We start from the raw sequence: 57,308 nt of genomic DNA on the forward strand, positions 1-57,308 counted from the left end.
AAAAACCGGTGGCTGGAAAGCCAGTTTGGATCATACAGAATATCTAGCCAATGCGACTTTAACAGGCAATTTAACCTATAAACGCGGTACAGGTGCATTTAATGCAATGCATGCACCTGAAGAGCAATTTGGCGAAGCCTATACCCATGTGGGTATTTTACAAGCCAATGCCAGTCTGCAAGTGCCATTTAAAGTCGGTAATCAATCGCTACAGTATCTTGCTGAATGGCGAACACAGTACAGTAAAAAACCATTGACCCCTCAAGATCGATTCTCGATTGGGAATCGCTATACCGTAAGAGGGTTTGATGGTGAACAAACTTTATTGGCAGATAACGGCTTTTTAGTCCGTAATGAAATCAGTGGCTCGATGTTTAAGCTTCCGATGCAATGGTACACAGGAATTGACTATGGCGAAGTGGGGGGTAAAACCGCACATGAACCGAATCCATTGCTGGGAACAAATTTAATGGGCGCTGCCTTTGGATTACGTGGGCAAGTCTTAAAATCGGTCAATTATGACGTTTTTGTTGGGACGCCGTTAAAAAAACCAGACCACTTTAAAACAGACAATGTGACGACAGGATTTAGCCTGAACTGGATGTATTAATCCATTACATCCAATGTCCATATGCAACATTCAATCTTGAAAAAATATTAAAACATTTAGGTAAAACATTATGAATAAGAATCGTTATCGCGTTATTTTTAGTCAAGCACGTGGCATGTTTATTGCGGTTGCTGAGATTGTAAAAAGCCGTACAAAAACAGCGGGACAATCACATAGCATTGGTGAAATTGAAATAGAGGATGTCACGGGAGCATCTTCAATCACCTATAAAAAACTCAATCCTGTTAATTTTGCTGTGGTGAGCCTATTGGGTGCGGCAATTTACACCTTGCCGATGGCAAGCATCGCTGAAAGTCAAATTGTGGCAGATCGATCAGCACCAAACTCACAACAAGCCACCATTCTCAACAGCAGCAATGGTTTGACCCAAGTCAATATTCAAACCCCAAGTGCAGGTGGTGTATCACGCAATACCTATACCCAGTTTGATGTGGGTCAGGAAGGTGCGATTCTAAATAATGCACGAAATAATACCCAAACCCAATTGGGTGGCTGGGTACAAGGCAATCCATGGCTCGCCAAAGGTGAAGCCAAGGTAATCCTGAATGAAGTAAACAGCAGTAATCCGAGCCAGCTCAAAGGTTATTTGGAGGTTGCGGGTAAACAAGCGCAAGTGGTGATTGCCAACCCATCTGGCTTGATCTGTGATGGTTGTGGGGTGATTAACGCAGATCGTTTTACCTTAACCACGGGTCAAGCAGTAATGCATCAAGGTTATCTTGATTCATTCCGAGTACGTGAAGGGCAAGTCACGATTGAAGGGAAAGGCTTAAATGGAAGCTTAACCCCTTATACCGATATTTATGCACGTGCTTTAAACGTCAATGCGGGTCTATATGCCAATGAACTAAAAACCGTGTTGGGTCAAAACGACATTAATGTTCAAGATCAGAACTCAGCAAAGATTACTGCAACAACAAGTACCACATCTTCACCTACACCGAGCTTTGCCCTTGATGTTGGAAAATTAGGTGGGATGTATGCTGGAAAAATCTATTTGGTCGGTACTGAAAAAGGTTTAGGGGTGCGTAATGCCGGGTCACTCAATGCCACGACAGGTCAGATGCGTTTAAATGCCAATGGTGACTTAACCAATACAGGCAATATGATTGCCAATAAAGATCAAATTCTAATTCAGGCAAGCAATGTAAAAAACAGCGGTAATATCAGTAGTACACAACAACAAATACAGATTCAAGCCGACAATATTCAAAACACTGGGCTGATTGCGACTCGTGATGAAATTAAACTCAATGCTCAAGGCAAGATTGATAATAATGAGGGGGTGATTAACGCAGGACGAATTGATTTTACTGCGCAAAACTTAACCAATAACAAAGGTAAAATCGAGCAAACAGGTCAGCAACAACTCAACATTGCTGCAAAAAACTTAGACAATACTCAGGGCTTAATTGGTCAGGCAACCGTCGATCCTAGTGGGACAGGGCAAACACCGGGTGGAACCACATCGCCAAGTGTGACTGATCCAGAGCAACAGTCTTCAGCGCAAGACTCAAGTACGGTTGAAGTTGCACCCACAGACCTGACACCAAAAACTTTTGAAGCAGGAAATATTCAGATTGCTCAAGATATTGCCAATGTAGAAGGTGCAATTGTCAACAATGCTGAAATCAAGCTTAGAGTTGAAGGCAGTATTAAAAACAATGGTGGTGAAATTCAACTGCCTGAATTGCTATTTAATGGGCAATACTTTGACAACCAACAAGGTAAACTCACTGCGAATGTGGTGAATATCACTGCACAACAGGTGGATAATCAAAAAGGTGTAATTAATGCCAATCAAAGCTTTGATTTAACCGCACAACAATTAAATAACGATCAAGGCCGTTTACAAAGCGCCAAGACACTCAACTTAAATTCAGCTGAGATTGATAATCGCCAAGGTCAAATTCTTGCTGCGGATGCATTAACTCTAAATTCTGCGAACACCAATAATACCCAAGGCGTAATCGGTTCAGTCAATGCGGATGCCAAGCTGTCTATTCAAACTTTAGACAATCGTAAAGGGGAGATTTCAGCACAGAATGTACACCTGATAGGTCAGAGTTTAAACAATCAACAGGGTACAATTCAATCCAAAACAGCAGATCTAAACATCAATGTTGATCAAATTGATAATGGTACGATGCAGGATTCAGCAGGTAATTTGATTGCTGCGCAAAATCTTAAATTGAATGCCCAGCAGTTACAAAGTACTGGGCAAATCTATGCTGGCAATAGTGCTGATTTAACAGTGAATCAGTTAAAACAGCATGGTCAATTGGCTGCACAGAATAAAATCACAGTTCAAGCAAATACGATCACCAGTGATAAAAATGCAGTATGGGTCGCAGGTCTTGATCAAGATGGGAAACTAAGCAATACAGATGCCACACTGAATATTGATGCGCAACAGGTTCAGCTGGCAGGGAAAATTTTGGCAGGTGCTGAGTTGCAAATTAAAGCAGCTCAAACAGCAGACTTAAGTCAAAGTGAAAGCCAAGCCAAAAATATCAACATTGCAACAACCCAACTGAATACCAGCAATGCAAAAATTATTGCAGATGAGCAACTGGATTTAACCGCAATACAAAGTATTGTCAATGAAAAAGGGCAATATAGTGCAAAACAGGTCAATCTTAATACAGCACAGTTGAATAACAACCAAGGTTTAATTCAACACACAGGTAAAAATGATTTTATTCTGGATGTCGCAAATCAGATTGATAACAATGCAGGGCAGATTATCAGTAATGCTACAGGTACTGTAATCAAGACCAATGTACTGAATTCGGTTGCAGGTGAGATTTTACATGCAGGTGATCAACAGTTAAAAATCACAGCACAAAACCTACAAGGACAACAAGGCAAAATCCAAAGTAACAGCCATCTACAACTCGATATAGGCATTGCTAATTTAGACCAAGCGCTTACATCTGCACAAAATATTGATTTGAATGCAACTGAACTGAGCCATCAACAAGGGCAATTGCTTCAAAGTGATGCTAATGGGCAGTTGAAAGTGAATGTTGCACAAACATTGAATAATAGCTCAGGTGTGATTAGTGCTGCTGGTAGCGCTCAGCTGAATGTTACTCAACTGAATAACAGTGCAGGTAAGCTTCTTGTAGATAAACAACTGGGGATAGAAGCTGATGATATCAACAATACACAAGGTACTGTATATACAGACGATTCGCTTAATATCATTGCAAAACATGGCATTAATAATCAGCAAGGTATCTTAGCAGCCAAACAAGCGGTATATGTAAAGGCGCAATCATTAAATAATACAGAGGGTACAGTTCAATCCGAACAGTCAAATCTTGATCTCAGTATCAGTGGAGCGCTGGATAATCAACGTGGAAAACTGTTGTCTAATCAAGATATCAGTATTCAAAGTCTAAGTTTAAACAATGCATCTGGAACAATTTTTTCTAATCAAGGCTTAAACTTAGATATAGACGGGGGAATTGAAAATCAGTCTGGTACAATTGCTGCCAATAACAATATCTCAGTTAATGCTCAATCATTAGATAATACTTCAGGGCAAATACGCTCTGAAAAACAACATTTAAATATTATTACTCAGCAAAATTTAAACAATGATTCAGGCATTCTTGTGGCAGCAAAAAATGTTGCGATCACTGCAAAGGATCTATCTTCTCAAAATGGACAAATTCAGGCAGGTCAACATGCTGATTTAACCGTTCAATCTTTGGATAATACTGCTGGTACACTCTATGCAGAGGGTCAATTAAAATTAAATGCTTTAGCGCATATTAACAATCAAGATGGTGTGATCGCGGCTAACCAAGGATTTAATTTAAATGCAGCTTCATTATCAAATAATGCTGGTAAATTAATTGCACAGCAATCTGCAATGCAACTCGATATTGCCAACGAATTAAGCAATATCAAAGGCGAGATTTCAGCCGCGCAAGACTTAACAATGAATAGTGGTCATTGGAATAATGTTGAAGGTAAAGCTGTAGCGGGTCAAAAATTACATCTAAATACTGCTACATTAGACAATCATCTTGGTGTGATTTATGCACAAGATCAGTCTAAGATTGTAGCCACTGGTCAAGTGAATAATACTTCAGGGGTTATTGCGTCTAAACAGATTGATTTAACCTCACAGTCATTGCTTAATGATTTGGGTAAAATCAGAGCAGAACAAGGTTCGTTAAATTTATTTGTAGACAATGAGCTGAGTAATCTGTCAGGTGAAATATTTGCACAACAAGAAGCGAATTTAAAAGCGCAGCAAATCAACAATCAAAAAGGTAAAATACAGAGTATTTTAAAAACCAAGATTGAAACAAACACTTTAGATAATCAATCTGGAACAATCTATACCCAAGATCAACTACAACTGTTGGCACAGTCAGCAATTCAAAATCAGCAAGGTATAATCGCTGCACAAAAAGATCTACAGATAAACAGTACAGATTTAAATAATGAGCAAGGTATTATTCAATCAGAACAGGGACGCGCAGATTTAACTGTACAAGGTGCATTGAATAATCATCAGGGCGAATTATTTGCAAGTAAAGGATTAAATGTTGTTGCTCAAGGCATTGATAATCGCTTAGGGCAAATCTCATCACTAGAAAAATTGAATTTAGACAGCCAATTACAAACATTGAATAATGAATCAGGTAAAATTTTAGCAGATCAAATTTTGCTAAAAACAGGTTTACTTAACAATAATTCAGGTTTGATCCAATCTAACTCTGAATTAAGCATCGATACCAATCAGCATGATTTGTTGAATCAAAATTCTGGTGCTCGTGGTGGAATACTCAGCCAAGGAAAACTTAATTTAACCCATGTCCAACAGTTATTAAATGATAACGGCATTCTTGCTTCAGCAGATGATGTAGAAATCAGCGCACAACAATTATCCAATCAAAAAGGACAAATCAATAGTCAAGGCAATCTAACAATTGCTCAACAACAGTCAGGTGGGGTGCTGAATAACCAAGGTCAAATTCAAGCATTAAAAAATATTCAAATTCATACCGACCAATTGAACAACAGTGGTCAAGGCAGTCATATTGTTGCTGCTGAGGATTTATCAATCCAAGCGCAAGTGATCGACAATCGACAAAATTTAGATGATACGATTTTGGGTGGTTTAGATGCTCAAAATATCCAATTAAATGCACGTGAGTTAAAAAACCAATCTGGTGGAATTAGAGCAAGCAAAGATGCATCACTTTTGATTCAGCAGAACTTTGATAATCAACAAGGCAGTGTGACCAGCCTAGGGACATTATTGATTGGTGATTCTCAAAAAACCTTAAATATTAATAATACTCAAGGGGAGCTCATCGCGCAAAATCGGTTAGCAATCAGTGCGAACAATTTAATCAATCAAGGTAAAATCATTAGCCTTGGTGATGCTGAATTGAATTTAAAGCAAAGTTATACACATCAGCAAGGTGATGAACTGAGTGCCAATGGTTTACTGAAGATCAATAGCGAACACGATTTCATCAATCAATCTGTCTTAAGTGCAGGCAAAGGCCTTACCGTAAATGCTCAGAATATTTTAAATCAAACTGGGGCGAGTATTAGCAGTATTGAAACACATTTAATCGCCAACGATGTGCTACATAATCAAGGTTTAATTAATGGTGAGTTAACCCACTTAAAAGCAAATTTAGTCTGGAATGATGGTGCTAAAATTTATGGTGATCATATTGCTATACAAGCACAGACCTTAAATAACAAATCGAACGGATCTTGCGTCGGAGCAGAGCAGTGCTCTGCTCGTTCCTCCTCAGGCGCAGTTATTGCTTCACGTGGAGATATTGATTTAGGGATTGATATTTTAAATAACCAAGCAGGAGGTTTGATCAATAGTGACTCAAAAGACAATGCTTGGATATTGAGTATGGGGCAATTAAATGTTGGGGGCTCACTGAATGGTAATTATCAAGCACAAGGTCAAGCCCAACTGATTAATAATCGTAGTGCAACCATTGAGTCTCAAGGCAATATGCGACTCACTGCAAAAGAAATTCAAAATTTAAATGATAATTTTTCAGTACACCAAGTATTAGAGTCATCCAAATTTGTACACAGTTATGAGGATAATCGACATCCTGGGATTGATGTTGCAGATTTGCTTGTTGAGCTGGAGAGAGACGGTGGTTTTTACTGGCTTGTGTTAAGTGATGGGCGACGTTTACGTACCTATAATATTTTTGAATATGATAAAGAAACCTATGTTCCCGAAGTATTAACCAGTACACCTGGGCAAATATTGAGTGGGGGCAATATGTTGCTTCAATCTGATCATATCGTAAATGATCAGAGCCAAATACTTGCAGCAGGAGTATTAAAGGTAGAAGGAACTGATATTGATAACAAAGCCTATTTAGCAAATAAACTCATTCAATTTAAAAATCCAAAAAAATGGTTTTATGATTCTGGTCGAAAGAGTTCAATGGCCTATGCGCCTGCTGATGAGACAGAGCCATATCAGTTAAGTGGCCTTTATGGTGGCAATAAAGTTATTGCTGTTCCAACGACAGAGATTAAAGACAAGACCAATGACACTGTTCAAGTGCATGTCACAGGTTCCAAACAAGCGCAAGCACTTGAATATGCCAAACAACAGGCTCAACAAAAGCAAGTTGCAGTGGATGCTGGACAACAGGTCAATGTTAAACAATCAGAAAATGCACAAAATCAGCAGCTTGGTGAGCTAGATCCGAATGGTTCACAACAGCAAGTCCAACCAACTGAAAATCAAAAAGTTGATTCAGCTCAACAGCTAAATGCTTTAGACAAGCAGGTGTCTGGGGTAGACAAAGCATCTGACTATGAGGTGCGTAGTGTAGAACAAAAGACAATTACCTTACCAAGTAATGCGTTGTATAGCACAACCAAAGATAGCCAAGCGCAGTATTTGGTAGAAACTGATCCAGCATTTAGTCAATATAAAAAATGGCTATCATCCGATTATATGTTGAATGCACTTGGTTTAGATCCAGCAAATCAACAAAAACGCCTAGGTGATGGTTTCTATGAGCAACGTTTGGTGCAAGATCAAATTGCACAATTGACAGGGCATCGTTTTTTATCTGGTTATGGTAGTGATGAAGAGCAATATAAAGCTTTAATGAACAATGGCTTAACCTTTGCTAAAAGTTATAACTTACGTCCTGGAATTGCTTTAACTGCTGCCCAGATTGCACAGCTCACCAGTGATATTGTGTGGTTAGAAGAAAAAACCATCACATTGGCAGATGGGACAAGTAGTAAAGTATTGGTTCCACAAGTTTATGTTCGAGCAAGACCAGGTGATTTAAAAGGTGATGGTACTTTGATCAGTGCTGATCAAGTGCAACTGAATATGAACGGTGATGTGCTTAATCAAGCGACGATCGCTGGCCGTGAAGCACTGATCATCAATGCAAATAATGTCAACCAATTGGCTGGACGAATGGAAGCCAATCGTGTTGGGATTAAAACGCAAAATGATTTAAACAATATTGGCAGCCAGATTGTTGCAAAAGAAGCAGCATCTTTTGATATTGGCGGAAATTTAAATGTAAATAGTACATTGACCAGTAATAATAAACAAAAAGGCCGGAGTAATTATGGTTTTACCGCGATAGATCGTAAAGCAGGGATCTATGTGGGTAATAACCAGACTAGCTCAGTGGAAGGCAGTGATAATTTAAAAACGACTTTAAATATCAAAGTGGCTGGTAATACCACATTGAAAGGCGCAGAAATTTTAAATAGCAATGGTTCAACCATTCTACAAACGCAAGGGGATGTAAATTTAGCGACATTACAAACAGAGCGGATTAACAATAGTTATAAAAATAATAAAAATTATGACTTTAGTACAACGCAACAAGATGTAGGTAATCAAATCGTTGCAAAAGGTGACTTAACCCTGACTGGGAAAAATATTGATATTACAGGTTCTCAGGTCAGTAGTATGCTAGGTCGGACGACTTTAAGTGCTGAAGAACAACTCAATATTCAAGAAGGACGTGCTCGCAGTACAGTTGAACATGCAGATGAAGTGAAGAAAAAGAGCTTTTTAAGCAGTAAAACAACTCAAACTTACCGAAATGATAAGTCAGATGAGGGCATAGCCAGTACTGTTGATGGTAAGCAAGTCATTTTAGATGCCAAAAATGTCAAGATACAAGGCAGTAAAATAATTTCAGATGAATTAACACAAATTCAGGCCAAAGAAAATGTCAGTATTACCGCTGCTGAAAACCAATACCTAAATGAGTCAGAAAAGCGTGTTAAAAAATCTGGTTTTACTGCAAGCCTCTCAGGTGGTGTAGCCAGTATTGGTTATGGTAAATCAAATGTAAAAGCTCAGCAGGATAATCAATCAACTGAGTTACTGCAAAGTAAAATTATAAGTACGCAAGGAAATACCAATATTCTAGCAGGCAAGGATTTGACAGCGGAAGCCGCTATTTTGGGTGCAGGCAAAGACCTGAATCTACAAGGTGCTAATGTTAGTCTAAATGCAGGATATGAAAGTAGTAAGCAACATACAAAGGTACAGAGTAAAAACTCAGGTTTTTCAGTTGGGCTAACCTATTCACCTGGTACAGCAGCGGCTTCAACCTATAAGAAAAATGCCGATAATGGTCAATTTAGTGATAGTGCTGTAGGTCAGGTGATGTCACGAGCGGATGCTGTTGATAAAGCATTGATGGCCGCACAAACGCCTATTGTGCTGACTGCAGGAAATCAAAAATCCAATCAAAGTAGTAACTATACAAATACTCAAGCCGTTGTGACTCAAGCAGAAGCGAAAGGTAATTTAAATATCATTGCAACAGGCGGAAATATAAATAGCCAAGGTGCACAACTCGCTGTTGAAGGTGATGCACTGTTACATGCAAAAGATAACATTAACTTGAACTATGTGACTGATCGTCAAGATCAGACTGCAAATAGTAAACAAAGTGGGTTTAGTGTTGACACACGAAATTGGGCTGCGCCTGCAGGTGTTTATAATAATAAAGACAAAGGTCAAGGAAATGTAGATAAGGTTACAGGTACACAACTTTCTGTGGGTGGAAAAACCACATTACAAACAGAAAAAGGTGACATCAATATCCACGGCAGTTCAGTCGCTTCACAAGGTGATGTGAAGATCAATGCTGCGAATGATGTCAATATTAAATCAGCACAGAGTAGTCAAAGCCAAAGTCAAAGCAGTTCAAATAAAGGCATTGGTAGTGCTCAGATTTCAGATACTGAACAATTTTATGGCTATATGAAGGGTAAAAACCAAAGCAATAGTCAAAGTATTGAACAGCAACGTAGCCAAGTCGGAAGTTTAGAGGGCAATGTCAATATTCAGGCAGGCAATCACTATAATCAGCAAGTTGCAGATATTGTTGCCAATAAAGATATCAATATTACTGCAAAACAAATCAGTGTATTGGATGATTACAATACTGGAAGCTCAGACAGTTCATCGAAAGATTTAAAAGTCGGTGTATTTAAACGGATAAGTTCACCAATTTTAGATTTGCTGGGTTCGGCAGACAAAGCCGCTAAAGGCAATGCCGCAGATGATCGTACCCAAGCTTTACAGGGATTGGCAGCGGGTGCGCAAGCTTATCAAAGTTATAGTGACATTAAAGGCGGTTCAGTTGCTAAAGCAGAGGCTGGTATAGGTTTTAGTACCAGTAAAAATCAACAAAGCAATAGTTATGCGACTTCACAACCAAACCAGATCAGTGCGGGTGGTAACGTCAATCTCACCAGTACAGCAGGTGATATTCATTTACAGAATACTCAAGTCAAAGCGAAAGAAACAATAAGCTTAGATTCGGCTAAAAATATTCTTTTAGAATCAGGACAAAGCCAAGAAAAGGCACAGGGTAAAAATAGTAATGCTGGTTTAAGTGTCGGTGTAGGTGCATCGGTAGGGGCTCAAACAGGTGCGTATATCTATGCTGAGGCAGGCTATGGTAAAGGCAGTAATCAGCTTGATCGTAATACGCATAGTCAAACAACATTAGAAGCCAATAAAGTGAGTTTGACGAGTAAGGGTGATACAACTTTGGCTGGCGCTAAAGCCACAGCAAATCGTATTGATGCGGATGTGGGGGGCAAGCTCAGTATCATCAGTCAACAAGACCAAGTTGAACAAAAGATAGATCAAAGTGGTGCAGGAGCACGTCTCCAAGCTTCATTGGGTACAGCATGGCAAGCGTCTGGAAATCTATCGAACAGTAGTGCAAACGGTTCTTCCAATAGTGTGAATCAGCAAGCAGGTCTATTCGCTGGTGATGGTGGTTACCATGTCAAAGCTGATCAAGTTGATCTTAAAGGTGGTGCAATTGTTTCTACCGCGAAGAAAGAAAATAATGATTTGACTGCGAATAGTTTGACATTTAGCGATATCAACAATAAGAGCAGTTATGATGCGACTTCGGTGAGTTTATCTGGTGGAACACGCTTTGGAGAAGAGACCAAAACAGATAATCAGGGAAATAAATATACCAATAATGTCAATTGGCGAGATAGCACGACCTTTAGCCCAAGCTTACCCCAGCATGAATCTGACAAAGACAGTAGTGTCACTCGTTCAACCTTAAGCGAAGGTAATATCACGATTGGTGGTCAAGCCACAACGACCACAGCGTTAGGGATCCATAGTGATGCCAGTACAGCACATCGAAGTGTAGACACATTACCAAATCTACAAGAGATTATCGACAAGCAAAAAACCGTAGCAGATGCGACTTCAACTATTGTGGCAGCAACAAGAACCTATAGTCAAAATCAGCAAAAACAAGCGGAAACAGAAAAACAAACTGCAAAGCAACATGTACTTGAACAACTCAATCAAAATAGCGATGCGCTTAATTACTATCAAAGTCTTGACCCTGCAAAACAAGAGGAATATTTACGCCAATATTCACCTGACTACGATAAAGCAAGTCAATTAAATCAAGACTGGGGTATGGGTGGAGATAAGAGTCGAGCAGTCAATGCAGTAACTATGGCAGTTACAGGTGCATTGGGTGGTCAAACAGATTTACAAGTTGCAGCCAATGCCCTTGCACCTTATGCAGCAAATATTATTGGAAAAGAGTTAGGTCATGGAGAGGACAAAAACAAAGCAGCTCAGTTGGCTGCCCATGCGATATTGGGAGCAGCACTTGCCTATGTAAATGGCGGTAATCCAGCAGCAGGAGGCAGTGCAGCGGTTGCAAGTGAAGCAGCAGCGGATTATCTCACCAATCAATACAAAGACAAAAAAGAATATCAAGATGTCAATGGAGAGTTCCAACCGAACCTTTTACCAGAAGATGTGAAGACTCAAATTCGAGATCTGACTGCAGCGATAGGAGCTGTGGTTGGTGGTACTGTAGGAGATTCAGCATTTAATGCACAGCTTGCTGGCGTAGTTGGGCAGAATGCGGTGGAGAATAACAAGACATCATACTGGCAGGACATAAAACACTTAGGTTGTTGGAGTGATGAATGTGTGGTTGCTTATAAACAAATGGATGCGGCACAAGATGCAGCATTCAGGAAAGGACAGGATCAAGCATTATTAAAATTTGCGAATGATATAAAGAATTTACCAAACGTTCCTAAAGAGGTATATGAAGCGGTTAAGAATGATCTTAAAGGTACAGCAAAAGCTATATATGAGGGTATAAAGGATATTCCTGCAGAGATATGGGATACTACAAAAACGATTACAACAGTAAATATGTTAGGCAATACACCGGCAGATTTCGAAGCATTGGGCAATGCTGAAATGACCACTACTATAAATCTACTTTCAGCTGCGATAAGTGCAGGGGCAGTTACTGTAGTTAAAAAGGGTGGGACTATTACAATAGAAGCAGTTAAAAATATAAAGAATTCTTATATTCTAGCAAAAACTCCAGAAGGCATTAGTTTTCAGATTAAACAACCTACGCATTTAGCAACTGTTGATGGTTTTACTCAAAAATCAGGTGTTTCTGGAGGACACAATGCTGATGCTTTCTATAAAGAAGCTAAAGATAAAGGCGTACAGATTTTAAATGAGAAACCAACAAATGTAGACGGCATAACACAGATCGAATATAAAATTCCGACTAAAGATGCTGCTGGGAATTTTACAGGAAATTATAAAGGGAATGGTGCTAAACCATTTGAAAAAACGGTTTATGATCCTAAAATCTTTACAGATAAAAAAATACTTGAATTGGGACAAAAAGCTGCAGCTAATGGTTATAAACAGGCGATAGCTAAAGGAGTACAAGCATATGATGCATCTGCTGGTGGAGTGACATTTAGGATATATATAGATCCTAAAACGAAAGGAATTAGTAATTTTCATCCTAAATAGGAAATAAAATGAAACATTTGTTTGATTTGCCTTATGATCATTTTAATACGGAAGGAACTGTAAAAAGTTACTTTGATTTAATGTATAACGAAGGTCGTTTTTTAGATGCTATTGAAAATATTATTGACCGAGAGTCTTATATGTTGGATGGCATATATTGTTTTTTCCCTGATATGAACAGTAGTGAAGAAGAGGAACATTTTGAAGGCGTTCAATTTGCTATTGGATACCCCCCTTCATCAGAGAATACTGTCACGGTAAGTGAGGAAATTTGTTGTAAATTTGTCAGATTAGCTTGCGAAAAGTTTTTAAATCTTCATCCAGAGTGTACTAATGATGTAAATGTAATTTTAAAGAAATGGTCAAGTACTAAATAAAGTAGTATCAGTGTTTCTGAATTTTAGCAAATATAATGTAAGTGTGAATTGCACCCCGAACAAGACCAGTTGCATGGGATTCTATCGCAAAAAAATGGGTTATGGACTCTGATAAAATGCCTGTAGTAAAAGCTTTTCCAGAAATTAAGCCTGAGTGGAAAATGTTTTATCCAAAATAGGAAGATGACTATATGCAATTAAAAACTTTGTTATTATTTAAGGAAAAATACTATCAAGATAGACCTTTAGATAAACCAAGTATTGAGGATAATAAGTATGTTCTTTCTGAAGTTGAAGCTGATAAAATTGTAAAGTATTTAGAGTCAGGATTGACTTTATTGGAATTTGTAAGCCCAATAGATGATCCTTATGATGGAGAATTTACTCCATTTGTCATTAAGACTGATGGAGTATATGTATGGGATGCAGTAATTATAAGTTGGGTAAAAAAGTATAAGGTGCGGTTGCCAGAAAGTTTTATTACACATATGCAAAAAAGAAATTATCAACTTATAGATCATAGTTTGATTCCAAAAGGTTTGAGTGATTTTTTGAAGCAGTCTGAAAAAATATTTTGTTAATATGAAATAGACGTACAAGACATACGAATATGGAACAAGTTGTTGAAGCTGTACGTGCTGTCCCAAATTATACTGAACGAACATCAAAATGCTATGGTTTATGAGGAGTGGTTCGAGCTTTCTAGTTATCAATGGTCTGGATGATATACGAACAGGTTGGAATAATTTTGGGAGCTTACCATCGGGTCAAACGGCTTCATCGACATTAACATCATTAGGTGTCTCGGAAGGTACAGCTGGATGGGTTAAATTAGGAGCTGGTGGTGTCAGTATTGGCGCAGAAGCAATAGCTATAAATCAAGGTTTAAAAGCAACAACTAATACTTTTGATAATGTTACAAATAATTCAAATCAGCCTGTTATCTCTGAAAAAACAAAAGAATTAATCAGTGGTTCTGATAAAGCTTTATTAAATGGTGAAGTAGTTTATCCACAGATATACAAAGAACTTTATCATGGTGCAGATGCAAAATCATTAAATTTACCAGATAATTTATCTCCAGAGCAATTAGCATCGTATATACAAAAAAATGGTCTAAATGCAAGAGGGACAAATATTGAATTAATGTCTCATCAAGCAGGAAATAGAGATACTGCATTTAGAGGTACAACGACTAGTGTTATTTCTCAAGGAGGTGATGCAGGAGCGGCATATTGGGCTGGACCAAATGGAATTGTTGTAGAGTTAAAGAATGTCAATGGTTATGATTTAGATGCCCTTCAGTCGACCTCTTCAAAAGGTATTGGTATTAGTGGTATGGTTCAAAAAAATACTTTGGGGGGCGAATTAGAAATTTCTGTACCAGCTCAAATTGATCCTTCACAAATTAATAGAATTGGTATTGTAAAAACAGCACCAAATGGTAAAACGTATGTAGACTTTGATTGGGGGAAATAAATGAAAACTGAAAATAAGTGGGACAAAGAAGTTGATTATGTCTTTTTAAAAAAATGGATTAATAGTCACTTGCAGGGGGATGAGAATTTAGGAATTGATAAAGCTCTATATGAGAAGTTACCAAAAGTCATAATACAAGAAGATAAGTCAGAGTTAATAGATCTATCTTTTATAGATTTAAGTAATTTAAGCTTTGGAAAAGTGTGGATGGGACATTATTTATCCCATGCAAATTTATCTTGTTCAAAATTTTTAAGGACGCACTTTCATCATGCTGTAGCAATTGATACTAATTTTTCGGGATCTTTTTTTGAAAGAGTACAATTTATACCATTCTTTTCTCCAAATTCAAATTTTGAAAACTGTTATTTTAAAGATTGTTTAGCATTTGGTAATGGTGGAAATCCAAGAAATAGTTATTCTTATAATAATTTTAACAGTTGTAACTTTAAAAATACAAAGATCATTGGTTGTGATTTTTCGAAATCTAGTTTTAAAGCTTCAAATTTCGAAAATGCAGAAATAAAGGATTCAAAATTTGAAGGAGCAATATTTTTAAATGCTAACTTGAAAAATGCTCTATTTGATAATTGCTCATTCTCTAGCTTGGAATATGATGGAGTAAATGATTTTATAACAAATTTGGATTTCTCTTGCTCCGATGGTGTTAAATTTATTAATTGTAATTTTCAAGGGGTTAATATAAATTTTTAGTGTAATTAATAAATTAAAAACTTTATAAATGGTGCTAATTTATTATTTCAGAAAGCAGTTCGATTGAAGTTTTGCTGTAGATAAAATACCAATAATTAATAATAAACTGAAAAATATAGTGCAAGTAGCAGAAGCTGTATGGAATATTCCAGCAACACCTATTTGTTTCGTTTCTTGCTAGAGCGGTTCAAGTGGTACAGCATAAGAACTTGCGGATTTAATGCAAGTACCGAGATGCAAATTGAAGATAACTTGTATACAAAAAAAATATTGGAAGTAAGCAATGTTCCATGTTTATGCAAAATATCTAGTACATTTGAAATTGAGTTTTTAGAGGCTATACCACAGGTAACAGGAAAGGTTTTAAACTGGAATCATAAAGATATAGATGCGCGCATACCAGCAGGCGCAGGTGGGGACTATACTCATTATAAATTTGGTATGATTTCTATATCTAAGATTGATAAAAATTTATATATTATTGAAAAACTCTCTATGTTTGATTTATGGAGTGGTGGATGGATTAATATCATTGAAAATAGAGAATATGCTGAGCTTATTGAAGAAGAAGAGCCTGATTGGTTAAAAAATTTATAAGTAATAATGGGACTGTAAATTAAATGTAGTAGAGCTCTTAAATTATTTTGTGTAAGTTAATTTTTAGGTTTTTTGATTATTAATAAATGGATTGATGCTTCTGCCTCAAAGGTAGGAACATTAATTTTATGCTATTTATTTTTTATGCAGCACAAAACTTAGCCCAGTCAGACATCAGAGCTTTACATTTTTCAAGATAAGTCCGACGTAAATAAGTGACTTCAACTATTGTGGCAGCAACAAGAACCTATAGTCAAAATCAGCAAAATCAGCAAAAACAAGCGGAACAAGAGAAGAAAAACACTGAACAGACAGCGATAGCAGAACTACAAGCCAAAGGTGGAGAAGATTGGAATAAGTATCAAAACTCAAACAATGAAGCTGAAAAACAAGAACTTCTGAAAAATAATTCATCAAGTTACAAACAAGCTTCAGAAAAAGTCCAAGATTGAGGTATGGGTGGAGATAAGAGTCGAGCAGTCAATGCGGTAGTCATAAAATGGTAGATTAAGCTCGCATTTTTTATTTTAAATGATAAAATATTTTTAATTGGAATAAATTTTTATAAAAAATGAAAGCACTTAAAGAGTTAGAAAAAATTAATAACATAAATTTTAAGCTATTAGTTTTATCACCATTTGTGTATATTTTTGGAAATATTGGATTACATCTCACTGGCTTTGATTTTATTCAAATTTATATATTCAATATCATTTTAGTTGGGTTACAAGCTATAATGTTTATTAAAGATAGGAAGTTTTTGAAAGCTAAATCAGCTTACTGCCCAGCATGGGAGTGGTTTATTTTATTCCCAATATATGTATTCAAAAGACAAAAAAATAACTTTTTAAACTTGAATTATTTTTACATCAGCGTTGTCATTTTTGTTGTAAACATAATAATAGCAGCTTATATAAGGAATATTTCCTGATTCAATAGCTATTATTTAATCTAACAAAGACTTCTAGTCTTGAAAAGTAATTTCTGCACATATGTAATAGAGCATAATATAGATAGGTTCTAACAATAGAGTAAGATTAATAAGTGAATCTCATAACTCTAATTCATTTAAAAATCAGACTGATATTAGAGTTACAAGTAGTATCACGGTTCGACAGGATTAAACCCATGGAAAATGTTCTTTTGAATTATTTACTGAAAGTAATCTAATAAAGAAAGAATTAATTAAAGGTTATAGCAATGACGAAATAAAAAAATAGAGAGATTATATAATATTGATATAAAAGATGATTTTAAATATTTTATGAAAAATATTGGTCGATGTGATGGTGGTCTCTTAGTGAAAATGATAAAAAAGTTATACCAACTGGAATGAAATTTTTTGAATATTTAATAGATTTAACTAAAAAGAATTCTTTTAAACTTAATAAGAGGCAAAGAGTCTCACAAGGTGAACTCATAATTATTTAAGGGTAATTGAGCTTATGTAAGAAGAAAAAATATTAAAATCATATAAGTAAAGCCGATTTCCCCTATTGATTTTAGAGTTCTATATCCAAGGAATCAGGAGGTTTTTTGAGTTATGTAAAAATTCTTTCAATATATCAACAGGAAAATTTATCCTTATCAAGGAGTAAATTATGAGTGGGATGATATTTATAGGTTTTAATAATGAAAGGCCAAAAGGAGATAAAAGTCTTTCAGAGTTGATTAATAGTACTTATTGGGATGCATTTGGTGATTTATTGGATGAAGTTTTTTTACCAAATTACCCACAGCTACATGAAAGTATAAAATCTGAAGAGGGGGAGTATCTAAAATTTTATACTTTTGAAGATTTAAGCAAAGATGATTTTAACCTGTCCGTTAAATTGATTAGGCAGCATTTTCAACATATGAAACCAGAGGATTGGCGGCCACGAGATTATATAAATGATATGGCTAAATGGCAGAGCATGGCACGTCAGGTATGGGAGGAGGTTGCTGAACCCTTTGTGGTGTTAGATAGTCGCTATGATATTAAATTAAGTGAATTTTAGGATATAAGTTCTATGAGAATATCTTCTCAAATATTGCTATAAGTTATGATTTATTAGAGCCAATAATATCCATAATTATTTGTTATGTTTGAAATTATCTGGTTTCTAGATTTCTAATAGCATGCTAAAGAAAATAATTTTTACGTTGTAGTCAGACTTTTAATGCTGGAGAACTTTTGCAAGGGTACTTATTGGGGGAATACTTGCATACCCAAATAGTATATAAGTTCTCAATTTAATTTGTTATAAAGAATGATACAAAATTGATTTTCTACATTGTTTATGGATGAACAGAGCTTAATATTTTAAGTAAAGGAATTGGCACGTAATTTGCCCCTTAACAAGTATTGAGCGTTAGCTAGGTGAAAAGAATATGTTATCACTAAGCCAAGAGATGGATCTAAATCACTATTCCCGTCAGGCAGAATTTGCACACAGTTTAATGTCCTCAATATGTGGGGAGCATCATTTAGATACATGCGGTCGAAATGTCTTAGATTTTCATTATGAAGGGATTCGATTACCCCACAAGCGTATGGCGATCGGTAAGATCAGCTATGGTGCAAATGTACTCATTAACACGTCTAATTTAAGGGCATATAGTATTAGCTTGCCGATTCAAGGTAAGCAGACTTTAGCAATCAATGGCACCAATTACATTTCCAGTGCGGATAAAGGCTTAATTTTATCTAATGCAGATTTACAAGATTTAGCGATTGATAAAGATTGTAAAAAATATCAAGTGGTTATTCCTGAAAAAAGTATGCAGAAGGTGTTAGGCGAATTACTACGTCAATCTGTTGAAGAGCCCGTGGTTTTCAATCCTGAAATGAGTTTGAAGATTGATCAGGGTATCGGGATGTGGTGGCAAAATATTGATCATTTTTTGTTGCTGCGATCTCAATACAAAAGTATGCAGGGCTTACAACTTTGGTCAGAGGATTATGAAAATTTCCTGATTAAAGCTTTATTACTCTCGCAAGAAAATAATTATTCAAGCTTGTTAAGATCCTTATCTGATCAACAAGCGCCAGAATACTTACGTAAGGTATGCGACTATATTCAGAAGTATGCCCATGAGGAGATTCGTGCAGAAGATTTGCTAAGATTAGCTGGCGTATCAAAGTCTAAATTATATGCTGAATTTCAACAGTACTATGGCACAAGTCCTTTGACTTTTTTACGTAGATATCGTTTACAACAAGTTTATAAGACTTTAAGTACCTCTATGGACAAAAATATTTCCATTTCAAAATTAGCTTTTGATTGGGGATTTAATCACTTGGGCCGTTTTTCGCATGAATATCGTGAAGAATTTGGAGAGAATCCAAGTGAAACTAAGAATCGAGTAAAAATATAATCTATTAATTCATTCGTGCTTTTAACCCGATTCTTTCCAAAATGGGAAAGCGTTAATAAACTACTTTAGACTCTTGCTTAATGTGCGTGTCGTTGATTATTTTAAAATGGAATTACACAGCATTATTTACAAGCGCGTGCTTTGATCATTCTTTTTAGACTTGTCATCTCAAGAGGCAGTTTTTCTCTATTTATTAGGTATATTGGGGCATGATCTAACAAATTAACAACAATCTATATTCGCCATCCTTTTCAACGGGCGCTCGATGAACGCAAGGTAAAACCTGTTGGGTTGGATGATCTACCGCTAAGCGCCAAAGATGTCCTGAGCCTAAATTTACAGGTTCTGAGTTGGGTTTCGGCTGGTAATGCAGATCAAAAAAATACTCTTGCAGAAAGGTTTCAAATTCTGCTTCAGGACCGTCATGTAATGCTTTAAGCTTTTCCCTGATTTCTGGGATCAAAATCTTTTGTTCCACTTGATCATTGGAGATGATGTCACTGGCAGCGCCATGATAGGTACATAAAAAAGTATCTGTTTCAATGGGCGAACGATCAACATGATACGAATATACATCTGTAGAAATGAAATCCAGATCTTGATCCCGTTCATAATGTTTAAGTAAATTCAGTGAAGGCGAAGCACCGAAATCAGTTAATAGTTGTATATCGCTTAAGATGATATCCCTTGCCAGAATGCCTTTTTCTGAAAGTTGTAGCGCTAAAAGATCTTCAGTGGAAACTTCGGTAATATTTTCTTTTAACTCAAGTTTAGACACAATTTCTTTAAAATCACCCAGCAAATCTCTGTTCCAACAAATGGCATTTATCTCGCCTTGAAATGTCGTATTTACAAATTCAGAAAAAGTCGTTACTACACGAACTTGATTGTTGTCAGAAAATGCAAGGTGCATATTAGAATTTAATAAATCAGAAACCATGTCTAATATATTCACTCAGCTTGATAGAATCAGCTTTATAGAAGTTGGGACGAATCGCACAGAAGCGTGCATTACAGGTAGCGTTGAACATAGCTTACTGAACAACAGGGTATTGTTGCAATGTATTGCTAAGTGAGATGGACTTTAACAATGAGTTCTATTGAGAACTTTTGCAAAATTGCAGATTTACTTATTTAACTATGGCTTATTGATGTGGTGAGCAAAATCTTGTTTAAGATAATGTTGTTCAGAATAGTAGATGACAAGACATTTATAAAAAGTGGCAATCAGCTTCTATCATAAGTCCTTATTAAAACCATAATTCAACATAAAAGCCCTCTCATCCTCGCCTCAGCCCAAAGGCAATTTCAATATCAAAACGATTCGCTCAATATGCTCATTTTTGATCTATGAAAGATCTAACAATTTCTAAAAATAAATTTTATGCATTGAATTTTCATCTTTCACAGTATTCCGCACTGATTGGATAATCCTCGCAGATTTTGGACAGACGTTAAATACCTTTCACAGACATGATAACGCTAACGGTTAGGTCTGGAGTGGATGAAATGTCAGGTCAATATATTGAAGTAAAAACACAAACAGGGAAGTCATTTGCTGGGTATTTGGCAATTGCAGAGGGCGGAAAAGGGCCTGGAATTGTACTGTGTCAGGAAATTTTTGGTGTGAATGCAGCAATGCGTATCAAGGCTGATTTCTTGGCTGAGGAAGGTTATACCGTATTGGTACCAGATTTATTCTGGCGTACTGCACCTCGCATTGAACTGGGTTATACCGAGCAAGATTTTCAAAAAGCCTTCGAGCTTTATCAACACTATGATGAAGATCAAGGTGTCGAAGATATTCAAGATAGCTTGAATTTTCTCAAAACTTTAGAGAGTTGCGATGCCAGTGCAGGCTTAGGTGTCGTGGGATATTGTCTGGGTGGAAAACTGGCGTATCTGGCAGGTTGTCGTATTCCTGAAGTGGCCTGTGCTGTGGGTTATTACGGGGTAGGAATCGAGAAGACACTCGATGAACTTGAAAATGCCAAAGGGCGAGTAGTTTTACATATTGCTGAATTAGACAAGTTTACACCGCCAGAGGCACGCCAAAAGATTCTGGATGCTGCCGCCCAATATAGCAATGTTCAGGCTTATGTCTATGAGGGTGTAGATCATGCCTTTGCCCGACCAAACAGCGAACATTATCACAAACCTTCCGCACGCTTTGCCCATGAACGCAGTATTACCGCACTGCATCAAAGTATCGGACCAGTTTATGATTTGGTTGCACTTTGGGAAGCGCATATCCGTTATGAATTTGATACACGCGATGTACCTGCCACTATGGCAACCATGGTGGCGCAACCCTATGTCAATCATATTCCAACATTGACAGGTGGTGTGGGATATAGCCAACTTGCCCGCTTCTATCAATATCACTTCGTTCATCAAAATCCAAAAGATATGAAGATCACGTCGATCTCACGCACTGTTGGTTCAACACAGGTGGTGGATGAATTCATTATGAGTTTTACCCATGACAGTGAAATTGACTGGTTACTGCCAGGTGTCGCGCCAACAGGAAAGTATGTTGAGATTCCTATGTTGGGTGTGATCCAGTTCCGTGGCCCAAAACTCTGCCATGAACATATCTACTGGGATCAGGCATCCGTTCTGGTTCAAATTGGATTACTCAATCCTAAAGGATTACCTGTTGCTGGTGTAGAAACTGCTCAAAAACTACTGGATGAAGATTTGCCATCCAATACCCTCATGCCGTCTTGGTCAAGCAGCGAAGCCAAATCGTTTTAACTATGTAGGAGTGGAATATGGATATTCAATTGAATCAGAAAATCGCTGTGGTCAGTGGCGGCGCAACCCTGATTGGTCAGGCCGTAGTTCAAGCATTGGTCGATGCAGGTGCAAAAGTCATTATTCTGGATATTGACCAACAAGGACAGCAAGTGGCGGATGCCATGCACGGACAGGCGCAATTTATTCAAACTGATTTAAGCAGTGATGTGGCGATTGTAAACGCAGTAAAAACAATTCACGACAGCTTTGGCAAAGTTGATTACTTGGTCAATCTGGCCTGTACCTATCTGGATGATGGCTTTAAATCCTCACGTGAAGACTGGTTACAAGCATTGAATATTAATCTGCTTTCGGCAGTCGAATTGACCCGTGCATTTTATGAGGATTTAAAAACCAAGCATGGTGCGATTGTCAATTTCACCTCGATCTCCGCCAAATTTGCGCAAACAGGCCGCTGGCTTTATCCCGTTTCAAAAGCAGCGATGCGACAACTCACCCAGTCCATGGCGATGGATTTTGCAGCAGATGGGGTACGGGTTAATTCGGTATCACCTGGTTGGACATGGTCACGGGTGATTGCCGATGTCAGTGGCAATAACCGAATCAAAGCTGATGCCGTAGCAGCTGACTACCATTTACTGGGACGTCTAGGTCATCCCGAAGAGGTAGCCAATGTGGTGCTGTTTTTACTCTCGCCAGCCGCAAGTTTTGTGACAGGCGCAGATTATGCCGTCGATGGTGGTTACTCCGTCATGGGGCCTGAAGGGAATCAACCTGCTATTCAACGTTTAGCCGATGAAGCGTGATAGCAAATCAAACATTTAAAACACTCAATGAATTAAAAAATATGGGAGAACCATGATGCGTCGTATCGCTATAGTAGGAGCGGGTCAATCTGGATTGCAGCTCGGTTTAGGATTATTAGACACAGGTTATGAGGTGACGATTGTCACCAACCGTACTGGTGATGAAATTCGTCAGGGCAAGGTCATGTCGAGTCAGTGTATGTTTCACACGGCCTTGCAAACAGAGCGTGATGTTGGACTTAATTTTTGGGAAGAGCAATGTCCAGCGGTTGAAGGGATTGGATTTACACTGGTCAACCCAGAAACAAAACAGCCTGCCTTTGCATGGAGTGCGCGATTGGAGCGTTATGCACAATCGGTAGATCAGCGCGTCAAGATGCCGTACTGGATGGAAATGTTTGAGCGTCGTGGTGGTCAGTTGATTATTCAAGATGTTGGAATAGATGAACTGGAACAGCTCACTGCTGAATATGAGCTGGTCTTACTGGCCGCAGGTAAGGGGGAAGTGGTTAAACAGTTCGAGCGTGATGAAGCACGTAGTTGTTTTGATAAGCCACAACGCGCGCTTGCTTTGACCTATGTAACAGGTATGAAGCAGATGTTGCCGTATTCTCGGGTGACTTTTAATGTGATTCCAGAAGTGGGTGAATATTTCTGTTTTCCTGCGCTTACAGTTACAGGTGCTTGTGAAATTATGGTGTTTGAAGGCATTCCCGGTGGGCCGATGGATTGCTGGCAAGATGCAAAAACACCAGAACAGCATTTGCAAATGAGTAAAGATATTTTAAACAAATATGTGCCTTGGGAAGCAGCACGTTGTGAAAATATTGAATTAACCGACGCTGGTGGCTATCTGTCTGGACGTTTTCCACCGGGAGTGCGTAAACCGATATTAACCCTGCCATCTGGTCGTAAAGTTTTTGGTATGGCCGATGCGTTAGTGGTGAACGACCCAATCACTGGGCAAGGTTCAAACAATGCCGCCAAGTGTAGCAAAATTTATTTCGATGCCATTTTAGCGCATGACAATCAAACATTTACAGATGAATGGATGCAACAGACATTTGAACGTTATTGGGCATATGCCGAAAAAGTCGTGGCTTGGACCAACAGTTTATTGTTGCCACCACAACCGCACATGATTGAGCTTTTGGCGGCGGCTGAGCAGAACCATGCCATTGCTTCGAGTATTGCCAATAATTTTGATAATCCACGCAATTTTGCTCCATGGTGGTTTGATCCAGAACAGGCGCAGCATTTTATCGAATCGAAAAGCTGTCAAAAAGTGGCTTAACAGGGAAGCAAAGTCTAAGGTGAATGTTATGAATATCAACACATCGCAGGAACTGGATTTAAAACCGATTGATACGGAAAATCCAAGAGAAATCCGCAACCTGTTAGGGCAGTTCGCTACAGGGGTTACGGTGATTACAACCCGTGGACGAGATGGACGAAAAATTGGGATGACAGCCAACTCGTTTTCTTCACTATCACTCGATCCGCCGCTGATTTTATGGAGTTTGTCAAAGACTGCACCAAGCTTATTGGATTTTACTGAGGCCGAATATTTTGCGATTCATATGCTGGCACAAGAACATCACTCACTTTCAGGGCATTTTGCCCGTGGTTCAGAGGATAAGTTTGCCAACATTGCACATCGTGAGTGTGAGCGCGGTTTACCGTTACTAGAAGATGTATTGGCAACATTGGTATGTAAAAACGTAAATCAATATGAAGGGGGGGATCATCTGATTTTTATTGGTCAGATTGAACATTATCAACATCGTATTGGTGAGCCTTTGGTGTTTCATGCGGGCAAGTATCGTATTGCTGCAGCGCATCCAGAACTGAGTATTTAACAGCAACAATCACGATCAATTTTGATCGTGATTTTTTTCGGGGATCGAAAATGAAAAATAATGTGATCAAAAGAGGTTTTCTTGCTGGAACAGTGGTCTTAACAGCGGTTGCAGCACAGGCATATGACTTGCCGACAGTGAATCTGGGCATGACCAGTTTTCTGGATGGTGGACTGCCTGCTGGGCCGGGGTGGTATTCTCAAACGTATCTGCAAAATTATGATTCGAACAAGTTAAAAGACAATCAAGCTCATCGGTTAGCTTTACCCAAGACCGACTTAAATTATCAAGTCATTGTTGAACAAGTTAGTTATCTGTCCGATGTGCGTGTAGGTGAACACGCATCGTTAGGATTGAATGTGCTGATTCCATTTGTCAGTAAAATGGATATGGATGATGGTTTAAATAATGCCGCGATTAAAGCCCAAGGGGGTTTTGGTGATCTGATGATTGGGCCATTCATCCAGTTTGACCCAGTCATGGGCAAAGATGGGCCCAAATTCGTACAACGTTTTGAATTTCAGGTCAATTTACCAACAGGGAAATATGATCAGAATAAAAATATTAATCCGGGCAATAATGCCATCTCATTTGATCCATACTGGGCAGCAACCTATTGGTTTAATCCAAAGTGGACAGTTTCTACACGTCTGCACTATTTGTACAATTTTAAAAATGATGATCCAAATTATAGCTTTGGTCTTGCAGATGATATTCAGGCAGGGCAAGCGATCCATGCCAATTTTGCAACAGACTATGCACTTACACCACAATTACGCTTAGGGATCAATGGTTACTGGCTCAAGCAAATGACTGACACGGAAGTAGAGGGTGAAAAATTAACAGGCACACGTGAACAAGTGTGGGCGATTGGACCGGGGGCGATGTATAGCTTTTCTAAACATGATCATATCGTGACAAATGCCTATTTTGAACAGGATGCAAAAAATCGTCCTGAAGGAACTCGTTTGCAATTACGTTATATTCATCACTTCTGATTTGAAACGCTATGGCAACATACTGACAGATATACTTGACCTATTTAGATACGTTTAAATAGGTTTTTTAATTTTTTATAATGAATAAAATCTCTTTAACTAAAAATCATCGGTTGCTTAAGAATACGGCTTAAACCTTAAATCTTGCTGTTCAAGGGTGCTACGGCGTGTACAAGAGGGCAATTCACCATAACGACGTTTATATTCCTGAGAAAAACGCCCAAGATGACTAAAGCCCCATTTAAACGCGACATCTGTGACTGAGACATGCTCATTTTGTAGGAGTTCCATATGCGCTTGTTCAAAACGCAACTCTTTTAAATATGACATTGGAGTAGTGTTTAAAAAGCTTTTAAATCCTGCAAATAATGTACGTACGCTTACGCCTGCCTGTTCAGCCAATTGTTCAATAGTTAAATTTGCGTGTAGATTTTCACGCATATAGGCTTCAGTACGTTTGACAAAATAAGGTGAAATGGCTTTTTCTCTGTACTGATCGATTTGATGCAATAAGCTGTTGGCTTGGCCGTAAATCAGGGCATTAAATAGACTGGATTCAAACTGCTTAAATGCCATTGGGTGATGCAAAGGATGCTGTTCACAAGCAAGCGCATCCATCAATGTACGCATCAATTGGAAAAAATAAGCACCACCTTGGGTAGAAAGATCAAGCTTGGGTTCAAAAATAGGAGGGTGCTGCTGTGCGTCTGGAAGATGCTGGCGGCAGTGCTGTAAAAGGTCATCTTTATCAATTTTGAGAATCAGCTGTGGGGAGTTGGCATGCCAGCGCATTTTTAGCGATTGTTCGGGTGAAATTAGAGAGGCAACTTGCGGATAAGAAATAAATTTTTGTTGATTCATTTCAATTTCTGCATATCCCTGTGTTGGGATTTGAATCAGATAAAATTTTTCTAAATGGTCAGGTTCAATATAGACATCGGCACTGTATTCCAGACGACTGATGGATAATCGTCCTGCTTTAAGATGGTGCATGGATGAGTGAAAATCGTTTTGTTGTTGTACGATTTTTAATAGATGTGGTTTGAAGATTTGCCCAACACTTTTGCAGGTTTCGCCTAAGTCTTGATGCTGAAAGACTAAGTTTTGTGATGAAAAAATGGGGCATTGCTGTAAATGACGTCCATTGAATTCCATAGTAGGATCGACCTGACTCATAAATATTCCTTTTGGCTGGCTTGTTTATTACAGCTAATCTTTATGTCACATGATGACCTGATTAAAAATGCACTAAACAATACTTAAAACTTTAAGTGGCTGGCAGTGATATAAAGAGTTAAGCAAAAAATAGACCAAGTAAAATACCTCAATACAACATATTTTTAGTCTAGTTTGGCGTGATCAAATCAATAAAAACATCATGGTATTTTTAAAAAATAAAGGATAGCGTTGATCATGCTTTGTACTCTTTATATGATCCTATTCCTTAAGATCTATCTCTATGTATAGCAAATCTGACTAAAATGATCAATTTATTTTTGGTTGTTTTTATTGGTTTAACTTACTGAATAATATGATTATATTTAAAATCCTTATATTATTTTGAATATCAGGATATCACAAAACTGAAATATTCAGACGACGTAGAAAAAATATCCAAATTCCATTAATAAATCATCCTATGATTTCGCTGTTTAATAAGTTTTGTTGCTCAATTAAGATTTGAATCATCTTGAGCTTAATCCTGCTGTGAGTTGGTGTCATATCTTAAGATATGACACACATTTTGTTGTTAAAACTAAGTTCTTACTGTATTGCTCTGTAAGAACTTCTCACTGTAAATCGAACAATCTTCGATAGACTGTTCATCTAGCCAAGATTTGACGGCTTCGATCATCGGTGGCGGGCCACATAAGTACATATCGAAGCGTTGTTGTTGAAGTTGTTGTTTATCCAGATGTTGATGGATATAGCCTGATTTTCCTTGCCATAGTTCTGAGGCGCTTGAAATGATTGGATGATAACTAAAGTCTTTGATCTTTGATGCATAGGCGATCAAACGCTTTTGTTCACATAGATCGGCTTCTGTATTGACGCCATAATAGAGTTGCACTGAGGGTTGATTTGGTTGATCGGCAATATTATCGAGCATACCTAAAAAAGCCGATAAGCCTGTACCACCTGCAATAAAGATCAGAGGGCGTTCAGCTTCACGTAGATAAAAACTACCTAAAGGTGCTTCCATCATCAGGCTTTGTCCAATCTGACAACGTTCTCTGAGATAATTACTCATTACACCATCTGGCAGCAGACGAATTAAAAACTGAAGTTGATTGTTGGCATTGGGACGATTGGCAAATGAATAAGAACGCCAATCGTCAGTCTCTGGAATTTGTAAACGTGCATATTGACCTGGTAAAAAATTCAGTTCCTTGTCAAAACTACTGGCATCGAGATGCAAGATCGCGGTGGTTTCTGAAACCAATTCAACAGCAGTAACCACCGTGGTGATTTTTAAAGCTTCACCCGCATTACAGATTTCGGAACTATGATCGAAATAAAAAGCGGCATTAGACTTAACCCGTGTTTGGCAAGCCAGCATTTTACGTTCAGCCAAATCACGTTCGCTTAATGCATCCTCATCAACATATTCTTGTTCATAAATACCCGTTTCACATTTCCCCTGACAGGTTCCACAAACACCTTCACGGCAATCGAGCGGGAGGTGGATTCCTTGACGAACCGCTGCGTCCAACAGCAATTCGTCTTCCTGTACTGCGATAAAAAATGTTCTACCATCGGCAAAGTTGAGTGCAACAGAATGACTCATTGTATTTCTCCTTAGACGTGATAGAAATCGAGAACTGAATCTATCTTGTCATTAAGCAATACGCTGTGTTGACGACGAATACGGAAACTATCTTCAGTTGGACGGAGCAAATAAGTGGCATGACCATAAAAGCATCCTTCAAGGCCCTGACGATTATAAAGCGTGCGCCAACTTACCTTTGCCTCAACCAAACCATCTTCTTGAGTCTTTACTTGTACATTGTGAATATTATGTTGAGTGCGCGGTAAAGGCGTTGCAGAAGCTGCTTTTCCAGTACGGATACGGAACACACGATCTTCAAGTCCTGAACGATCGGGGTAATAAATATAGGACAAGCCTTGATTGGGATCTTGAACGTAGTGATGGTCATCAATCCATTGCGGGATATGATATTCACTATCTTCATCATAGAGTTCGAGGTAAGCATCCCAATCATAGCGATCACACAGTTCCGCCTTTTTATAAAGGAATTGAGACACTGCAAAATGAAGTTCTAGAGACATGGTTACACCTCATCCGTAACAGATTGATTTAAAAAAGTGACTTCTTGCATCTTAAGTGCTTTTTTATTGAGTCCATTGAGGAGCAGGCGTTGCCAGTGACCATGCTGGTTGACATATAGCCCTTCATGAGTAAATTCACGCCCTGTGATCACGGGTTCAATACCAAGATCTTGTGAATTTTGTGATGGGCCATAATTCCATTGATGATAACCGCGTGAGATATCACTCCAGCGTTCTAAACGGCCCTGAAAGCCTTTTTGTTGTTCGCGGAATTCCACCAGATCATCTGGTGTACCCAATCCTGATACATTGAAAAAGTCTTCAAACTGACGAATACGGTTACGACGTGCCTCCGCTGATTCACCTTTGACACCAATACATTGGCTGATGACTTCGGTTTTATTCCATGCCACAGGACGGACAATACGCAGTTGTGAACTGATCTGATCCATAAAGAACAGGCTTGGATAAAGGTTGAGGTTACGTAAACGGTGCATGGCCCATTTAGCGCGCTTTTCCCCAAACCTTTCCAGCAGATAAGGCATCACCACATCATAACCAGGACGTACCGCTGGATTTGGCATATCACTAAACAGCACACTATGTCCATTTTTAAAGCTAAACCAACCATCATCCGTTTCGGCATCACCCGCACCTAATTTACTATAATCAAGTGTGTCAAGTTCACTGCCATTGGCTGCGTTAACTTGCTGGCGATGTTGAACGGTGGAAACATAATTATAATGCACAGTACTAACGTGATAGCCATCCAGACCATTTTCATTTTGTAGTTTCCAGTTACCTGCAAAAGTATAAGCAGATTTACCTGGTAATACTTCAAGCTCACCCGTTGGTGATTGATCAACCATCAAGTCAAGAAACACTTTAGTATCACCTAAAAAGTCTTCCAGTGAATCTGTGGCCTGAGTATCCAGACTGACAAAAACAAATCCACGATAGCTGGCGATACGGCCTTGTTTTAAACCACGGCTGGATTTATCAAAATCTTCACAATATTCGTTTGGCGCTTTGACCTTAACCAAACGCCCATCGGACTTATAACACCAAGCATGAAACGGGCAGGTGAATACAGACTGATTGCCTTTAGCCACACGGGTCAAGGTTGCACCACGATGCTCACAGGCATTGACCATGGCATGTAGTTCGCCTTTACCATCACGGCTGATAATGATCGGTTGTCGGCCAATCTGTACTGTAATGAAATCATTGTTATTGGCAATTTCACTTTCATGGCAAGCATAAATCCAGACCTTTTCAAAAATGAGCTCCATTTCGAGATCAAACAGTTCTGGTTCGGTAAACATATCGCGAGCAATTCGATAAACACCATCATTTGGTCGAAAATCGATACAGCTGTGTACAAAATTTTGCCATTCGGCGAGGTTACGTGCAGTCATGGGCTCTTCCTCTGTCCAATCAGTCCTTTGTTTGATTGAACCGCGATTTAAAGAAGGGCTCTATCCAGATTTTCCATGTGTTTATCCACTTTATGCAGATTAAATGCTTAGATACATTTTTGTTGAGGAGATTGCGACAGGATTTTTCAATCTGCTTTATACATAACAAGATGCATACTTTTGAAATAAAAAATATTTTTGAATTGGACTTCGCCGTAATTTTGTTTTTTAAGTAAAATTTTAATGATGGGGATGAAAACAGACAAAGTGTTTGCCAAAAACGAGGGGACTAAGCTTTAAGTCGCAACTCAATCATTTATATTCTAAATTGATATCTTATTGAACTTAAAGCGTTGCATTGAATAATGGAGTTATTATGACTGACCGCTATTTAAGGTAAAAAAGTTTCCTGTAAATAACTCCACTGCATTTTTCCTTGAATTTCTTCAATCAGTGCACAAGAACGTCGAACTAGAATTCCTGATTCCTTGGTGTGTTTTTCAGTATAGGTGAGAACAATGCTTTGTTCGCTTTGCATCAAAATTTGTTCATCATAAATTTCAATCTGTAGATCTGGCATCTTGCCCTGATTATTGCTAAACAGACCTTTGACATCGGCTAAGGAAAAACGCTTTCCAGCTGCGCCGACCATCTCAAAATGATCGGAAAAATATTCAATAAGTAGGGGAAGATCTTGTTCTGTATGTTTCCCGTTAAAAATACGTTCAATCAGTACGTGCATGCTATGTATACTTTCAATTGCATCTTGTTTTGACAGCGGCATATCCATTTCCTATGAGAGGTGTATTTTCTATATTATGTAAAAATAAATGTAAAATTCAATATTATTTTAAAATTAAATTTTTAACCTATGTTTCAAGGATGCTCCAAAAAATAATTTCAAATTAAATAAAACATAATATCTTATTGATATCTCTTATTTTAAATAAAATAAATTTGTTCGAGTTGAGCATTGTGAAGTAAAAGGTATAACTATATACTTAAAATAACATGGAAAATTCCATGTAAAAATAACTATAGTAAGCTAAGCTTTTATCAAGGAGGTGGATAGGAAATGGATATTTCCTTAAATACGCGACATCTTCTTAAAGATACCAATCATAAAAATGCATGGACAAGGAAGAAAAATGGATACTCATTCACCAGAGCCAACAGGCTCTCATTCAAATACATATGCATGGTATGTTGTTTCACTTTGCATGTTGGCTTATATATTTTCATTTATAGATCGGCAAATACTGGCACTGATGATTGAACCGATTAAGGCTGATCTAGGATTGTCAGATACCCAATTTAGTCTATTACATGGTCTCGCCTTTTCGTTGTTTTACGCCTTTATGGGGCTGCCACTGGCCTATTTGGCAGACCGATTTTCTCGACCAAAAATTATTGCAGTCGGGGTAGTGTTTTGGAGCATTGCAACTGCATTCTGTGGCTTAAGTAAAAACTTTATTCAACTGTTTTTAAGCCGTATGGGGGTTGGAGTGGGCGAAGCTGCTTTATCTCCAGCAGCGTATTCAATGTTTAGTGATATGTTCAGCAAGGACAAATTAGGCCGTGCTGTTGCAGTATATTCAATTGGTTCATTTGTCGGTGGAGGGATTGCTTTTCTGGTCGGCGGTTATGTGATTGGCTTGCTTAAAAATATGGACACCATTCAGGTTCCTTTATTTGGTGCATTAAGAGCATGGCAGGCGGCATTTATTATCGTGGGCTTACCTGGGGTATTTATTGGCCTACTGGTGTTACTTACGGTGAGAGAACCGCAACGTAAAGGTCAGCGCTTAAATGCACAAGGTCAAGTTGAAAAGACCAGCATGAAAGATGCGTTTAAGTTTATCAAAAAACATAGTCGTACTTTTACTTGCCATTATTTAGGTTTTACCTTCTATGCAATGGCGCTGTATTGTTTGATTAGTTGGTCACCAGCATTTTACATGCGTAAGTTTGGCCTTACACCGACAGAAGCAGGCTATATGCTAGGCACGGTGTTATTGGTGGCAAATATTCTTGGCGTATTCTGTGCAGGCTGGCTCAATGACTGGTTTATTCAAAAAGGACGTAAGGACGCGCCAATGATTACCGGTGTGATCGGAATCGTGGGATTAATTTTACCAATTATGGTGTTTACCCAAGTCAATGAGCTGTGGCTTTCTGTGGTATTTCTGGTCCCTGCCATGTTTTTTGCCTCTTTCCCAATGCCAATTTCAACCACAGCAATGCAAATGCTGGCACCGAATCAGTTGCGTGCACAAATCTCAGCCGTATTTTTGCTGATCAGTAATTTGGTTGCGGTTGGGATCGGTACCACGTTGGTGGCATTGATTACAGATAAAATTTTTGAAAATCCACTGATGGTGGGGATGTCTTTGTCTATCGTGGGTACGATTTCATGTGTGTTGGCATTTATCTTATTGAAAAAGGGCTGTAAGGCATTTAGCGCCAGTATGCAGCAGGAACATGCCTCTTAATCCAATGGTGTTCTCAATCAGTCACAGCGCCCATTCTTTGTAATGGGCTTTGTGACTTGTTTGGTCAATCCATAATCAGGGAGTGAAAGAATGGAACAGTTTTTCAAATTGGATTATCTGGATGAACTGCTATTGTTTAAATCGGATGATTATCAAACCATTAAAGATCAGGTCAGTTATTATTTAAGCCCTCATCGTTTTGAGGTGGAAGTGCGTGAACCGTTAAATACCCGTTTAAATGGTTTTCGCTTTGGAAATTGTGCCTTGTATGATCTTAAATATAGCGCACCTGTGATGATTACCATTGATGAGGTTTCTGATTTTTATTTATTTCGATTGACACTGGAAGGTCAATGTAAAGTAGGTATAGAAGACCAACAGGTGCTACAGTCAGTCGGGATTATGTCAATTACGCATCCACATACTCAACAGCAAATCCAGACCAATCAGCATTGCCGAAATATTATTTTAAAACTTGCTCAACATGATGTAGAAACCCAATTGTTTAAAATGTTGGGGCATACCAGTCATGAACCGGTTATCTTTGATATGAGTTTGTCCTGTACCGAGGAAGGCATAGACTCGATTATTGAAACCCTCAATTATTTGTGCCATGCCTATTATCATATTCAAAATTGGAGTTTTATCTCTGCGAGTTTTACCCAGTATTTAATTGAACTGATTTTATTAAAGATCCCAAATAACTATAGTGATCAGCTTAATTTGCAAAGACAGCATATTTTGCCCGGATATCTAAAAAAAGCACAAAAGTATATTCAGAATCATTTAGAACAACCGATTTCATTAGCAGATTTAAGCCAGTGTTGTGAGGTGTCGATCCGCACATTGCAAAAAGGCTTTAGTCAGTATTTACAACAAACCCCAGTCGAGTATATCCGTGATCAGCGACTTGAACGGGTACATTTGGCTTTACAGCATGCACAAACCAATGAAACAGTGACGGATATTGTGCTGCGTCACGGCTTTCAAAGTTTAGGGCATTTTTCTATGCTGTATAAAAAACGTTATGGGTGTTTGCCCTCTAAAACTTTAAAAATGAGTCCTGTTCAAATGAGTACAATGCTTTCGTAAACTGAACACGTGTTGCGTGTTTGGATAAGCCAGCAGGTTATTGCGTTTCTATGATGAATTGAAATAAATCAGGAAGAGCAATGATGAAAATTACAGTTTTAGGTGGCGGTCATGGATGTTATGCAGCTGCGGCAGAAATGGCTGAAAAAGGGCATGAGGTGCTGTTATGGCGCCGTGATTCAGATGCTTTACAACAACTTGCTGGCACTGGGCAATTAAAGATTAAGGATTATCAGGGCGATCGTACTGTGACGGTGGGTTTTGAAAAGAGTCAGATTAATTTGTCTGATGATTTGCAACGTGCCATTGAACATGCTGAGTTAATTATTATTCCATTACCTGCGACCACACATGATGATTTAGCCCGTCAAGCAGCGCCATTTTTTAAAGCAGGGCAAGTGGTGTACTTGCCACCGGCGACATTTGGTAGTTTTATCTTTGCCAAGGCGATGCAACAAGCAGGTAACACTGCGCAAGTGGCATTTGCAGAAACGGGAACTTTGCCTTATTTGGTGCGTAAACATGGGGTGAATCAAATTGTAATTAGTGGTTATGCGACCCGTTTACCCACAGGCGTATTTCCAAGCGTATTGTCACAACAGGCATTTCAAGTGCTTAAGCAGGCTTATCCTAGCGTTGAACCCGTTGAGGACAGCTTAAGTGGTGCATTGATGAATGCTGGACCCATTATTCATCCACCTTTAATTTTGATGAATGCGGGTCCACTTGAACATTTTGAAGCGTGGGATATTCATAACGAAGGTACTCAACCCTCAATTCGTCGTGTCACCAATCAACTCGATGCGGAACGAATGCAAGTACGTGAAGCATTGGGATATGCCGCACCACATTTTCCTTTGGCGGATCATTATAATCGTGAAGGTGAGGGGGATGAATGGATGTATGGACGTGGGGCACATGGAAAATTAACTGACAGCGGTGACTGGCGTGAGGATATCGATTTAGATTCACATCGCTATATGTTAGAAGACACTCGTTTAGGATTATCTTTTTTAGTTTCTGTGGGACGTTGGGCAGGTGTTGCAACCCCTGTTGCTGAGGGCTTGTTGAATATCGCGTCAGCAGTCACGGGTAAGGATTTATATCAACAAGGACGTACTTTTGAGCGTTTAGGTCTTGCGGATAAAAACCCAGCAGAACTGCAAGCGATTTTGCAACAAGGAGTCTAAAATGCAGATGATCGAAAAAATTGCAGTGCTCGGTGCTGGGCGTATGGGCAAAGCCATTGCGATTGCTTTTGCCTATGCCGGACTAAACGTTGATTTGATTGATGCAAAACAACGCAGTGAAGCTGAATTTGAACAATATCAAACTCAAATTCGTGCTGATTTACAGCAAGAGTTACAGTTGCTTGAGAAAATTCAGTTTATTCAAGCGGAGCAGCAAGACTTTATTTTGGATAAGGTTGCAATTTTATCTAAACAGGCTGCTACAGGCATATTGCCAAGCTGTGCGTTGATGCTTGAGGCTGTACCAGAAGTAAAACAAGCCAAACAAGAAATTTTTGCTTGGCTGGATCGATATCTTTCACAGCAGTGTATTGTGGCTTCGACCACATCCACATTTTTAGTGACGGATATTGCGCAAATGATTTCGCATCCTGAGCGAGTGGTCAATGCACATTGGCTAAATCCTGCTTATCTCATGCCTTTGGTGGAATTAAGCCGTTCTGACCAGACCTCAAATGAGGTGCTGACTCAGCTTAAGCATTTCCTACAGGTGATTGGTAAGGTACCTGTGGTTTGTAATGCCAAGGCGGGCTATATCGTGCCAAGGATTCAGGCCTTGGCAATGAATGAAGCGGCACGTATGGTTGAAGATGGAGTCGCTTCGGCAGAAGATATTGATATTGCTATTCGTACCGGTTTTGGTTTGCGTTTTTCTGTTTTAGGCTTATTGGAGTTTATTGATTGGGGCGGTGGTGATATCTTGTATTATGCCTCGCAATATTTGCAAAAAGAGCTGGGTGAGCGTTTTCGTACACCTGAAATTATTGCGGGAAATATGCGGCAGCAGCGTAATGGCCTTCGTGAAAAGCAGGGTTTTTATAATTATGCGGATGTGGATATTCATCAATATAAACAAGATGTTTTGCGGACCTTTTCAGATCGAATTGAAAAAAGTAAGTTAAAACCACCGTTTAATATTTTACAGTCCACAACGTGATGAACTGAACAATTCGCCCATTGCACTCAGCAAATGGGCATTTATTTACAACTTTTAGCTTGATGGCATCAAATTGAATAGCTTTTTCAATTGTGCATTTAACTGATGTAATTCCTCATCTTCAAAGGCATTTAAAATCCCAGATAGAGTCACTTGGCTGATTTGATTGATCTGCTCCACCAGTTCTTTACCTTTGTCTGTGAGCTTGACCATCGAGATACGTTCATCAGACTCTGAAGAAAAAACCTGCACAATATCATCTTCAACTAGGCGATAAATGGCTTTGGTTGCTGTGGTCAATTTAAGGGTAGAGAGGTTGGCAATTTCGGTAATACTGGCTTGTTGCAAAGCATTGGTACTTAAAATGATTTTACGACGTGTATTGTCGATACCTAGTTTTTTTATTGATTTTTCAATAAGTTGTGTATATTTACCATTCACTTGAGAAATCCAAAAGAAAGGATAGCTTTGTAAACTGCTAGGTTCATTATTAGGTAGAAATTGTTCTAAATGAGTAAGCATAGCAAAGTGATAACTTTATAAAGATGAATATTCATCATTATACAAAAATTAAAGAAAAAATCTTTGCTCTTTCTGATAAAAACATCTTGACAATTACATTACTTTTTCCGATATTGGTATTAAGTACAAAAATACATGGAAAAGTGAATGAATATTGTTGTACAAGACGTACAAATAGGACGCGGTGCTTTAAAAGTCATGGTGAAAGATTCCATTGATATTCAAGGTCTAAAGACCATGATCGGGAGCAAAGCCTTGATGGATAAGCCTTCTGCAACAAAAAATGCAGAAGTGGTAGAGCGTATTTTGGCAGCGGATTGCCAAATTACTGCAAAAACCAATCTACATGAGTTGGCTTTTGGTATTACCGGGATCAATCCTGTTTTTGGCACTGCAATCAATCCTCAATATCCTGATCTTATTCCAGGTGGTTCATCGAGTGGGTCTGCTGCTGCCGTAGCCGCGGGGCTGGCTGATTTTACTTTAGGTACCGATACTGGTGGTTCAATTCGTATGCCAGCGGCATGTTGTGGGGTGTATGGTTTTAAGCCGACATTCAATCGCGTCAGTCGTCAAGGGATACATCCAACCATGAGTTCGTTGGATTGCGTGGGGCCATTTGCCGCTTCGGTTGCAATGATTGAAACCGCAATGCAGATAATTGATCCAAGCTTTCATGCTTTGGAAAAATTAGTGCATACGCCGAAACTGGCTTGGCTTGAGGTAAATGCGAACCCAACGGTATTGAACTGTATTCAGCAATTTCTTGCTCAGGCGAATCTGTCAGCTACACCAGTGAAATCTGAATGGTTTGAACCTGCTTATGATGCAGGGATGCAAATCATTAATTATGAAAATTGGCAGGCGTATGGCGAGTTAACCAAAACCGGTTTATTGGGTGACGATATCCATGCTCGCTTGCTCAAATCTGCGCAAACCACTGTGCAACAAGTAAAAGAGGCTGAAGCGGTCAAAGCACAATTTATCAATGAAATTGATGGCTTATTGGAAAAATATGATGCTGTGTTACTGCCAACCCTTCCGGAAATCCCACCCAAATTAATCGATGCAGAACATATGGTTGCACTGTTGAACTTAACCTCATTGGTGCGTCCATTCAATTTATCTGGTCATCCTGCAATTTCAATACCGCTCAAAACCAGTGAAGGGCAACCAGTGGGTTTACAAATCGTGGCAAAACGAAATTCGGATGAGCTGGTGTGTGCAATTGCGAAATATATCGTGGATGCCGCGCAATAAATGACAAGGAGTTGGGTAATGAATAATTTATCGACAAAGGAATTTGTAATGGACACAACAATAATGGAATTAGAAGCACTCTGTCAGGAGATTCGAGAACGGGCTTGTACAGGCGAGTTCGATAACCAAGCGTATGTGAGTCAAGACATCATCGATAAGTTAAAGCAGATTGGTGTCTATCGTGCATTGGTACCGAAACGTTTTGGCGGCAATGAATGGTCACCTCAACAGTTTTGTGAGTTGATTGAACGTTTGTCTAAAGCAGATGGGTCCGTGGGCTGGGTTGCGAGTTTTGGGATGAGCCCTGCCTATTTGGGGAGCCTGCCTGAAGCAACACTTGAAGAATTATATAAAGAGAGCCCAGATATTGTATTTGCAGCAGGTATTTTTCCACCGCAACCCGCAGATTTAAGAGCTGATGGTGTGGTGGTAAAAGGTCGATGGAAATTTTCCAGTGGGTGTATGGGGGCCGATATTATTGGGGTGGGGATTAGTCCACAGGTCAATAACACTACACAAGGTCTGCCACGTTTAGCAATTATCCCTGCAAAACAAGCGCAAATCGAAATGACTTGGGATACGGTCGGCTTAAAGGGAACAGGCAGTCATGATCTGTTGGTGGATAATGTCTTTGTAAACAATGACTGGACTTTTATCCGTGGTGAACCGTCTAAACTTTCGGAACCATTTTTTAAATATCCATCACTGTCATTGGCAACACAGGTGTTAACTGTGGTCGGGATCGGTGTTGCAGCAGCAGCGTTGGAAGAATTCCAAAAGTTAGCACCTGGCAAATCATCTATCACAGGTGGTGCTGAAATTGCCAGTCGTCCAGTCACCCAATATGAATTTGCCCAAGTCGAAGCTGAGTTTAAAGCAGCACGTGTTTGGTTCTACGACACTATGCAAATCGTTTGGAATGAGATTATTGCAGGTGGTACGCCAACACCAGAACAGATCAGTGATATGCGCTTGTCTTGTACCCATGTTGCTCGAGTTTGCGCACGTGTAACGCGCAAAATTCAAATGCTGGCGGGCATGACTGCAATTTATACCCATAACCCATTTAGCCGTTTTGTGAATGATACCAATGTGGTGACTCAGCATGCCTTTATGGGTGATGCCACTTTACAAAATGCCGCTTTGGTGAGCTTTGGTATGCAGCCAGCACCCGGTTATTTATAAGCCGAATTTAAAAAATCACGAGATGTCCAAGGATGAATATGACATGAATAGCCAGATGGATTTGACCGTTATCCTACAACGCTTAGAGCAGCTCGAAGCGCAAAATGCGATTCGTAATTGTATTCATCGTTATATGGAAATTTGTGATGGATTAAATGCCAAAACTGACCTCAATGAATTAATGGATTTATTTGATCAGGACAGTATTTGGGAAGGAATTGGTGAGAAATATGCGCAATCTTTTGGTCGCTATGCTTCATGGCAAGCCATTTTTGACATGTTTAAAAGCTATACCCAAGCCGAATCACATTTTGTGATGAATGCGCATTTTGTCAGCTCAGAACAAATTTATATTGCAGGCGATCAGGCCAATGCAAGCTGGTTGATGTTGCAAACCTCGACCTTTCTCAATGGAGATAGCCATTTAAATGCCGCAAAACTCAGTGTGAAATTTAAACAGCAAACCGATGGTCTATGGAAGATCAAACATTTTCAGACTGAAAATATTTTTAGTCGCCCCGTGTCTCACTGGAACAGTACAGCGATATTGCCAGTACCGTCTCAGCAATAAGTTATGGATAAATTGAAAAGGATGATGGATATGAACAATATTATTCCAATGCAGAATATTAACATTGATTACAGCGAGTTAGTTCAAAGTGATCGTGCGCATACCTCTTTATATAAAGATGCGCGTGTCTTTGATGATGAAATGGAAAAGATTTATTACAGCACTTGGGTTTGGGTGGCACATGCCAGTGAAATTCCAGATGGTGGTAGCTATAAAACCATTAATATTGGTAAGCAACCTGTGGTCGTTGTACGTGACCGTAAGAAAAAAGTCCATGTATTGCTCAATCGTTGTCGCCATCGTGCAGCAACTGTATGTGAACATAAAAAAGGCAAAACCAATAGTTTTGTTTGCCCGTATCACGGATGGAGCTATGCACTGGATGGTTCATTACGTGGTGTACCTTCACCTGAAAGTTATGGTGAATGTCTGGATAAATCAGAGTTTCCATTGATTAGCCTACGTGTTGAAGAATACAACGGTATGATTTTCGCCACCTTTAAAGACGATATTGAACCTTTAGCGGATTTCTTGGGCGCTGCGAAAAAATGGATTGATTTGTTTATGAAACAAGGCGCAGGTTATCCAATTAAAGTATTGGGTGAACATCGTTTCCGTTTCCCAGGCAACTGGAAAATCCAGCTGGAAAATACCACCGATGCTTATCATTTCCCGCTGGTACATAAGTCATTCTTAAGTTCAGTTGATGAGAAGACTGAAGAGCTATTTAACTTTGAAAATCAACCTGGCTATGTTGAAGACTTAGGCAATGGTCACAGTGTCATGGTGATGATTCCTGAGCTGGTGGATTTAGATGAAGAGTTGATGGAACGTCCAATTCAGGAACGTTTTGAAGAGCTTGCTCAAGCGTTACGTGATGAAGGGCATGAAGAACTTGAAGTACGCCGTATTGTACGTGCTGTGGGTGGCTCTGGTTTTAACTTAAATCTGTTCCCGAACATTGCCTGTTCAATGGCCTTCTTCCGTGTTATGCAACCGATTTCAGTCAATGAAACTGAAATTCACCATTCTGTGATCACGATGGATGGTGGTCCACAGATTGCCAATCAATATCGCTTACGTCTACATGAACATTTCCAAGGTCCATTTGGTTTCGGTACGCCTGATGACTCAGAAGCGTGGGAACGTGTGCAACATGGTGCCAATGCTGGTCATGATTTATGGATCATGTTGAACCGTGGTTTACCCGGCGAAGTAAAAACTGAAGATGGCTTAAAGAGCGATGTCAGTGCAGAAACTGGAATGCGCGCTGCTTATCAGCAGTGGAAAAAGATGATGACAGCTTAAGGAGAGTAGCATGAACATGAATTTGCAATTATTAAATGAAGTGACTGCTTTTGTTTGGGCTGAAGCTGACATGTTAGATCACAGTGAATACCGTGAATGGCTCAATCTCTGGAATGAAAAAGGCGTGTATATCATTCCGATTGATCCGACACTCAAGGATTATGAAAACAATTTGAACTATGCCTATGACAACAATCATATGCGTACATTACGGGTTGAACGTTTGGAGAATGGTGAAGCGATTTCGACGGCACCCAAAGCCAATACCGTCCGTAGCGTGTCACGTATCCGTGTCGTAAAAGATGAGGATGGTGAAATCATTTTACGCTGTGCACAAAACCTCCGTGAATTCCGTAAGGAAAGCTTAAAACATTACACCGCAGATGTGATTTTTCATTTGGTTCGTGATCCAGAACAAGGCTTTAAGATCAATCGTAAAATTATCAACTTAGTCAACTCGACCGATACTTTGGCGGGTATCAGTTACATCCTCTAGGAGCGCAAAAAATGAAACAGGTTGTTTTAGTCACGGGCGCAGCATCTGGTTTAGGGAATGTGATCGCCGAATATTTTGCAGCACAGGGGCATCAAGTGATTGTCTCTGCCAGCAGCTTAGAAAAGGCTGAAAATGCCAAAGCACGTAGTCCTAATGCGAAGAATATGTTTGCGTTAAAACTGGATATTTCAGTTGAGCAAGATTTTCATGCCGCAGTGCAGTGGATTCAACAAAAATTCAGCAAATTGGATGTGTTGATTAATAATGCGACGGTCACCAAGGCAACCCCTGTTTTAGAGATTTCTGCAGCTGACTTCGACTGGATCACCCAAGTGAATCAGCGAGGAACCTTTCAAGCATGTCAGATTATTGGCAAGTATATGGCGGATCAAGGCTATGGTCGTATCGTCAATATGGCTTCATTGGCAGGACAAAATGGAGGTACTGCAACAGGAGCACACTATGCTGCAACCAAAGGTGCAATTGTGACTTTGACCAAAATCTTTGCCAAAGAGTTTGCTGCTAAAGGCGTGACTGTAAACGCCATAGCACCTGGGCCAATGGAATCACCGATTGTACACAGTGTGGTATCTGACGAGAAAATGGCGCAATTTATTCAAAATATCCCAGTCAAAGCATTAGGTAGCATGGAATTTATTGCTGAAACCTGTGCCTTGTTGGCAAGCCCAAGCGCTGCATTTGTCACTGGGGCGACGTGGGATATTAACGGTGGATTATTTATGCGTTAAGCCTTGGGCGAGATGCATAAAAGGGAGATAAATCATGGCTACACTCTATAACGTGGTTGTCAGAAACCGTCATGTAGAAGGTGGGAATGTTGCAGTCATGGAGTTTGAATCTGCAAATTCTGCCACATTACCAAAAATTGAAGCAGGTGCGCATATTGATGTGCACTTACCCAATGGTATGGTGCGTCAGTACTCACTATGCCAAAACCCAAAAGATGTTGGCATATTCCGACTGGGGATTTTACGCGATCCAGAATCGCGTGGTGGTTCAGTCTCGGCTTTTGATGATTTAAAAGATGGTATGCAAATACAGGTCAGCGAACCGAAAAACCTGTTTCCATTAGTCAAAGCCAAACATGCTGTACTGGTGGGTGGGGGGATTGGAATTACTCCTTTGATCACTATGGCCTATCAATTGGTACAAGAAAATGCATCTTTTGAACTGCATTATTGTGGGGCAAGCCCAGAGCAATGTGCCTTTGTCGATGAAATTAGAAATAGTGTATTGGCGCCATTTACCACTTTTCATTTTAAATCGGAAGGGGCCAGCCATCGTGAGTTTTTTCAATCTGCCATTCAGGACATAGACAAAGCAAGCCATATCTATACCTGTGGTCCCAATGGATTTATGGATTGGGTGATTAATTTGGCATTGACGCAAAATTTTCCTGAGCAACAGATTCATAAGGAATATTTTCAGGTTGAGCTTGAAACCAACGGTGATGCATTTGAAGTTGTTGCTGAGCGTAGCGGCAAGATCATCATGGTCAATGCCGAAGAAACCATTCTGCAAGCATTGGCACGAGAAGGGATTGAGATTGAAATGTCTTGCGAACAGGGCGTCTGCGGAACCTGTATGTGCGATGTGATCGAAGGTGAGCCTGATCATCGTGATGTGTATTTTACTGATGAAGAAAAAGCCAGTAATGAACAAATACTGGTGTGCTGTTCCCGTGCAAAGTCAGCACGATTGGTACTGGATATTTAATTGCTTTTAACAGGACGAAGCAATTTCAGATACCGAGCTAAATAGGATAAAAGATTCAGGAGAGAATAATGAATTCATTAAAATCAATGGATGAAATCAAAATAGATCCAATGCAATTTAGACGGGCATTGGGTAATTTTGCTACAGGTGTGACCATTGTGACGGCACAAAATGAGCAAGGCGAGAAGGTTGGAGTCACTGCAAATAGTTTTAACTCAGTGTCTTTAGACCCACCACTCATTTTATGGAGTATCGATAAAAAATCATCGAGTTTTTCTGTATTTGAGCAAGCTACGCATTTTGCGGTAAATATTTTATCGGGTTCTCAAATTGAGTTATCCAATAAATTTTCCCGTCGCAATATCGATAAGTATGAAGGTACAAGTTATCAGGTTGGTGCAGGCCAATCACCAGTTCTAGACCATTGTTCAGCAGTGTTTGAATGTGAGCGACATGAAATTATTGAAGGTGGTGATCACTGGATTATTATTGGCAAAGTTGTTAAGTTTCATGATCAAGGGCGTAGTCCGTTGGTGTATCACCAAGGCGCGTATTCAGGTGTGATTCCTCATCCATTATTACAGCTCAAAGATACTGTAGAAGCAGAAGACTTAGGCGAATTACATCAAGGGCATTTATATAGTAATGTCTGCTATTTAATGAGTCGGGCGTTTAAATTTTATCAGACCGATTATATTCCGAAGCAGTTAATCACTGGATTTCGGACCAGTGAAGCAAGATTATTATTGGTGTTGGGCAGTGGTACCGCATCCAATAAAGCAGATTTACCACGTGATATTGCCATGCCGATGCGTGAGATCGAACAAGCTGCGCTTATCTTAAAAAAAGATGGTTTATTGATTGAAACGGAAGGTTTTTTTAAGTTAACGGAAAAGGGCAAGAAAACCGCACATTATCTGTTTGATATTGCCGATAGCCATCAAAATGAAGTTTTTGAAAAATATCCTGAAAATGAAAAGGAAATTTTTATTAAAATTTTAAAGGATATTGCGGGGATTGTATAAGGCTTAATAAGCTGATAGGTTGAAATGGTCTATCAGCTTTAGACTATTCGCTATTTATATAATAAACAAAAGAATTTATGAGCGAGAAGTATATTTAATATCGATTTTTGAACAGTTTAAACCGTAAAACAAGGAAGTGAGCGGATGAACCAGTATGTACGTGATGCACTAATAACTTGGACGCGTAATATCAAAAATGTGTGCGGTAATTTTGAAACAGATTTTGATGGTACCCGTGATTTGTTCATTGGCGAAGTCGAATGTTTTTTATTGGGCGATACTGAGATCGCTTTTATTAAAAATAATGCAAACAAAATTGTCCGAAAAGCGGATGAAATCGATCGAGTAAATAATCGTTTTTGTTTTTTGATTTTGCAGTATTCAGGCAAAATACAGTTGAACTATAAAAATGAAACCTTGAGTCTCAATGAGGGCGATATTGTATTACTCGACCCAGTTGAAACAATTTCTATGTTTCCACAAGGCTTAGTCAGTCAAATTTCTGTGCATTTGTCGCGGGAAAAATTGTTGAAAGAAAATATTAGTTCTGAATATTTTGGCAAACTCATTACGCAAAATATGAGTGGTTTTTTACTTAAAAATATTATGAAAAATATGTCTGCTGAAAACATTAAACTTTGGTATGCAACTGAAGATGGCAATGCTTTTGAAGATGCCTTGATTGCTTTAATCAAGCCGACAATTAATTATAAAAATATGCATGATTCAAATAATCTTATGGAAAAAGCAGAGCGCTATATTATTGAAAATTTAGCCAAACCTGATCTGACACCTAAGCTGATTGCTGAGCATATTGGTGTATCATTACGGCATCTTTATCGATTATTTCTTCAAGAAAATTTATCGATTAACAAATACATACAGCTCAAACGCTTAGAAAAAATTAAAACAGATTTGCTTGATAAAAAAAATAAGCAAAGCTCAATTACCCAAATTGCCTTGAAATGGGGATTTTGGGATGGCGCGCATTTTTCAAAAATCTTTAAAAAAAACTATGGTGTCTCTCCTAAAGAATTTAGAGAGCATGTGTTGACTTAAGTCTTTTGTTTTTTGATGTCACTTCTAGACAAGTTCGAGGTCATTCCTGAACAAGCTAGCCCCATGCAAGTGTGTTGAAATTAAATCGATGAGAACAGTTAGGAACGACTGAATAAACTTAAAAATATTCAGTTTATCTCACGAATTTCACACATAGGAATGTGCATTTAACTATCTGTCTTAGATAGTTTAGGGATAGATGAAAAGGATGAAACTGATGCGTAAACAACGATTATTCAATGACATACAAAAAATATTGGCGCTTAACCTATCTATAGCTGCGAGCTTTTGGGGACTGAACACACAAGCTTATGCGCATGGTGGACAGGCGGAATTAGTCCCTTTATATCAAAACATGAGCGAGCAAGGCGCTAAAGTTGTAAAAGATGATTTTACCAATACGTATATGATCAGCAAAGGCTCTATAGTGGTGAGAGCTAAACCAAATTCAGATCAGGTTTTAGTCAATGGTAAACCGTTAAAGTTAAGTGTGCCATTAGTTATTAAAGAGGGTAAGCCTGTTATTGGCAAAGACTTTTTCAATGAAGTATTTCAGTCTGGCTTAGATCAAACATTTAAAATTGAAAACACGTTTCACCCACTCAATAGTTTAAGTACAGAAGAAATCAAAAAAACATTTGAAAGTATTAATCGCTCAAAATATGCCTATAAAAATATGCGTTTTGCCGAGTTAAAGCTGAAAGAACCTGAAAAAGCCAAAGTGTGGGATTATTTTATTAACCACAAAGACTATAAAGAAGACCGTATAGCATCTTTTATTTTATTAAAAGGTAATCAAGCGATTGAAGGTGAGGTGAACCTTCATACTCAGCAAGTTACAAAATGGAATGTATTAAAAGATACACATGGAATGATCCTGCTAGATAACTTCGAGACAGTCCAGCGTGTGATTGAGTCAAGCAAAGAATATCAGGAAGCTTTACGTAAACGAGGTGTAACGGATGTTAAAAAGGTCATTACCAATCCTTTAACGGTTGGATATTTTGGCGGTAAGGATGGTTTAGACAAACAACTGAACGTTTTAAAAGTCGTGTCATATTTAGATACAGGCGATGGCAACTATTGGGCACATCCTATTGAAAATTTAGTTGCTGTGGTTGATCTAGATAAAGAAAAAATTATTAAAATTGAAGAAGGGGCAATGATTCCCGTTCCGATGGCAGATCGACCTTATGCGACTAAAAATACGCAACCCCCGAAAATTAAACCACTGAACATTATTGAACCTGAAGGTAAAAACTTCACCATTACTGGACAAACTGTACATTGGGGAAACTGGTGTTTCCATGTTGGACTAGATTCTCGTGTTGGCTTACAGCTTTCAACCGTGACTTATAAAGATAAGGGTGTAAAGCGTAAAGTCATGTATGAGGGCAACCTTGGTGGAATGGTTGTTCCATATGGTGACCCTGATATGGGATGGTACTTTAAATCTTATCTTGACTCAGGTGAGTATGGTATGGGAACACTCACTTCATCGATTCAAATGGGAACAGATGCGCCAGAAAATGCGGTTTTACTGGATGCTGTGATTGCTGACTATAAAGGGCAGCCCCAAGTTATTCCAAATGCGATCGCAATTTTTGAGCGATATGCTGGACCTGAGTATAAGCATCAAGAAATTTTTGGTGATCAGGATGCAAGTGAAGCCCGCCGTGAGCTTGTAGTGCGTTGGATTAGTACGGTTGGAAATTACGATTATATGTTTGATTGGGTATTTGCTCAAAATGGTGTCATTGGAATTAATGCTGGTGCGACAGGAATTGAAGCTGTTAAAGGGGTTAAAGCGCGAACTATGCATGACAGTACTGCCAAAGAAGACACTAAATACGGCACGTTAATTGACCATAATATTGTTGGTACAACGCATCAACATATCTATAACTTCCGTTTAGATCTGGATGTTGATGGGGAAAATAATAGCTTTATGCATATGGACCCTGTCGTGAAGGTAAATGACAGAGGTGGTGTTCGTACAAGTACGATGCAAATTGACAGTCAGGTGATTAGCAATGAGCAAAATGCCGCTGAAAAGTTTGATCCGTCGACTATTCGTTTGCTAACCAACTTTAATAAGGAAAATAAACTCGGTAACCCAGTTTCTTATCAGCTGATTCCGTTTGCTGGCGGTACACACCCCGTGGCGAAGGGGGCAAATTTTGCCAAAGATGAATGGCTATTTAAACGCCTGAATTTTATGGATAAGCAAATTTGGGTGACGCAGTACAATGCCGATGAACGCTACCCTGAAGGTAAATATTCAAATCGCTCAACGCATGATACTGGTTTAGGACAGTTTATTCGTAACAATGACAATATTGAGAATAAAGACCTTGTGGTCTGGATGACGACAGGAACAACCCATGTAGCACGTGCTGAAGAATGGCCAATTATGCCAACCGAATGGGTTTATACCTTAATCAAACCGTGGAATTTCTTTGACAATACACCAACCTTGAATTTGGGTGATGAAAAAGAAAATACCCAGCATGAGCATCACTAAAGATGCCAATCAGCAAGTATGGGTAACCAATAAGTTACCCAAAACTTAGCGTCTTGTAGACCGTTCACAAAAAGGAATTTTGTATGAAAACGCTACTTTCTCAAGTGATGAGAGGGACTTTCTTTGTCTCATTTTTTTCAACTGTCTATGCAAGCGAAATAGAAATTAAACCGATTTTTGAAGTCACCTTGGGTGCTTTTAGCAGTGGGAAAAGTTATAACGGTGAAAATATAGCTGAGCAAAGAATAAATTGGCAAGAAGGGCATCTTAAATATGGTGCAAAAGGACAATACACATTGAATAACAACCAACTCTATGCAGGTTTGAGTGGGATTAGCTCAGCCACATTTGGAGAGGGGGATGCAGGACAAAATAGTAATGGTAAAGAACGTAAAACTGATGTGAATGAATGGGTCATTGGTTTTAAAGATGGTACTCATAAAGATCAATTGACTACATATGATTTAAGTATTGGTCGACAAAATATAATGATTGGGGACGGTTTTTTTATTGCTGGTGATGCATTAAACCTTGGAAAACTACCCGCAGATGGAGCATTAGACCGTGGAGGGGCCTATTATCTGGCGGCACGACGTAGTTTTGATTTTACCAGTCTGCTGCAATATAAATTGCAAGATCATACAACCTTAAAACTGGCCTATTTAAAATCGAATAATAAAGCACAATTTTCATCAGAACTCTTTGTAACTGATCTGATGTATCAGCTTAATGATAAAGGTATCGGATTTACTTACTTAAATGTATTAGATCTTGACGATGCCGAGCATATTTCAGGGCGGGAAGATCTTAAAAATTATGCTTTACGTTTGAATTATCAACTTTTACCAGAATTACAAATTAAATCTGAATTTGTTGTTCAAGACAAAAAGGAACACCAAGAAAATGCCGGTTATTTAGGACTGAACTATAACTTTTTATCCTCAAAATATACGCCTTCGCTAGGCTATCGCTTTAGTCGTTTTTCAGACCAATATGATCCCATGTTTTATGGAAATACCGTGGGATTCGGAACATGGTTTCAGGGGGAGGTTGCTGGAAACTATGCGGGTCCTTTCAATAAAAATGCCGATATTCATCAAATATCTTACATGATGAATTTAAAAGAAAATTTTATATTAGGTGCTTTGGCGCATAAGTTTAAAACAGTAAATAAAGCTTTAACAAATGTTGATGGACATGAGTTGGATGTGTTTTCGGTCTGGTCTGTAAATAAAAACGTTACCGTTATTCCGCTCATTGGGCTGTATAAACCGAAGCAAGATATCCATAGTGGCGGTACTCAAAACTATGATGATAAGACCAATCTATATGCTCAATTGATTTTGCAATATATCTATTAATTAAGCCCTTTAAAGTTAAGTGTGAGGAATAAAAATGAATGAAGTCAGAATATTAGATAGCGTACAAACTTTTTTGAATAGAGCGCATGGACATTTTATTGACGGAAAGTGGGTTGCTGCTCAACATTCAAATAAAGTTGATATTGTGAACCCCTCTACCGAACAAGTCATTGCTCAGATCAGTATCGCGAGTCAACAAGATGTTGTAGATGCAGTATCCAGTGCAGATCATGCTTTTCAAAATGCTTGGGCTGAAACGACACCGTATCAACGTGGTTTAAAACTGAATAAATTGGCAGATTTAATTGAGCAATATGCTGAGGAACTTGCGCAACTAGAGTCTTTGTCTACTGGAAAGTTAATTCATATTTCCCGTCATCTTGAAGTGGCACAATCTATTATTTTTTTAAGATATTTTGCTGGTTGGGCCACCAAGATTCATGGTCAAACCATGCAACCTTCTATTCCTTCTACACAAGGTGAAAAATATACCGCATTTACCTTAAGGCAGCCTGTTGGGGTCGTCGCGGGTATTGTTCCGTGGAATTTTTCACTCATGATTGGCATTTGGAAAATTGGTTCAGCTTTAACAACAGGCTGTAGCATTGTGCTGAAACCCAGTGAATTTGCCAGTTTGTCATTGCTACGTTTAGCTGAGTTAGCAATTGAAGCGGGTATTCCAGCAGGTGTGATCAATGTTGTGACGGGTAAAGGCGAAACTGGGCAATATCTGATTGAGTCACCCTTGGTTAAAAAGGTTTCTTTCACAGGCTCAGTACCTACGGGGATTGCTATTGGTAAGCTTGCGATGAGCAGTGATTTAACTCGTGTTAGCTTGGAGTTGGGGGGTAAAAATGCGATTGCCATTTTGGCTGATGCAAATATAGATGAGATTTTACCTACCTTGATACAAGCAACTTTTGTGCATCAAGGCCAAGTATGTGCATCGCCAGAACGGTTTTTTGTGCATCAGACAAAATATGATGAGCTTGTTGCAAAGCTTTCTAAAGCATTATCTCAATTTAAAATTGGATCGGCGATGGATGAAAGCAGTATGTTTGGTCCGCTGTCTAACCGACCTCACTTTGATAAAGTAAAGCATTATTTAGATTTGGCCAAAGCCAATAATCAAATTATTGCTGGTGGAGATACTTTGCAACAAACAGGTTATTTTGTCGAACCGACTTTAATTTCTTTAAAAGCGATTGATGATCCATTATTTTTAGAAGAGACCTTTGGCCCTATTGTAGGATTAATGCCATTTGAAACGGATGAAGAACTCATTCAGCTGATGAATCATTCTCGATTTGGTTTAACCGCAAGTATTTGGACCAATGATTTGTCCAAAGCTTTGCGTTTAATACCGAAAATTGAAGCGGGTACTTTATGGGTCAATATGCATACTTTTTTAGATCCGTCGGTTCCATTTGGTGGTGTGAAAGCTTCAGGAACTGGTCGAGAGTTTTCAGATGCATTTATTGAAGATTTCACTGAATTAAAATCAGTGATGATTCGCTATTAAAAATGTGCATAGATATTTAAAAGTAGGTAGCACAGTCTAAAAAGAGTGGTATCGCTTCCAGTGATCTACTGATTGCGAATATAGGCTTGATAAGTTCTGAAAATATATAAGTTGAACAAGCTTTAAAATTTAAACAGCCCAATATATCTATATATTGGGCTGTTTCGAGTAAAAATTAATAGGTTAAAGTCATACTTTGTTGTGTTGCTTGATCAATTTGCTTTTGGCTTACTGCATCATCCTTACATTGATAGTTTTCAAATAATGGGAGCTGATCGGCAAAGTGTGCATCGGTCTTTCCATTGCGATGAATAAATCCACTTTGACCAGGTGCAAGAATTGAACACATGCTGACTTGATTGGGATTGAGTACCACTCTAAAGGTTGCACTCCCTGTATTCCCATAGGTGCTCAGCTGTTGTTGATGCGCCTGATCAGCCCATGGAATACCCACTGAGTTTTTGTTGGAAAATCCCATTGTGGCAACAGGAATTTTCCAATCATTGGGTTGGTCTGAATGATATTGTGTTGAAAGCTGAATTAAGGTGTTTTCCAAGGCAGTTAACACCACATCATCTGCTGATTGTCCTTTTAAGAAATCAACGGTTTGAGCAACGCTGGCTTGTTTGCCTTGCAGTGCATTCCAGATCAGTTTAGATGCATTCGCAGGTTGTGTACTCCGTGGGTCATTATTTACTGGGTAAAGGGTATCTGTATAACGCGCATAAATATTTTCAGATAGATTTGGTTTAAGCACCAATTCAATCATTTGATTGAGCCATGTACGCATAATTACAGGTGCTGCGCCTTGATAGAATTTAGCCTCACTGTCAGGACGAAGTTTGAAGTCCCAACTCGCCAATATCGGTGCGATTTTCTTTGCTAAAGGTGATGCGTTCGGGCTTTGCGCAGCTTTGACCATATAAGGAATAAAATAACGCGCATTCAGATCCGACCAAGCGCCCATTTTATTGATATCCCAAATGTCTTGTTGGCTTAATTTTGCTTTACTTTCTAGGGGTTCAATCAGTTCATTGACACGGTCAACATGAGAGAAGTTGGAGGAATCTGAACGTAAATCCGCATAAGCTTTATTGTTCCAACTGCTAATATAACCTTTTTCAGGGTTATAGGCTTTGGGATTATGTGAGAAATCATAGAAACCCTGCCATTCCATTGAGCCATCACCTTGAGCAGGCAGTTGAATATGTTGGTTTTCAGGGCGGATCGGTAAACGACCCAATGCAGCGACACCAATATTATTTTGGGTATCGGCATAAAACCACGTAATCGAAGCCGCGACACGTTTGGCTTGATCTAGGAATTCTTGCCAGTTGCTCGCTTTTGCTGCATTGGCCCAGCCCAATAAAGTTTCAATCTCTACACCTTCCCAGCTACGTTTTTGTGCATAGGCGGTATGATTTTTTTCATCCCATGTGCTGACAAAGCCTTGTTTACTTTGATACACATCTAAAACATGGTCTGGTTGATTACGAACTTTAATTTTGATCTGTTGATGTTCAAAGGGAATATAACTGCCTTGATAACGATACTGCTTTGAATTGCTCGGATTTAAGCTGAGTTGATATACGTCATTGGTATCAAGCGAACCGACAGTTGAACCCCAGGCAATTTTTCCATTGGTTCCAAATAAAATAGCAGGTAGACCGACAGGGGTAATCCCAGTGAGATTGTAGCCAGCACCATGTAACCCAACCGCATAAGTAATTGCAGGCGTGTACCAGCCTTGTTGAGGGCCATTATATAAAACCGTTTGGCCTTCTACCGTTTTATCTCCTGTGACCACCCAGGCATTACTGGCTGTAGGGACGCCATCAACCACACTTTTACCCAATGCTATACGTGCTTGAGCTAAATAGTTTTTGGCTGCTTGGTCTGAGATAGGCGCTATACCTTTTAACATGTGTTGCTGACGTGCTGAAACTTGTGGTTTTGCTTTAGATTGAATAATTGTAGGAGCACTCGGATCATCTAACCAACGTAATTGCTGATAAAATTTTAATCCTGTTTCTGGACCTTTTTCTTTTTGTAGTTGAGTCAGTAAATCTAAATTTGAGACTTCTGAACTGGCTGAAAAAAAGCGATTGAGAATTAAACCCACCCAGACCATTGCGATATCTTCTTGCTGCCATGTCGATGGTTTAAAGTCATAATCAATAAATTCTTTAGGCAACAGCTCTGGATTGGCCAAAACCTCTTGGACACGCTTATTAAAACCAGCAGCATAACCATCGAAAATGGCACGATCTTCAGGAGAAAGTCGGGCAATTTGTTGTTTAATCTGTTCAGGATTAAAGCGACTATGGGTTGCAATATCATATTGTAGATAAACGGGACCGAGCACTTCAGCAACAGTGCCTAAACCTGTACGTTTTGACATTTCCATTTGAAATAAACGATCAGTTGCGACTGCATAAGCATAGCCATAAAAAAGACCATAAGTGTCCTTGGCATAGACATGCGGTGTGCCAAAATTATCACGTTGAATCGTGACCTGTTTTTGCACTGGGTTTGATTCTAAACGAGAGGATGAACTACATCCTGCAAGCAATAAACAACTTAAAACACCTAATTTGATTAAGTGGGGTTTATCGCTCAGTTGATTATTTGAGGGGCTTTTTTTCAATTGAAATATCCTTTTCATTATTGTTGAGAAATAGAGTATTGGGAAATAAATGCTTTTAGATGTTTTCTAAAAACAGTAGATTTATCGATATGCAGGTCCTGATTAAATAAAATGATTGTTATTTTTATATGTAATTTTCTATTACTTTGTGGGTATATATTTATACTTTTAAATAAAGAGGCTTAGGGTCTGTTGATAATTCGTCTATGTTTGCGACTGCGTATGTTTTTTAGGCGATACTAGGCGCGAAATACGAAATTTAGTCATTCTAAATGATGAGAAACATCGTTTCGCAAGGTAACACGTAGCGGCAAAAAACATACTAGTCCCGAAGGGTTGTGGCTAAAATTATCTCAGCCTTCGTTATGAAACTCGAAAATAGTCTCGCTATTCTCTTCGTTTCCTGCCTTGCCTGCTCAATTTTAACCTACAACGCAAGCCATTTATGAAATGAAAAAACATACTAGTCCCGAAGGGTTGTGGCTAAAATTATCTCAGCCTTCGTTATGAAACTCGAAAATAGTCTCGCTATTCTCTTCGTTTCCTGCCTTGCCTGCTCAATTTTAACCTACAACGCAAGCCATTTATGAAATGTCAACAGACCCTATTTAAAAGTGTTTGGTACTGAGTTTTATTTCATCATTTTATTTTAAATATGCTTTATCAAGTCTTGATGAAATGCCAAAAAATAAAGGGATATGTTCTATCCCTTTATGCTGTTTCAAAAATTAAGTGCCAAAGATTAAGCGTCAAAGTTCAGTCGCAAAAATTGCTGAGAGAAATTTTTCAAGTGAAGCATTGAATGCTTCGGGACATTCAATATTTGAGATATGCGATGCTTGAATTTCTACAAGTTGGGATTGTGGAATGTGCTGTTGCATAAATTGCCCATCTGCGACTGTAGTTACAGGATCTTGCGCCCCTGCAATGACCAAAACTGGAATCGTGATATCTTTGAGTTGATTGCGGACATCCGCTTTAGCCAAAGCCTCACAACAATTGGCATAACCTATTGCGCTGCCAGCACTTAAGTCGTTACACAGATTATTGACAATTGCAGGATGACTTTGGATAAAGGGATCTGTAAACCAACGTGATGCAGCGGTTGCTGCGATGCTGGTTAAACCTTGTTCTCGGACTAGTTGAGCACGATCTAGCCATGCTTGTTCTTGTCCAATTTTTGCTGCGGTATTACTGATAACAACAGCATTAAATCGTTGTGGATAATGGATGGCTAACCATTGACCTGTTAATCCCCCCATAGAAATGCCACAGAAACTGGCTTTTTCAATATTTAAATGATCCAGTAATCGAATCACATCTTCAGCCAATTGGGGCAATGTATAAGGACCTTGTGGCGCAGATGAAGAACCATGTCCACGGGTGTCATAGCAAATGACAAAAAAACGTTCTTTAAAATAATTGAACTGCTTTTGCCACATGCCATAGTTGGTCCCTAAGGAATTTGAAAAGACCAGTGCAGGGGAATTAGGGTTTCCAAAACTTTGATAATTAATCTGTGCATCCGCTGATTGAAAAGTTGGCATTGCTCGTTCCTTAATTTTGATCAACACGTTGAATAATGAGCGCGATACCTTGTCCCACCCCAATACACATTGAACATAGAGCATATTCACCCTTGATCTGTTCAAGTTGATTTAAGGCTGTGGTCACCAGTCTGGCACCTGATGCGCCCAAAGGATGACCTAAAGCAATCGCCCCACCATTAGGATTGACACGTGCATCATCATCTGCCAAACCTAAATCACGGGTTACCGCCAAAGCTTGGGCGGCAAAAGCTTCATTCAGCTCAATCACATCCATTTGCGCTAAACTAAGATCGGCTTGTTTAAGCAGTTTCTTAATTGCAGGCGCAGGTGCAAAGCCCATAATTCTTGGTTCAACACCTACCGTGGTTGCTGCAATAATTTTGCCACGTGGTTTTAATTGGTATTTTTCTACAGCTTCGTCTGAAGCAATTAATAAGGCTGCTGCACCATCATTAATCCCAGACGCATTACCCGCCGTGACCGTACCCTCAGCTTTGACCACACCTTTAAGTTTTGTCAGTGCAGCTAAAGTGGTTGATGCACGTGGATGTTCATCGGTATCCACAAGCACAGCATCGCCTTTACGCTGTGGAATAGTGACAGGCACAATCTCATTTTGGAAAAAACCTTGAGCTTGTGCTGCCGCAGTACGTTGTTGGCTATTTAGCGCAAACTGATCTTGATCCGCACGGTTAATATTGAATTGTTCTGCCACGTTTTCAGCGGTTTGTGGCATGCTGTCCACACCATACAATTCTTTAAGTTTTGGATTGATAAAGCGCCAGCCCATGGTGGTGTCTTCAATCTTTTGACTACGTCCAAAAGCACTGTCTGATTTACCCATCACATAGGGCGCACGGCTCATGCTTTCTACACCGCCAGCAATAATTAAATCTGCTTCATTGGCTTTAATGGCACGAGCTGCCATGGCAATCGCATCCAGTGATGAACCACATAAACGGTTGACAGTGGTTGCTGGCACTTGATAGGGCACACCTGCCAATAATGCTGACATACGCCCGACATTACGATTGTCTTCACCAGCCTGATTGGCACAGCCATAAATCACATCATCAACTTGCTGCCAATCTACCGTTGGATTACGTTGTATCAATGCTTGAATTGGAATAGCACCGAGATCATCTGCACGGACTGGCGCAAGACCACCGGCATAACGACCAAATGGGGTACGGATGGCATCTATGATGTAAGCGTTTTTCATGTTGTTTATATCCTTAAATAATCTCCCTTGCGCTGCTACTACCGCAGCTCACCTCTTTGTAAAAGAAGAAGTTCCCCTCTTTCATAAAGAGGGGTTAGGGGAGATTTAGTCATTCCACAAGGAGAGATTTAATCATTCCGCAAGGGAGGGATTTATTATCCCTGTGTCGCATCAATCAATTGAGCACCCGTCAAAGCCTGTAATTCTTCAAAGCTCAGACCTGCAACTTTTTCAAGCACTTTTAAGCCATCTGTAGTCACATCAATCACGCATAGGTCGGTATAGATACGATCAACACAATGTTTACCTGTTACTGGATAAGTCAGTTCTTCAACAATCTTAGGTTCACCTTGCTTGGTCACATGATCGGTGGTGATAAACACTTTCTTGGCCCCTACAGCCAAATCCATTGCACCACCCACCGCAGGAATCGCATCAGGCGCACCGGTATGCCAGTTGGCAAGATCACCATTAGCTGCCACTTGGAATGCACCCAATACAGCAATATCCAAATGCCCACCACGCATCATGGCAAAAGAATCACCATGATGGAAAAACGAGCCACCCGTTAGCATGGTGACATATTCTTTGCCTGCATTAATCAGCTCAGGATCTTCTTCACCTTTGGCGGGTGGAGGACCAAAAGCCAATAAACCATTTTCAGAATGCAGGAATACATCTTTATCTGTTGGCAGATATTTTGAAATCTTGGTCGGTAAACCAATACCTAAATTGACATAAGCCCCATCAGGAATATCTTGGGCAACACGTTCAGCAATTTGGTCACGGCTTAGTTTTTGGTAGCTCATTATTATTCTCCATTACCATTGGCTGCATCAACTGCAACCACATGCTGAACAAAAATCCCTGGGGTAATAATATGCTCAGGAT

Annotated in this window: 43 protein-coding genes; 32 read left to right on the top strand and 11 right to left on the bottom strand. The window is 39.1% G+C overall.

Features of this window, described 5'->3' with window-relative positions:
- From M2R48_RS07395 to M2R48_RS07455, 11 genes are all read left to right on the top strand, one after another.
- The coding region (locus M2R48_RS07395) for a ShlB/FhaC/HecB family hemolysin secretion/activation protein (protein ID WP_262085624.1) at positions 1 to 610 on the top strand (610 nt) is incomplete at its 5' end.
- A gap of 70 nt (positions 611 to 680) precedes the next feature.
- Positions 681 to 12,998 (top strand): hemagglutinin repeat-containing protein, encoded by a 12,318-nt coding sequence (locus M2R48_RS07400; protein WP_410004157.1) that lies wholly within the window; start codon positions 681 to 683, stop codon positions 12,996 to 12,998.
- 8 nt (positions 12,999 to 13,006) lie between these two features.
- Positions 13,007 to 13,375: a ribonuclease toxin immunity protein CdiI gene (cdiI, locus tag M2R48_RS07415; protein WP_262085625.1), complete on the top strand. Its 369-nt coding sequence runs from the start codon at positions 13,007 to 13,009 to the stop codon at positions 13,373 to 13,375.
- A gap of 191 nt (positions 13,376 to 13,566) precedes the next feature.
- Complete coding sequence (locus M2R48_RS07420) at positions 13,567 to 13,956, top strand: hypothetical protein (RefSeq protein WP_262085626.1); 390 nt, start codon at positions 13,567 to 13,569, stop codon at positions 13,954 to 13,956.
- An 88-nt stretch (positions 13,957 to 14,044) separates the two neighbouring features.
- Entirely contained in the window at positions 14,045 to 14,854 is an 810-nt protein-coding gene (locus M2R48_RS07425; protein ID WP_262085627.1) for a hypothetical protein, read from the top strand.
- Positions 14,855 to 15,568 carry a pentapeptide repeat-containing protein gene (locus tag M2R48_RS07430; protein ID WP_262085628.1) on the top strand — a complete coding sequence of 238 codons (714 nt, stop codon included), beginning with the start codon at positions 14,855 to 14,857 and terminating at the stop codon, positions 15,566 to 15,568.
- A gap of 234 nt (positions 15,569 to 15,802) precedes the next feature.
- The gene (locus tag M2R48_RS07435) at positions 15,803 to 16,165 is read left to right on the top strand and encodes a hypothetical protein (RefSeq protein WP_262085629.1); all 363 of its coding nucleotides are present in this window, start codon (positions 15,803 to 15,805) and stop codon (positions 16,163 to 16,165) included.
- A 215-nt stretch (positions 16,166 to 16,380) separates the two neighbouring features.
- Entirely contained in the window at positions 16,381 to 16,617 is a 237-nt protein-coding gene (locus M2R48_RS07440) for a hypothetical protein (RefSeq protein WP_262085630.1), read from the top strand.
- A gap of 119 nt (positions 16,618 to 16,736) precedes the next feature.
- The gene (locus M2R48_RS07445; RefSeq protein WP_262085631.1) at positions 16,737 to 17,096 is read left to right on the top strand and encodes a hypothetical protein; all 360 of its coding nucleotides are present in this window, start codon (positions 16,737 to 16,739) and stop codon (positions 17,094 to 17,096) included.
- A gap of 670 nt (positions 17,097 to 17,766) precedes the next feature.
- Entirely contained in the window at positions 17,767 to 18,165 is a 399-nt protein-coding gene (locus M2R48_RS07450; RefSeq protein WP_262085632.1) for a hypothetical protein, read from the top strand.
- Positions 18,166 to 18,538: 373 nt separating this feature from the next.
- A complete protein-coding gene (locus tag M2R48_RS07455) occupies positions 18,539 to 19,525 on the top strand; it encodes an AraC family transcriptional regulator (RefSeq protein WP_209826446.1) in 987 nt (328 codons plus the stop codon).
- A 214-nt stretch (positions 19,526 to 19,739) separates the two neighbouring features.
- Here the strand turns inward: M2R48_RS07455 and M2R48_RS07460 are convergent, their stop codons facing one another.
- The gene (locus tag M2R48_RS07460; protein ID WP_262087461.1) at positions 19,740 to 20,438 is read right to left on the bottom strand and encodes a DUF1826 domain-containing protein; all 699 of its coding nucleotides are present in this window, start codon (positions 20,436 to 20,438) and stop codon (positions 19,740 to 19,742) included.
- Positions 20,439 to 21,034: 596 nt separating this feature from the next.
- Between M2R48_RS07460 and M2R48_RS07465 the strand changes: the two genes are divergently transcribed.
- From M2R48_RS07465 to M2R48_RS07485, 5 genes are read left to right on the top strand one after another with little or no spacing between them, the layout of a single operon-like run.
- Positions 21,035 to 22,282: a dienelactone hydrolase family protein gene (locus tag M2R48_RS07465; RefSeq protein WP_262085633.1), complete on the top strand. Its 1,248-nt coding sequence runs from the start codon at positions 21,035 to 21,037 to the stop codon at positions 22,280 to 22,282.
- A 17-nt stretch (positions 22,283 to 22,299) separates the two neighbouring features.
- Positions 22,300 to 23,091, top strand: coding sequence for an SDR family oxidoreductase (locus tag M2R48_RS07470; RefSeq protein ID WP_262085634.1), 792 nt, complete (start codon positions 22,300 to 22,302; stop codon positions 23,089 to 23,091).
- Positions 23,092 to 23,146: 55 nt separating this feature from the next.
- The gene (locus M2R48_RS07475) at positions 23,147 to 24,385 is read left to right on the top strand and encodes a styrene monooxygenase/indole monooxygenase family protein (protein ID WP_262087462.1); all 1,239 of its coding nucleotides are present in this window, start codon (positions 23,147 to 23,149) and stop codon (positions 24,383 to 24,385) included.
- Between the two features lie 28 nt (positions 24,386 to 24,413).
- Positions 24,414 to 24,950 carry a flavin reductase family protein gene (locus tag M2R48_RS07480; protein WP_004721623.1) on the top strand — a complete coding sequence of 179 codons (537 nt, stop codon included), beginning with the start codon at positions 24,414 to 24,416 and terminating at the stop codon, positions 24,948 to 24,950.
- Between the two features lie 50 nt (positions 24,951 to 25,000).
- Positions 25,001 to 25,948 (top strand): transporter, encoded by a 948-nt coding sequence (locus M2R48_RS07485; RefSeq protein WP_262085635.1) that lies wholly within the window; start codon positions 25,001 to 25,003, stop codon positions 25,946 to 25,948.
- A 117-nt stretch (positions 25,949 to 26,065) separates the two neighbouring features.
- On the opposite strand, the gene M2R48_RS07490 is transcribed toward M2R48_RS07485, so the two are convergent.
- From M2R48_RS07490 to M2R48_RS07510, 5 genes are all read right to left on the bottom strand, one after another.
- Positions 26,066 to 27,124, bottom strand: coding sequence for an AraC family transcriptional regulator (locus tag M2R48_RS07490; RefSeq protein WP_004721620.1), 1,059 nt, complete (start codon positions 27,122 to 27,124; stop codon positions 26,066 to 26,068).
- Positions 27,125 to 27,704: 580 nt separating this feature from the next.
- Positions 27,705 to 28,736, bottom strand: a complete 1,032-nt coding sequence (antC, locus tag M2R48_RS07495; protein WP_262085637.1) for an anthranilate 1,2-dioxygenase electron transfer component AntC — start codon at positions 28,734 to 28,736, stop codon at positions 27,705 to 27,707.
- Positions 28,737 to 28,747: 11 nt separating this feature from the next.
- Positions 28,748 to 29,239, bottom strand: coding sequence for an anthranilate 1,2-dioxygenase small subunit (gene antB, locus M2R48_RS07500; protein ID WP_056515392.1), 492 nt, complete (start codon positions 29,237 to 29,239; stop codon positions 28,748 to 28,750).
- Positions 29,240 to 29,241: 2 nt separating this feature from the next.
- Entirely contained in the window at positions 29,242 to 30,657 is a 1,416-nt protein-coding gene (gene antA, locus M2R48_RS07505; protein ID WP_262085638.1) for an anthranilate 1,2-dioxygenase large subunit, read from the bottom strand.
- 391 nt (positions 30,658 to 31,048) lie between these two features.
- A complete protein-coding gene (locus tag M2R48_RS07510) occupies positions 31,049 to 31,441 on the bottom strand; it encodes a hypothetical protein (protein ID WP_004820393.1) in 393 nt (130 codons plus the stop codon).
- A gap of 364 nt (positions 31,442 to 31,805) precedes the next feature.
- Here M2R48_RS07510 and M2R48_RS07515 point away from each other — a divergent pair, with 364 nt between their 5' ends.
- From M2R48_RS07515 to M2R48_RS07530, 4 genes are all read left to right on the top strand, one after another.
- Positions 31,806 to 33,149 (top strand): spinster family MFS transporter, encoded by a 1,344-nt coding sequence (locus tag M2R48_RS07515; protein WP_262085639.1) that lies wholly within the window; start codon positions 31,806 to 31,808, stop codon positions 33,147 to 33,149.
- 90 nt (positions 33,150 to 33,239) lie between these two features.
- On the top strand, positions 33,240 to 34,241 hold the full coding sequence (locus M2R48_RS07520; RefSeq protein ID WP_262085640.1) for an AraC family transcriptional regulator: 1,002 nt from the start codon (positions 33,240 to 33,242) through the stop codon (positions 34,239 to 34,241).
- Positions 34,242 to 34,324: 83 nt separating this feature from the next.
- Positions 34,325 to 35,431, top strand: coding sequence for an NAD/NADP-dependent octopine/nopaline dehydrogenase family protein (locus M2R48_RS07525; protein ID WP_262087463.1), 1,107 nt, complete (start codon positions 34,325 to 34,327; stop codon positions 35,429 to 35,431).
- 1 nt (position 35,432) lies between these two features.
- Positions 35,433 to 36,428, top strand: coding sequence for a 3-hydroxybutyryl-CoA dehydrogenase (locus tag M2R48_RS07530; protein WP_262085641.1), 996 nt, complete (start codon positions 35,433 to 35,435; stop codon positions 36,426 to 36,428).
- Between the two features lie 54 nt (positions 36,429 to 36,482).
- Here the strand turns inward: M2R48_RS07530 and M2R48_RS07535 are convergent, their stop codons facing one another.
- Positions 36,483 to 36,950 carry a MarR family winged helix-turn-helix transcriptional regulator gene (locus M2R48_RS07535; RefSeq protein WP_004721604.1) on the bottom strand — a complete coding sequence of 156 codons (468 nt, stop codon included), beginning with the start codon at positions 36,948 to 36,950 and terminating at the stop codon, positions 36,483 to 36,485.
- A gap of 147 nt (positions 36,951 to 37,097) precedes the next feature.
- On the opposite strand from M2R48_RS07535, the gene M2R48_RS07540 reads away from it, so the two are divergent.
- From M2R48_RS07540 to M2R48_RS07595, 12 genes are all read left to right on the top strand, one after another.
- A complete protein-coding gene (locus M2R48_RS07540) occupies positions 37,098 to 38,210 on the top strand; it encodes an amidase (RefSeq protein ID WP_262085642.1) in 1,113 nt (370 codons plus the stop codon).
- 18 nt (positions 38,211 to 38,228) lie between these two features.
- Positions 38,229 to 39,395 carry an acyl-CoA dehydrogenase family protein gene (locus tag M2R48_RS07545; RefSeq protein WP_262085643.1) on the top strand — a complete coding sequence of 389 codons (1,167 nt, stop codon included), beginning with the start codon at positions 38,229 to 38,231 and terminating at the stop codon, positions 39,393 to 39,395.
- Between the two features lie 43 nt (positions 39,396 to 39,438).
- The gene (locus M2R48_RS07550; RefSeq protein WP_004721599.1) at positions 39,439 to 39,966 is read left to right on the top strand and encodes a nuclear transport factor 2 family protein; all 528 of its coding nucleotides are present in this window, start codon (positions 39,439 to 39,441) and stop codon (positions 39,964 to 39,966) included.
- 30 nt (positions 39,967 to 39,996) lie between these two features.
- Positions 39,997 to 41,274, top strand: a complete 1,278-nt coding sequence (locus M2R48_RS07555; protein WP_262085644.1) for an aromatic ring-hydroxylating oxygenase subunit alpha — start codon at positions 39,997 to 39,999, stop codon at positions 41,272 to 41,274.
- A gap of 10 nt (positions 41,275 to 41,284) precedes the next feature.
- A complete protein-coding gene (locus tag M2R48_RS07560) occupies positions 41,285 to 41,770 on the top strand; it encodes an aromatic-ring-hydroxylating dioxygenase subunit beta (RefSeq protein ID WP_004721595.1) in 486 nt (161 codons plus the stop codon).
- An 11-nt stretch (positions 41,771 to 41,781) separates the two neighbouring features.
- Positions 41,782 to 42,519, top strand: a complete 738-nt coding sequence (locus M2R48_RS07565) for an SDR family NAD(P)-dependent oxidoreductase (protein WP_262085645.1) — start codon at positions 41,782 to 41,784, stop codon at positions 42,517 to 42,519.
- 34 nt (positions 42,520 to 42,553) lie between these two features.
- The gene (locus tag M2R48_RS07570) at positions 42,554 to 43,507 is read left to right on the top strand and encodes a PDR/VanB family oxidoreductase (protein WP_166782742.1); all 954 of its coding nucleotides are present in this window, start codon (positions 42,554 to 42,556) and stop codon (positions 43,505 to 43,507) included.
- 65 nt (positions 43,508 to 43,572) lie between these two features.
- Positions 43,573 to 44,532 (top strand): p-hydroxyphenylacetate 3-hydroxylase reductase component, encoded by a 960-nt coding sequence (locus tag M2R48_RS07575; protein WP_390883196.1) that lies wholly within the window; start codon positions 43,573 to 43,575, stop codon positions 44,530 to 44,532.
- Between the two features lie 144 nt (positions 44,533 to 44,676).
- Positions 44,677 to 45,591 carry a transcriptional regulator FeaR gene (gene feaR, locus M2R48_RS07580; protein ID WP_262085647.1) on the top strand — a complete coding sequence of 305 codons (915 nt, stop codon included), beginning with the start codon at positions 44,677 to 44,679 and terminating at the stop codon, positions 45,589 to 45,591.
- A 208-nt stretch (positions 45,592 to 45,799) separates the two neighbouring features.
- Positions 45,800 to 48,115 (top strand): primary-amine oxidase, encoded by a 2,316-nt coding sequence (tynA, locus tag M2R48_RS07585; protein ID WP_262085648.1) that lies wholly within the window; start codon positions 45,800 to 45,802, stop codon positions 48,113 to 48,115.
- Between the two features lie 83 nt (positions 48,116 to 48,198).
- Positions 48,199 to 49,476 (top strand): hypothetical protein, encoded by a 1,278-nt coding sequence (locus tag M2R48_RS07590; RefSeq protein ID WP_262085649.1) that lies wholly within the window; start codon positions 48,199 to 48,201, stop codon positions 49,474 to 49,476.
- Positions 49,477 to 49,510: 34 nt separating this feature from the next.
- The gene (locus M2R48_RS07595; RefSeq protein ID WP_262085650.1) at positions 49,511 to 50,998 is read left to right on the top strand and encodes an NAD-dependent phenylacetaldehyde dehydrogenase; all 1,488 of its coding nucleotides are present in this window, start codon (positions 49,511 to 49,513) and stop codon (positions 50,996 to 50,998) included.
- Positions 50,999 to 51,173: 175 nt separating this feature from the next.
- Here the strand turns inward: M2R48_RS07595 and M2R48_RS07600 are convergent, their stop codons facing one another.
- From M2R48_RS07600 to M2R48_RS07615, 4 genes are all read right to left on the bottom strand, one after another.
- Positions 51,174 to 53,663 (bottom strand): penicillin acylase family protein, encoded by a 2,490-nt coding sequence (locus M2R48_RS07600; protein WP_262085651.1) that lies wholly within the window; start codon positions 53,661 to 53,663, stop codon positions 51,174 to 51,176.
- Between the two features lie 731 nt (positions 53,664 to 54,394).
- Entirely contained in the window at positions 54,395 to 55,192 is a 798-nt protein-coding gene (gene pcaD / locus M2R48_RS07605) for a 3-oxoadipate enol-lactonase (RefSeq protein WP_262085652.1), read from the bottom strand.
- 10 nt (positions 55,193 to 55,202) lie between these two features.
- Entirely contained in the window at positions 55,203 to 56,417 is a 1,215-nt protein-coding gene (gene pcaF, locus M2R48_RS07610; RefSeq protein WP_262085653.1) for a 3-oxoadipyl-CoA thiolase, read from the bottom strand.
- Between the two features lie 155 nt (positions 56,418 to 56,572).
- Positions 56,573 to 57,226 carry a 3-oxoacid CoA-transferase subunit B gene (locus M2R48_RS07615; protein WP_209826427.1) on the bottom strand — a complete coding sequence of 218 codons (654 nt, stop codon included), beginning with the start codon at positions 57,224 to 57,226 and terminating at the stop codon, positions 56,573 to 56,575.
- Positions 57,227 to 57,308 lie beyond the last annotated feature (82 nt).

It is taken from the genome of Acinetobacter sp. I-MWF (assembly GCF_025433935.1).
Classification (GTDB): domain Bacteria; phylum Pseudomonadota; class Gammaproteobacteria; order Pseudomonadales; family Moraxellaceae; genus Acinetobacter; species Acinetobacter guillouiae.

Coding starts and splice junctions, on each gene's coding strand:
- M2R48_RS07400 (WP_410004157.1), top strand. CDS start 681: ATGAATAAGAATCGTTATCGCGTTATTTTTAGTCAAGCACGTGGCATG.
- cdiI (WP_262085625.1), top strand. CDS start 13,007: ATGAAACATTTGTTTGATTTGCCTTATGATCATTTTAATACGGAAGGA.
- M2R48_RS07420 (WP_262085626.1), top strand. CDS start 13,567: ATGCAATTAAAAACTTTGTTATTATTTAAGGAAAAATACTATCAAGAT.
- M2R48_RS07425 (WP_262085627.1), top strand. CDS start 14,045: ATGCTATGGTTTATGAGGAGTGGTTCGAGCTTTCTAGTTATCAATGGT.
- M2R48_RS07430 (WP_262085628.1), top strand. CDS start 14,855: ATGAAAACTGAAAATAAGTGGGACAAAGAAGTTGATTATGTCTTTTTA.
- M2R48_RS07435 (WP_262085629.1), top strand. CDS start 15,803: ATGCAAATTGAAGATAACTTGTATACAAAAAAAATATTGGAAGTAAGC.
- M2R48_RS07445 (WP_262085631.1), top strand. CDS start 16,737: ATGAAAGCACTTAAAGAGTTAGAAAAAATTAATAACATAAATTTTAAG.
- M2R48_RS07450 (WP_262085632.1), top strand. CDS start 17,767: ATGAGTGGGATGATATTTATAGGTTTTAATAATGAAAGGCCAAAAGGA.
- M2R48_RS07455 (WP_209826446.1), top strand. CDS start 18,539: ATGTTATCACTAAGCCAAGAGATGGATCTAAATCACTATTCCCGTCAG.
- M2R48_RS07460 (WP_262087461.1), bottom strand. CDS start 20,438: ATGCACCTTGCATTTTCTGACAACAATCAAGTTCGTGTAGTAACGACT.
- M2R48_RS07465 (WP_262085633.1), top strand. CDS start 21,035: ATGTCAGGTCAATATATTGAAGTAAAAACACAAACAGGGAAGTCATTT.
- M2R48_RS07470 (WP_262085634.1), top strand. CDS start 22,300: ATGGATATTCAATTGAATCAGAAAATCGCTGTGGTCAGTGGCGGCGCA.
- M2R48_RS07475 (WP_262087462.1), top strand. CDS start 23,147: ATGCGTCGTATCGCTATAGTAGGAGCGGGTCAATCTGGATTGCAGCTC.
- M2R48_RS07480 (WP_004721623.1), top strand. CDS start 24,414: ATGAATATCAACACATCGCAGGAACTGGATTTAAAACCGATTGATACG.
- M2R48_RS07485 (WP_262085635.1), top strand. CDS start 25,001: ATGAAAAATAATGTGATCAAAAGAGGTTTTCTTGCTGGAACAGTGGTC.
- M2R48_RS07490 (WP_004721620.1), bottom strand. CDS start 27,124: ATGAGTCAGGTCGATCCTACTATGGAATTCAATGGACGTCATTTACAG.
- antC (WP_262085637.1), bottom strand. CDS start 28,736: ATGAGTCATTCTGTTGCACTCAACTTTGCCGATGGTAGAACATTTTTT.
- antB (WP_056515392.1), bottom strand. CDS start 29,239: ATGTCTCTAGAACTTCATTTTGCAGTGTCTCAATTCCTTTATAAAAAG.
- antA (WP_262085638.1), bottom strand. CDS start 30,657: ATGACTGCACGTAACCTCGCCGAATGGCAAAATTTTGTACACAGCTGT.
- M2R48_RS07510 (WP_004820393.1), bottom strand. CDS start 31,441: ATGCCGCTGTCAAAACAAGATGCAATTGAAAGTATACATAGCATGCAC.
- M2R48_RS07515 (WP_262085639.1), top strand. CDS start 31,806: ATGGATACTCATTCACCAGAGCCAACAGGCTCTCATTCAAATACATAT.
- M2R48_RS07520 (WP_262085640.1), top strand. CDS start 33,240: ATGGAACAGTTTTTCAAATTGGATTATCTGGATGAACTGCTATTGTTT.
- M2R48_RS07525 (WP_262087463.1), top strand. CDS start 34,325: ATGAAAATTACAGTTTTAGGTGGCGGTCATGGATGTTATGCAGCTGCG.
- M2R48_RS07530 (WP_262085641.1), top strand. CDS start 35,433: ATGCAGATGATCGAAAAAATTGCAGTGCTCGGTGCTGGGCGTATGGGC.
- M2R48_RS07535 (WP_004721604.1), bottom strand. CDS start 36,950: ATGCTTACTCATTTAGAACAATTTCTACCTAATAATGAACCTAGCAGT.
- M2R48_RS07540 (WP_262085642.1), top strand. CDS start 37,098: ATGAATATTGTTGTACAAGACGTACAAATAGGACGCGGTGCTTTAAAA.
- M2R48_RS07545 (WP_262085643.1), top strand. CDS start 38,229: ATGAATAATTTATCGACAAAGGAATTTGTAATGGACACAACAATAATG.
- M2R48_RS07550 (WP_004721599.1), top strand. CDS start 39,439: ATGAATAGCCAGATGGATTTGACCGTTATCCTACAACGCTTAGAGCAG.
- M2R48_RS07555 (WP_262085644.1), top strand. CDS start 39,997: ATGAACAATATTATTCCAATGCAGAATATTAACATTGATTACAGCGAG.
- M2R48_RS07560 (WP_004721595.1), top strand. CDS start 41,285: ATGAACATGAATTTGCAATTATTAAATGAAGTGACTGCTTTTGTTTGG.
- M2R48_RS07565 (WP_262085645.1), top strand. CDS start 41,782: ATGAAACAGGTTGTTTTAGTCACGGGCGCAGCATCTGGTTTAGGGAAT.
- M2R48_RS07570 (WP_166782742.1), top strand. CDS start 42,554: ATGGCTACACTCTATAACGTGGTTGTCAGAAACCGTCATGTAGAAGGT.
- feaR (WP_262085647.1), top strand. CDS start 44,677: ATGAACCAGTATGTACGTGATGCACTAATAACTTGGACGCGTAATATC.
- tynA (WP_262085648.1), top strand. CDS start 45,800: ATGAAACTGATGCGTAAACAACGATTATTCAATGACATACAAAAAATA.
- M2R48_RS07590 (WP_262085649.1), top strand. CDS start 48,199: ATGAAAACGCTACTTTCTCAAGTGATGAGAGGGACTTTCTTTGTCTCA.
- M2R48_RS07595 (WP_262085650.1), top strand. CDS start 49,511: ATGAATGAAGTCAGAATATTAGATAGCGTACAAACTTTTTTGAATAGA.
- M2R48_RS07600 (WP_262085651.1), bottom strand. CDS start 53,663: ATGAAAAGGATATTTCAATTGAAAAAAAGCCCCTCAAATAATCAACTG.
- pcaD (WP_262085652.1), bottom strand. CDS start 55,192: ATGCCAACTTTTCAATCAGCGGATGCACAGATTAATTATCAAAGTTTT.
- pcaF (WP_262085653.1), bottom strand. CDS start 56,417: ATGAAAAACGCTTACATCATAGATGCCATCCGTACCCCATTTGGTCGT.
- M2R48_RS07615 (WP_209826427.1), bottom strand. CDS start 57,226: ATGAGCTACCAAAAACTAAGCCGTGACCAAATTGCTGAACGTGTTGCC.